Source organism: Stenotrophomonas sp. PD6 (assembly GCF_049199305.1).
Taxonomy (GTDB): domain Bacteria; phylum Pseudomonadota; class Gammaproteobacteria; order Xanthomonadales; family Xanthomonadaceae; genus Stenotrophomonas.
Map to the genome: position 1 here is coordinate 115,343 of NZ_JBLZQD010000002.1, position 57,112 is coordinate 172,454.

The 57,112-nt window shown below is 66.9% G+C and carries 49 protein-coding genes and 1 tRNA gene (2 of these 50 cut by a window edge); 32 read left to right on the forward strand and 18 right to left on the reverse strand.

The features are described from left to right. The 5 genes from ACOZHM_RS03485 to ACOZHM_RS03505 all read right to left on the reverse strand — a co-directional run. A protein-coding gene (locus ACOZHM_RS03485; protein WP_421567569.1) for a M28 family metallopeptidase crosses the window boundary here: on the reverse strand, positions 1-1,118 show its 5' portion. 856 nt of this gene lie to the left of the window's left edge; only the first 1,118 of its 1,974 coding nucleotides appear in the window; its start codon is at positions 1,116-1,118; its stop codon lies beyond the left edge, outside the window. 81 nt (positions 1,119-1,199) lie between these two features. Further along, on the reverse strand, positions 1,200-2,900 hold the full coding sequence (gene ybaL, locus ACOZHM_RS03490; protein WP_421567570.1) for a YbaL family putative K(+) efflux transporter: 1,701 nt from the start codon (positions 2,898-2,900) through the stop codon (positions 1,200-1,202). A 107-nt stretch (positions 2,901-3,007) separates the two neighbouring features. Then, the gene (locus ACOZHM_RS03495) at positions 3,008-3,898 is read right to left on the reverse strand and encodes an XVIPCD domain-containing protein (RefSeq protein ID WP_421567571.1); all 891 of its coding nucleotides are present in this window, start codon (positions 3,896-3,898) and stop codon (positions 3,008-3,010) included. 9 nt (positions 3,899-3,907) lie between these two features. Then, positions 3,908-4,216 (reverse strand): hypothetical protein, encoded by a 309-nt coding sequence (locus ACOZHM_RS03500; RefSeq protein WP_421567572.1) that lies wholly within the window; start codon positions 4,214-4,216, stop codon positions 3,908-3,910. A 264-nt stretch (positions 4,217-4,480) separates the two neighbouring features. Continuing rightward, positions 4,481-6,874: a TonB-dependent receptor plug domain-containing protein gene (locus ACOZHM_RS03505; protein WP_421567573.1), complete on the reverse strand. Its 2,394-nt coding sequence runs from the start codon at positions 6,872-6,874 to the stop codon at positions 4,481-4,483. Between the two features lie 345 nt (positions 6,875-7,219). On the opposite strand from ACOZHM_RS03505, the gene ACOZHM_RS03510 reads away from it, so the two are divergent. Continuing rightward, positions 7,220-9,073 carry an ABC-F family ATP-binding cassette domain-containing protein gene (locus tag ACOZHM_RS03510; protein WP_421567574.1) on the forward strand — a complete coding sequence of 618 codons (1,854 nt, stop codon included), beginning with the start codon at positions 7,220-7,222 and terminating at the stop codon, positions 9,071-9,073. Between the two features lie 100 nt (positions 9,074-9,173). Here the strand turns inward: ACOZHM_RS03510 and ACOZHM_RS03515 are convergent, their stop codons facing one another. After that, positions 9,174-10,040: a LysR family transcriptional regulator gene (locus ACOZHM_RS03515; protein ID WP_421567575.1), complete on the reverse strand. Its 867-nt coding sequence runs from the start codon at positions 10,038-10,040 to the stop codon at positions 9,174-9,176. A gap of 247 nt (positions 10,041-10,287) precedes the next feature. Here ACOZHM_RS03515 and bla point away from each other — a divergent pair, with 247 nt between their 5' ends. Continuing rightward, positions 10,288-11,187, forward strand: a complete 900-nt coding sequence (gene bla, locus ACOZHM_RS03520) for a class A beta-lactamase (RefSeq protein WP_421567576.1) — start codon at positions 10,288-10,290, stop codon at positions 11,185-11,187. A gap of 180 nt (positions 11,188-11,367) precedes the next feature. Here bla and ggpS read toward each other — a convergent pair whose 3' ends face one another. After that, entirely contained in the window at positions 11,368-13,614 is a 2,247-nt protein-coding gene (ggpS, locus tag ACOZHM_RS03525) for a glucosylglycerol-phosphate synthase (protein ID WP_421568097.1), read from the reverse strand. A gap of 62 nt (positions 13,615-13,676) precedes the next feature. Beyond that, positions 13,677-14,948 carry an MFS transporter gene (locus ACOZHM_RS03530; protein ID WP_421567577.1) on the reverse strand — a complete coding sequence of 424 codons (1,272 nt, stop codon included), beginning with the start codon at positions 14,946-14,948 and terminating at the stop codon, positions 13,677-13,679. A 169-nt stretch (positions 14,949-15,117) separates the two neighbouring features. Between ACOZHM_RS03530 and ACOZHM_RS03535 the strand changes: the two genes are divergently transcribed. Continuing rightward, a complete protein-coding gene (locus ACOZHM_RS03535; RefSeq protein WP_421567578.1) occupies positions 15,118-15,756 on the forward strand; it encodes a hypothetical protein in 639 nt (212 codons plus the stop codon). A 199-nt stretch (positions 15,757-15,955) separates the two neighbouring features. Here ACOZHM_RS03535 and ACOZHM_RS03540 read toward each other — a convergent pair whose 3' ends face one another. Continuing rightward, positions 15,956-16,633: a DUF3011 domain-containing protein gene (locus tag ACOZHM_RS03540; protein WP_421568099.1), complete on the reverse strand. Its 678-nt coding sequence runs from the start codon at positions 16,631-16,633 to the stop codon at positions 15,956-15,958. A gap of 411 nt (positions 16,634-17,044) precedes the next feature. Here ACOZHM_RS03540 and aspS point away from each other — a divergent pair, with 411 nt between their 5' ends. The 19 genes from aspS (at position 17,045) to ACOZHM_RS03635 (ending at position 33,032) form a co-directional block, all read left to right on the forward strand. Continuing rightward, positions 17,045-18,796 carry an aspartate--tRNA ligase gene (aspS, locus tag ACOZHM_RS03545; RefSeq protein ID WP_421567579.1) on the forward strand — a complete coding sequence of 584 codons (1,752 nt, stop codon included), beginning with the start codon at positions 17,045-17,047 and terminating at the stop codon, positions 18,794-18,796. Between the two features lie 61 nt (positions 18,797-18,857). After that, entirely contained in the window at positions 18,858-19,202 is a 345-nt protein-coding gene (locus ACOZHM_RS03550) for a DNA primase (protein ID WP_421567580.1), read from the forward strand. 20 nt (positions 19,203-19,222) lie between these two features. Further along, the gene (locus tag ACOZHM_RS03555) at positions 19,223-19,744 is read left to right on the forward strand and encodes a GNAT family N-acetyltransferase (RefSeq protein ID WP_421567581.1); all 522 of its coding nucleotides are present in this window, start codon (positions 19,223-19,225) and stop codon (positions 19,742-19,744) included. An 86-nt stretch (positions 19,745-19,830) separates the two neighbouring features. Next, positions 19,831-20,463 carry an esterase/lipase family protein gene (locus tag ACOZHM_RS03560; protein ID WP_421567582.1) on the forward strand — a complete coding sequence of 211 codons (633 nt, stop codon included), beginning with the start codon at positions 19,831-19,833 and terminating at the stop codon, positions 20,461-20,463. A 96-nt stretch (positions 20,464-20,559) separates the two neighbouring features. After that, positions 20,560-21,291 (forward strand): YebC/PmpR family DNA-binding transcriptional regulator, encoded by a 732-nt coding sequence (locus ACOZHM_RS03565; RefSeq protein WP_421567583.1) that lies wholly within the window; start codon positions 20,560-20,562, stop codon positions 21,289-21,291. Positions 21,292-21,393: 102 nt separating this feature from the next. Then, positions 21,394-21,915 carry a crossover junction endodeoxyribonuclease RuvC gene (ruvC, locus tag ACOZHM_RS03570; RefSeq protein ID WP_421567584.1) on the forward strand — a complete coding sequence of 174 codons (522 nt, stop codon included), beginning with the start codon at positions 21,394-21,396 and terminating at the stop codon, positions 21,913-21,915. Between the two features lie 10 nt (positions 21,916-21,925). Beyond that, entirely contained in the window at positions 21,926-22,516 is a 591-nt protein-coding gene (ruvA, locus tag ACOZHM_RS03575) for a Holliday junction branch migration protein RuvA (RefSeq protein WP_421567585.1), read from the forward strand. 49 nt (positions 22,517-22,565) lie between these two features. After that, positions 22,566-24,485 (forward strand): potassium transporter Kup, encoded by a 1,920-nt coding sequence (locus ACOZHM_RS03580; RefSeq protein ID WP_421567586.1) that lies wholly within the window; start codon positions 22,566-22,568, stop codon positions 24,483-24,485. A gap of 171 nt (positions 24,486-24,656) precedes the next feature. Then, complete coding sequence (gene ruvB / locus ACOZHM_RS03585; RefSeq protein ID WP_421567587.1) at positions 24,657-25,697, forward strand: Holliday junction branch migration DNA helicase RuvB; 1,041 nt, start codon at positions 24,657-24,659, stop codon at positions 25,695-25,697. Next, a complete protein-coding gene (gene ybgC, locus ACOZHM_RS03590) occupies positions 25,687-26,118 on the forward strand; it encodes a tol-pal system-associated acyl-CoA thioesterase (RefSeq protein ID WP_421567588.1) in 432 nt (143 codons plus the stop codon). Before ruvB ends, ybgC begins: the two co-directional genes overlap by 11 nt. Positions 26,119-26,128: 10 nt before the next feature. Further along, entirely contained in the window at positions 26,129-26,908 is a 780-nt protein-coding gene (gene tolQ / locus ACOZHM_RS03595) for a protein TolQ (protein ID WP_421567589.1), read from the forward strand. A gap of 23 nt (positions 26,909-26,931) precedes the next feature. Beyond that, the gene (gene tolR, locus ACOZHM_RS03600) at positions 26,932-27,360 is read left to right on the forward strand and encodes a protein TolR (protein WP_421567590.1); all 429 of its coding nucleotides are present in this window, start codon (positions 26,932-26,934) and stop codon (positions 27,358-27,360) included. Next, on the forward strand, positions 27,350-28,408 hold the full coding sequence (gene tolA / locus ACOZHM_RS03605; RefSeq protein WP_421567591.1) for a cell envelope integrity protein TolA: 1,059 nt from the start codon (positions 27,350-27,352) through the stop codon (positions 28,406-28,408). The genes tolR and tolA overlap by 11 nt, the downstream gene beginning before the upstream one ends. Before the next feature lie 184 nt (positions 28,409-28,592). Next, positions 28,593-29,915 carry a Tol-Pal system beta propeller repeat protein TolB gene (gene tolB / locus ACOZHM_RS03610; RefSeq protein ID WP_421567592.1) on the forward strand — a complete coding sequence of 441 codons (1,323 nt, stop codon included), beginning with the start codon at positions 28,593-28,595 and terminating at the stop codon, positions 29,913-29,915. A 63-nt stretch (positions 29,916-29,978) separates the two neighbouring features. Beyond that, positions 29,979-30,497 carry a peptidoglycan-associated lipoprotein Pal gene (gene pal / locus ACOZHM_RS03615; protein WP_421567593.1) on the forward strand — a complete coding sequence of 173 codons (519 nt, stop codon included), beginning with the start codon at positions 29,979-29,981 and terminating at the stop codon, positions 30,495-30,497. Positions 30,498-30,500: 3 nt separating this feature from the next. Further along, positions 30,501-31,325, forward strand: coding sequence for a tol-pal system protein YbgF (ybgF, locus tag ACOZHM_RS03620; protein WP_421567594.1), 825 nt, complete (start codon positions 30,501-30,503; stop codon positions 31,323-31,325). A 118-nt stretch (positions 31,326-31,443) separates the two neighbouring features. Beyond that, positions 31,444-32,142 carry a 7-carboxy-7-deazaguanine synthase QueE gene (gene queE, locus ACOZHM_RS03625; RefSeq protein ID WP_421567595.1) on the forward strand — a complete coding sequence of 233 codons (699 nt, stop codon included), beginning with the start codon at positions 31,444-31,446 and terminating at the stop codon, positions 32,140-32,142. A 75-nt stretch (positions 32,143-32,217) separates the two neighbouring features. Further along, positions 32,218-32,883 carry a 7-cyano-7-deazaguanine synthase QueC gene (gene queC, locus ACOZHM_RS03630; RefSeq protein WP_421567596.1) on the forward strand — a complete coding sequence of 222 codons (666 nt, stop codon included), beginning with the start codon at positions 32,218-32,220 and terminating at the stop codon, positions 32,881-32,883. Between the two features lie 73 nt (positions 32,884-32,956). After that, positions 32,957-33,032, forward strand: a tRNA-Lys gene (locus tag ACOZHM_RS03635). Positions 33,033-33,442: 410 nt separating this feature from the next. Here ACOZHM_RS03635 and ACOZHM_RS03640 read toward each other — a convergent pair. Beyond that, positions 33,443-34,207, reverse strand: a complete 765-nt coding sequence (locus ACOZHM_RS03640; RefSeq protein WP_421567597.1) for a hypothetical protein — start codon at positions 34,205-34,207, stop codon at positions 33,443-33,445. A gap of 878 nt (positions 34,208-35,085) precedes the next feature. Here ACOZHM_RS03640 and ACOZHM_RS03645 point away from each other — a divergent pair. The 7 genes from ACOZHM_RS03645 (at position 35,086) to ACOZHM_RS03675 (ending at position 43,834) form a co-directional block, all read left to right on the forward strand. After that, entirely contained in the window at positions 35,086-36,012 is a 927-nt protein-coding gene (locus tag ACOZHM_RS03645) for a hypothetical protein (RefSeq protein ID WP_421567598.1), read from the forward strand. 125 nt (positions 36,013-36,137) lie between these two features. Further along, positions 36,138-36,464, forward strand: a complete 327-nt coding sequence (locus tag ACOZHM_RS03650; RefSeq protein ID WP_421567599.1) for a hypothetical protein — start codon at positions 36,138-36,140, stop codon at positions 36,462-36,464. Positions 36,465-36,971: 507 nt separating this feature from the next. Continuing rightward, positions 36,972-38,501 (forward strand): FAD-dependent monooxygenase, encoded by a 1,530-nt coding sequence (locus ACOZHM_RS03655; protein ID WP_421567600.1) that lies wholly within the window; start codon positions 36,972-36,974, stop codon positions 38,499-38,501. Between the two features lie 197 nt (positions 38,502-38,698). Further along, positions 38,699-41,608: a TonB-dependent receptor domain-containing protein gene (locus ACOZHM_RS03660; RefSeq protein ID WP_421567601.1), complete on the forward strand. Its 2,910-nt coding sequence runs from the start codon at positions 38,699-38,701 to the stop codon at positions 41,606-41,608. Between the two features lie 161 nt (positions 41,609-41,769). Continuing rightward, positions 41,770-42,672, forward strand: coding sequence for an NAD-dependent epimerase/dehydratase family protein (locus tag ACOZHM_RS03665; protein WP_421567602.1), 903 nt, complete (start codon positions 41,770-41,772; stop codon positions 42,670-42,672). Positions 42,673-42,744: 72 nt separating this feature from the next. Further along, positions 42,745-43,422 carry an MliC family protein gene (locus tag ACOZHM_RS03670; RefSeq protein ID WP_421567603.1) on the forward strand — a complete coding sequence of 226 codons (678 nt, stop codon included), beginning with the start codon at positions 42,745-42,747 and terminating at the stop codon, positions 43,420-43,422. 79 nt (positions 43,423-43,501) lie between these two features. After that, a complete protein-coding gene (locus ACOZHM_RS03675) occupies positions 43,502-43,834 on the forward strand; it encodes a hypothetical protein (protein WP_421567604.1) in 333 nt (110 codons plus the stop codon). A 10-nt stretch (positions 43,835-43,844) separates the two neighbouring features. Here the strand turns inward: ACOZHM_RS03675 and ACOZHM_RS03680 are convergent, their stop codons facing one another. Continuing rightward, positions 43,845-44,246, reverse strand: a complete 402-nt coding sequence (locus tag ACOZHM_RS03680; RefSeq protein WP_421567605.1) for a response regulator — start codon at positions 44,244-44,246, stop codon at positions 43,845-43,847. A 162-nt stretch (positions 44,247-44,408) separates the two neighbouring features. Between ACOZHM_RS03680 and ACOZHM_RS03685 the strand changes: the two genes are divergently transcribed. Then, complete coding sequence (locus ACOZHM_RS03685; RefSeq protein ID WP_421567606.1) at positions 44,409-44,708, forward strand: zf-TFIIB domain-containing protein; 300 nt, start codon at positions 44,409-44,411, stop codon at positions 44,706-44,708. A 30-nt stretch (positions 44,709-44,738) separates the two neighbouring features. Here the strand turns inward: ACOZHM_RS03685 and ACOZHM_RS03690 are convergent, their stop codons facing one another. From ACOZHM_RS03690 to ACOZHM_RS03715, 6 genes are all read right to left on the reverse strand, one after another. Next, positions 44,739-45,251, reverse strand: a complete 513-nt coding sequence (locus ACOZHM_RS03690) for a GNAT family N-acetyltransferase (protein ID WP_421567607.1) — start codon at positions 45,249-45,251, stop codon at positions 44,739-44,741. A gap of 256 nt (positions 45,252-45,507) precedes the next feature. Next, complete coding sequence (locus tag ACOZHM_RS03695; protein WP_421567608.1) at positions 45,508-46,620, reverse strand: copper resistance protein B; 1,113 nt, start codon at positions 46,618-46,620, stop codon at positions 45,508-45,510. Continuing rightward, positions 46,617-48,401, reverse strand: a complete 1,785-nt coding sequence (locus ACOZHM_RS03700) for a copper resistance system multicopper oxidase (protein WP_421567609.1) — start codon at positions 48,399-48,401, stop codon at positions 46,617-46,619. Before ACOZHM_RS03700 ends, ACOZHM_RS03695 begins: the two co-directional genes overlap by 4 nt. A 104-nt stretch (positions 48,402-48,505) precedes the next feature. Beyond that, a complete protein-coding gene (locus ACOZHM_RS03705) occupies positions 48,506-48,901 on the reverse strand; it encodes a CopL family metal-binding regulatory protein (protein ID WP_421567610.1) in 396 nt (131 codons plus the stop codon). A gap of 92 nt (positions 48,902-48,993) precedes the next feature. After that, positions 48,994-50,796, reverse strand: a complete 1,803-nt coding sequence (gene recQ, locus ACOZHM_RS03710) for a DNA helicase RecQ (protein WP_421567611.1) — start codon at positions 50,794-50,796, stop codon at positions 48,994-48,996. Positions 50,797-50,936: 140 nt separating this feature from the next. Beyond that, positions 50,937-51,485 carry a Dps family protein gene (locus ACOZHM_RS03715; protein ID WP_421567612.1) on the reverse strand — a complete coding sequence of 183 codons (549 nt, stop codon included), beginning with the start codon at positions 51,483-51,485 and terminating at the stop codon, positions 50,937-50,939. A gap of 89 nt (positions 51,486-51,574) precedes the next feature. On the opposite strand from ACOZHM_RS03715, the gene hrpA reads away from it, so the two are divergent. Continuing rightward, entirely contained in the window at positions 51,575-55,684 is a 4,110-nt protein-coding gene (gene hrpA, locus ACOZHM_RS03720) for an ATP-dependent RNA helicase HrpA (RefSeq protein WP_421567613.1), read from the forward strand. A gap of 19 nt (positions 55,685-55,703) precedes the next feature. Here the strand turns inward: hrpA and ACOZHM_RS03725 are convergent, their stop codons facing one another. Further along, positions 55,704-56,216 (reverse strand): hypothetical protein, encoded by a 513-nt coding sequence (locus ACOZHM_RS03725; RefSeq protein WP_421567614.1) that lies wholly within the window; start codon positions 56,214-56,216, stop codon positions 55,704-55,706. 96 nt (positions 56,217-56,312) lie between these two features. Between ACOZHM_RS03725 and ACOZHM_RS03730 the strand changes: the two genes are divergently transcribed. Beyond that, a protein-coding gene (locus tag ACOZHM_RS03730; protein WP_421567615.1) for a RelA/SpoT family protein crosses the window boundary here: on the forward strand, positions 56,313-57,112 show its beginning. The gene runs 1,354 nt beyond the window's last position; only the first 800 of its 2,154 coding nucleotides appear in the window; the start codon lies at positions 56,313-56,315; its stop codon lies beyond the right edge, outside the window.

The following is a 57,112-nucleotide window of genomic DNA, read 5'->3' on the forward strand; positions in this document are numbered from 1 at the left end:
CCGGGGCCGGCGAAGCCCAGCAGCAGGTTGCGGCCCCAGGCCGTACGCGGCACGCCGCGCAGGTCGTGCGCCGTGATGTTGAAATCCAGCCGCTCGACCGGGTGCCCGGTGGCGTTGAACAGCGCCTCGATGGTGGCGCGGCGGCGCTGGTTGGCGAGCAGTTCGCGCATGCCCCGCGGCTGATCGGTCTGGGCGTCCTGCGTCGCGTCGGCGATCTCCTGCAGGTCCAGCAGATAGGCTGCCTGCGGCGCGTCGTACACGCTTTCCAGCAGGCTGACGGCCGCGTCCAGCCAGGACTGCGGTGGAGGCGGAACCAGCGCCTGCGCCGCAGGTGGCCAGCCCGCAGCGGCGGGTCCCGCCGTGGAAACGACGGCAGGTTCCAGCACGTTCTCGATGGCCGCCTGCACTGGCCGGGGCAGGGACAGCAGCCGTGCCCGGATCTGCGCGGTACAGGCGGGTCCGGTACCGCACTCGCGCAGGATCTGCAGTAGGGCCTGCCTGTCGTGCGGCGGCAGGTGGTGCAACACCTGGTCGGCACGTTCTGTCATCGACGGGTCCGGTGCCGCCGCGGCACCGTCAGATTGCAGCAGCAGCTCGACCGCCGTGTCTACCGCTGCGCCCGCCACGGTCGCGGTCGCGGCCACCGAGCTCGCCAGGATGGCCTGCGGGCAGTGACGCGGGCGGGCCACGCAGGCGGTGAGCAGCGCGTTGCCGATCGACGACAGCCGCGCCGCGGTGGGTTCGATGCCCGTCGCAGGGTCGGGCAGGGTCGGCCGCACCGGGATCAGGCGCTCGAGCATGTCGCCGGCGGGATCCACGGCGTACGCCGGGGCCGGGGGCAGGGCGGCTACTGCGCCCGGCAGCAGCGCCACTGCAGCGCCGGGCGGCCCGCCAGCCCGCGCACGGCCTGGCAACGGCAGCGGGCTGCGGCCAGGCCCAACCACGGACAGCATCAGGGCCGCAGTGACCAGCGGGTGGGCATTGCCGATGCGGATGGCCTGGGCGAGGGGACGCAGCTGCGGCCGGTGGGCCTCGGCGGCCGCAGGCAGGCGTTCGCCCAGGCGGTTGGTGAAGCGACCCTGCACCCGGCGGGTATGGCTGATGTTGTCGATGGGCATCGGGCACCGCGCTGCTGGGGACAGCCTGCAGGGTGCAGCGATACGACAACGGCTCCCATAGGAGCCGTTGCAATTTTCGGTTCACACCACCGGAATGGTGTGCTTGCCCAGTGTCCGGTACGGCGGCGTGGCCATCACCATCTCGGCCAGCGAGTACGCCAGTTCGCGCTCGGCCATCACCGTGCCATCGGCGCCATGCGCCAGCAGGTGCTTCACTTCGGCATCGCTGTGCGCGCGGGCGAGCAGGGTCAGCCCGGGATTGATCGCGCGCAGCTTGGCCAGCGTCTCGCCGGCCTCCAGCGGCTGCGGAATGGCCAGCACCGCGATCTTGGCGCGTTCGGGATGGGCCTCGGCCAGCACGCGGTCGGAGGCGGCGCTGCCACGAATGCCGGGCAGGCCGGCTGCATGCGCCTCGGCAACGTGTTCCTTGTTGTCATCGATGATCAGCACCGGCACGCCGCGATCGCGCAGCACCTGCGCCAGCGCACTGCCGACCCGGCCGAAGCCGATCACGATGGCGTGGTCGTGCAGGTCCAGCGACGGCCCGGGCGGCAGTTCGGTCTCCACCGTGGCCGGAGCGGTCTGCTGGTGCTTGAGCAGCCAGCGGTCGAGCAGGCCGAACACCACCGGGTTGAGCATGATCGAAATCAGCGCGCCGGCCAGCACCAGTGCCTGCCCGGTGGGCGGCAGGATCTTCAGCGACACGCCCAGGCCGGCAATGATGAAGGCGAACTCGCCGATCTGCGCCAGGCTGGCGGAGATGGTCAATGCGGTGCCGTTGGGATGGCCGAAGGCGCGCACGATGACGAACGCCGCCGCGGACTTGCCGAACATGATGATCGCGGCGGTGGCCAGTACCTGCCACGGGTGCTCGATCAGGATGGTGGGGTTGAACAGCATGCCGACCGAGACGAAGAACAACACCGCGAACGCGTCGCGCAGCGGCAGCGAGTCGCTGGCCGCCTTGTGGCTGAGCTCGGATTCGTTGAGCAGCATGCCGGCGAAGAACGCGCCCAGCGCGAACGAGACGCCGAACAGCATCGCCGAGCCGAACGCCACGCCCAGCGCGATGGCCAGCACCGCCAGCGTGAACAGCTCGCGCGAACCGGTGCCTGCGATGCGCTCCAGGATCCACGGAATCACCCGCCGGCCGACCACCAGCATTACCGCCACGAACAGGCCCAGCTGCACGAACGTCCAGCCGATGCTGGCCAGTACGCTGCCGATGGTGTGGGTTTCATTGGCCGCGTCCGGACCGAACACGCCGGCCAGCACCGGCATCATCACCAGGGCGAGCACACAGGCCAGGTCTTCGACGATCAACCAGCCCACCGCGATCTTGCCGCGCTGGGTATCGAGCAGGCGGCGTTCTTCCATCGCACGCAGCAGCACCACGGTACTGGCGGTGGCGAGCGCGAAGCCGAACACCACGCCATGGATCACCGGCCAGCCCATCAACGCGGCCAGGCCCCAGCCCAGCAGGGTGGCGACCACGATCTGGCCGACCGCGCCGGGGATGGCGATGGCCTTCACCGCCATCAGGTCTTTCAACGAGAAGTGCAGGCCCACGCCGAACATCAGCAGCATGACGCCCAGTTCGGCCAGCTGGTTGGCCAGCGCGCCATCGGCGACGAAGCCGGGTGTGTAAGGTCCTACGCAGATGCCCGCAACCAGGTAACCGACCAGCGGAGACAAACGCAGCTTGTTGGCCAGCGCGCCGAAGATGAAGGCGAGCCCCAGGCCAACGGCAACGATGTTGATCAGGTCGGTGTCATGGTGCATCGGGGCTCGCAGATTGGGGGATGCCCCGATTTTCACCGATGCGGCCAATTCCGGCAAACTGAGCGTTGTCGAGTGCCCTTGGGTCTACCTGCTGAGGCGGGCGGGGATCAAACGTTCCTCCGGTGCTGAACCTCGTCCAGCGCCTGTGAGGGTTCGACGGCCTGCGCTGCTGCCAGCCTGTGGTCGGCCTGCTGGAGCTTCTGGATCGATTCATCCACCGTTGGGCGCAACGCAGCACTGACGTCCATGTGCGCCCGTCGGTGCGCGGGATCGTCCAGAGCCCCTTGGACGACGAAGACGTTCTGCGCGTTCGCGGACTGGCCGGTTGGAGTGCCCAACACGACATGGTCGATCCGCTCCATTCCCTGGTCCCTTGCCAGGTGCGCCAGACTGGCCGCCATGCGGTGACTCGATTCATCCGGTTCGCGCCCGAGACTCGCGTCCAGCCTGGTGACGCCTTCAATGGCCTGCCGGTGAAGCGTCGTCGAGGCATCGCTTAGCGACTGCCCACTTGAGCCCTGTTGTTTCGGATCCGGTGGCGGCTGGGGGTGTGAAGGAGTCGTCGGCTGAATGCGCTCTGCTTTGCGGATCGCGTCGATCAGCTCCCGAGGCGTGTCAGTGAACATCAACTCGCCGGCATCCAGTTTCTGCCCGGTCACCTTCGTCACTGTGGCCGTCGACCATGATGCGCACGTATTGGTGTAACCCCATTCAACGTTCTCGCCAAGTGCCTTGTCGAGCTTCTGGACCTGTTCTGGAGTCAATTCGTAATAGCGTGATGCCGACGCTTTTGATCCCGCCTCCATTCCTACGCGGATGTCGGTTCCCGGTCCGTTGTTTTCGACCAGCGGATGCTCGTCTGGCCACAGGCCGTAATACTGGGTATCGCCGTTGCGGGTGACTGAAATCCAGGCATGGCCGTCAACGAACTGATTGAACGAGCCCTGCGTGTGGGGATCTACGTGGCTGTGGATGCCGAGGACTACCTTGTCGGTCATGTGGCACCCTTATGGAAAAATCTGTTCTTCGCCGTCGGCGAACACCATTACAACGCGCGGTGCCAGCAGGGGAATGTCCTGCACCGCAGGTTTAGGCGGCCCAGGCACAACGTGACGACGCAGCATAGTGGTGCATTCACCTGTAATCGGGCACCGGTCGATGACGATTCTCATGACGTCCGACTCTACGACGTAGCTGATTCCAGCGGCGTAGTACATGCTCTCAAGCGGATCATGAAACTGCACTTGAAGCGTCGTGTCGGACACTCTGGTGACGATGATGGGTTCAAGGCTTGACTTGGAATAGCTCGGCTTCACGTGATCTCCTGCACACCCGGAAAGCGGGACGGCCGCCAACGTTGCCCACGCGAGTGCAGAAACCACACGTCGGCGCGCGCTATTGGGAATTGTCATTGGACGGCTCCATGATTCATGTCTCGATCATGGCACGGGCCGAAAGCCAATGGGTTGCCCTGCGGCAAAATGGGCGGAGATACGCACGCGATCGGGGCAAACACGACAGGCAGCCATGCCTGCCGTGCAGAATTCACCTGGGGCCGGCCAACGGCCGGCCCCGGCGGATCACCACTTGTAGGTCACGCGGCCGTAGACGTAGGCGCCGTTGAAGCCGTACGGCGAGTAGTTGCTGTACGGCAGCATGCCCCAGGTGGAGTTCTGCAGGTCCACGGTGCGGTCCGGGTATTCGTCCAGCAGGTTGTCCGCACCCAGGGTGAGGGTCCAGTTCTCGCTGGGCTTGTAGGCCACCGAGGCGTCGAGCACCCACGAGGCGTCGTAGGTCTGGTCGCGCAGCGCGGTGGCCGAATTGCGCACCGTGAAGCTGCCATAGCGGGTGGCGGCCAGGCTCAGGTCCCAGCGGTCCGAGCGCCAGGTGCCGCTGAGGATGGTCTTGTTGCGCGGGTAGCTGTCTTCGATGCGACCCACCTCATCGCGGCCGATCAGCGACTGGGTCAGCCCCAGCGAGCCGAACACCGCCGGCGAGGCGATGAACTTCTTCACTTCGGTGTCGTTGTAGCTGTAAGCCGCCGTCAGCTCCAGCGAGCTCGCGCTGAAGGGGATGGTGTAGCTGGAGACCGCGTCCACGCCGCGGGTGCGGGTGTCCACGCCGTTGGTGAAGTACGAGAACGCGGTGACGCCCGGCAGACCCAGCCCGGACAGCAGCGAGTTGGTGGCCGCGTTGGTGGTGATGTTGGTGGACAGGATGATGCGGTCGTCGATGTCGATCTGGTACGCATCCACGGTCAGGTACAGGCGGTCGATCGGCTGCAGCACCAGGCCCACGCTGTAGGAGGTGGAGCTTTCCGCCTTCAGCGGGCTGGCGCCCAGTGCCTGCGCGGCGGCGCTGGTGGTGGGGAAGGTGCCGCGTTCGACGAACACGCCATTGACGATGGTGCTGGTGACGGCCTGGTAGCTCTGCTGGGCCAACGACGGCGCGCGGAAGCCGGACGAGGCGGTGGCGCGCAGGGCGACCTTGTCGGTGAACGCGTAACGCGCCGACAGCTTGCCGGAGAACTTGTCGCCGAAGTCCGAGTAGTCCTCGTAGCGGCCGGTGACGCCGGCGGAGAACTTGTCGGTCAGGTCCGCTTCCAGGCCGGCATAGACGGCGTAGTTGTCGCGGTCGGCGTCGACGGCGTTGAGCGGGGTGAAGCCGCCGAAGCCCTGCGAGCCGCTGCCGAAATAGGAATTCGGTTCGCCTGCACTCTGCTCCCACTTCTCGCGGCGGTACTCACCGCCGAAGGACAGCGTGACCGGGTAGGCCAAGCCCCAGTCCAGCTGCTTGGTGATGTCCACGTTGCCGATGTCCTGGGTGTATTCCAGCGCGCCGGCGTAGAACGAGCGCGGGCTGGTCACGCCCAGCGAGTAGTTGATGCTGTTGCGGGTGTGGAAGTCGATCTTGTTGGAGCCGTGGTTGTAGCTCACGTCCCAGGTCCAGCCGCTTTCGGTATCACCCTTGACCCCGGCCACCAACGAGCGGTCCTTGGAATACTGGTTGATCTGCGGCACGAAGCCGTCGGGGTAGGTCTGGGCCAGCAGCGCGCCCTGGCCGCTGTTGGTGCGCGAGCGGTAGAACGCGAACGAGGTGATGTCACGGTTGCTGGCCAGTGCGGTGGCATAGGCCGAGACGTGGTCGCTGAACTGGAAGCTGGCGTTGGCCGAGGCGGCGGTGGCGTCCACCTGCGGGTCGCCGACCACGAAGGTGGTCTGGCCCACGTTGGGGAAGTTGCCGGTGTTGGGCGTGGTGCCCTGGTAGGGGCCGGCGCGGTTGGTCTCGTCCTGTTGGCTGATCTGGCCGGCCACATGCACGCTGCCGCGACCGTCGGCGAAGCCGATGCCGGTATCGCCGGAGAGCTGGTACTTGTTGCCGTCACCGGCCGAGTACTGGCCCGCGTCCAGCGCCAGGCTGCCGCCGGCCGAGGAGCCCTTGAGCACGATGTTGATCACGCCGGCGATGGCGTCCGAGCCGTACTGCGCCGAGGCGCCGTCGCGCAGCACTTCGACCCGCTCGATGGACGCGATCGGAATGGCGTTGATGTCCACCGCCGAGGAACCGCGGCCGATGCTGCCGTTGACGTTGATCTGGGCCGAGGTGTGGCGGCGCTTGCCGTTCACCAGCACCAGCACCTGGTCCGGGGAGAGACCGCGCAGCTGGGCCGGGCGGATGCCGCTGGTGCCGTCGGTCAGCGCCGGCCGCGGGAAGTTCAGCGAGGGCAGGGCGCGCGACAGCGCGGTGGCCAGCTCGGTGGTGCCGGTGGACTGCAGGGCCTCGGGGGTGATGATGTCGATCGGGGACTGCGACTCGGCCACGGTCCGGTCGGCGACGCGGGTGCCGGTGACGATCACGGTGTCCAGGGTGTTGGCGGTGGCCCGCGCCGGGGCGTCCTGGGCGGCGGCCGCGAACGCGGGGGCCCCGAGGACGACGGCGACGGCGGCGGCGAGCGTAGTGGTCTTGCGGTTCATCAGGATGCGGCTCCGGTTGGGACGAGGTGGCACCGAGGCGACATCACGACTGCGGTAAGGCGGGTCTGCGAGGGCGGGTGTTGCGGTGCGCAATGAACGGATTAACGGAAGTTTTACGTGTTGTCAAATCGGCGATTCCGACAAAAACCGTTGCAAAAGCAACAATTTAGGAGATTTCGGCCGATCCGCCAGTAGGGTCCCGGGGAGGGCGCAGGCAGGGGTCGTGGGAGAGAGAACGAGCCGTGCCGCGCATCCCGGGGCGCGTCAAGTATTCGTTAACGCTAGAATTGCGTCGCAGGAAAGGTGCTTACCAGCACATTCCATTCCGTTATATGGACTCCCCCAATGATCTCCCTTCGTAACTTCGCCTTGCGCCGCGGCGAGCGGCTGCTGTTGTCCAACGTCGACCTGACCCTGCATGCGGGCTACCGCGTGGGCGTGGTCGGCCGCAACGGGGCCGGCAAGTCCAGCCTGTTCGCGGCCGTGCAGGGCGAACTGGAAGCCGACAAGGGCGATGTCGACCTGCCCGGCAAGATCCGCATTGCCAGCGTGGCCCAGGAAACCCCGGCGCTGCAGGACCCGGCATTGCAGTTCGTGCTGGAAGGCGACACCGAAGTGGCCGCCGTGATGCGCGAGGAAGCCGAGGCGACCGCGCGCGAGGACTGGGAAGCGGTGGCCAATGCCCACCAGAAAATGGCCGAGATCGGCGCGTACGATGCCGAGTCCCGCGCGGGCAAGCTGCTGCACGGCCTGGGCTTCCCGTCCGACACCCATTCGCGGCCGGTGGCGACGTTCTCCGGCGGCTGGCGCGCGCGACTGAACCTGGCGCGCGCGCTGATGATGCCCAGCGACCTGCTGCTGCTCGACGAACCGACCAACCATCTCGACCTGGACGCGGTGTTCTGGCTGGAACAGTGGCTGCTCAAGTACCCGGGCACGCTGCTGCTGATCTCGCATGACCGCGAGTTCCTGGACAACGTGGCCACCCACACGCTGCACCTGCATGGCGGCGGCGCCAAGCTGTACCCGGGCGGCTACACCGATTTCGAGCGCCAGCGCGCCGAACAGCTGCGCCAGCAGCAGATCGCGCACGACAAGGAACAGGCCGAGCGCGCCCACCTGCAGAGCTTCATCGACCGCTTCAAGGCACTGGCCAGCAAGGCCACCCAGGCGCAGAGCCGCATGAAGCGCCTGGCCAAGCTGACCGGTACCGAGGCGGTGCGTGCGGAGCGCGAGTTCCGCATCGAGTTCGCGCCGCCGTCCAAGCTGCCGTTCTCGCTGATCCGACTCAACGATGTGGAGGCCGGCTACAGCCCGGATGCGGTGATCCTGCACAACGTGGGCTTCGGCCTGGAAGCCGGCCAGCGCATTGGCCTGCTCGGTCCGAACGGCGCGGGTAAGACGACGCTGGTGCGGACGCTGGTGGGTGAGCTGGACCCGGTGGCCGGCGAGCGCTCGGCGCACCCGGACCTGCGCATCGGCTACTTCGCCCAGCACACGGTGGAGTCCCTGCATGAAGGGCAGTCGCCGATGGATCACTTCCGGGACATTTCCCCGGATGGCAACAACCAGGCGTTCCGCGATTTCCTCGGCAAGTGGAACTTCGCGGGCGACCGTGCGTTCGAGCCGGTGGATGGCTTCTCCGGCGGCGAGCGCGCGCGCCTGGCGCTGGCGATGATCGCCTGGCAGCAGCCGAACGTGCTGCTGCTCGACGAACCGACCAACCACCTTGACCTGGAAATGCGCGAAGCGCTGGCCGAAGCGTTGGCGACCTTCGAAGGCGCGATCGTGATGGTTTCGCACGACCGCCACCTGATCGGTCTGGTCTGCGACACCTTCTGGCGAGTTGCCGACGGTGTGGTCGAGCCGTTCGACGGCGACCTGGACGAGTACGCGGCGTGGCTGCGTTCGCGCCCGGCCGCGCAGGGTACCAAGCAGAAGATGGCCGCCGCCGCCCCGGTGCCGGCGCCGCCGACCCCGCCGCTGCCGCCGAAGAAGACGGTCAATCCGGTCAAGCTGGCCGCCGCCGAGGCCAAGGTCAACACGCTGGAAGGCCAGCTGGCCGAGCTGGATCGCCAGCTGGCCGACCCGGCCAACTACGCCGACGCCACCCGCATGGCGGTGCTCGGCCGCGACCGCGAAGCCACCGCGCAGCTGCTGGAAAAGGCGGAAGCGAGCTGGATGGAGCTGATGGCGTAACGCCACAACACGTGTAGAGCCACCCCATGGGTGGCTGTTCTCCGTTCCGGCACCGCGAAGCCACCCATGGGGTGGCTCTACGCGCCGTGGCGCGGACGCGTTACCCGTCCTGGCGCTGCAGCCATTCGCGGAACCGTTTCGCCGCATCGCTCTCGGCGCGTGACCGCAACCGCGTCAGCCAGTAACTGCCCAACGCCAGCGTCTGCGCAAACGGCTGCACCAACCGACCATGCGCCAGGTCCTGCTCGAACATCTTCAACGGCAGCAGCGCCACGCCGGCCCCTGCCGCCGCCGCACTGGCCAGGGTCAACGACGAATCGAACACCGGGCCGCGCGCCTCCAGTTCGCCGACGCCGGCGGCCTGCAGCCACTGCGGCCACTCGTCGCTGCGGTACGAGCGCAGCAGTGCCACGCTGGCCAGGTCGCGCGGCTGCCGCAACGAACGCGCCAACGCCGGTGCGCATACCGGCGCAAACGGAGCGGCCAGCACCGGCGTGCTCACCTGCCCCTGCCAGTCGCCATCGCCGAAGCGGATGGCCAGGTCCAGCCCTTCGCCGGCCAGGTCGATGCGATTGTTGTGGGTCTGCAGGCGCAGTTCGATATCCGGGTGCCGCGCGTTGAAGTCGGCCAGCCGCGGCAGCAGCCAGCCGGTGGCGAACGTGCCGACCACACCCACCCCGAGCACCTCGCGGAAATGCCCGCCGACGAAGCGGTCCAGGCTCACCGCGATGCGGTCGAAGGCGTCGTTGAGCACCGGATACAGCCGCGCGCCCTCGTCGGTGAGGGCGACCCCGCGCGGCAGCCGGTGGAACAGCACCGCGCCCAGCCGCTCCTCCAGGCCCCGGATCTGGTGGCTCAGCGCGGCCTGGCTCACGCACAGCTCGAGCGCGGCACGGGTGAAGTTCTGGTGGCGGGCGGCGGCCTCGAAGGCACGCAGCGCGTTGAGGGGTAGCTGGGGGCGGAGCATGGCGAGGGGTGAGGATTCCTGATGGGTCCGGCGGCGCCGGCCGTGGGTGGGCCCTGGCAATCCTACCGCCAACCCGGGTGGGTCGGCGCAGCCGGGCCGCAGCGAATGCGCGGGCGGTAGCGCCGGGCGTTGCCCGGCCCTACTGGAGCAGGCATGAGCAGCACTCATGCCTCTCCCCGAAAATACGCGCTGGTGCCGGCGCTGGCGGCGTGCCGATACTTCAGCCCTGCCCAACAAGGAACTGCCCATGCTTGCCCGCCGTCAATTCCTGCAGTGGTCCGGTGCCGCCGCCGCCTCCGCACTGGCCGCCAGCGTGCTGGCCAAGGCGCCGCCCACCACGCTGGCCGACGCCAGGCCCCAGGCGGCCGACTTCGCGGCGCTGGAAAAAGCCAGCGGCGGTCGCCTCGGCGTGACCCTGCTCAACACCGCCACCGGCCAGCGCGTCGGCCACCGGCAGGACGAGCTGTTCCCCATGTGCAGCACCTTCAAAGTGGCGCTGTCGGCGACGGTGCTGCAGCTGGCCGACCGCGGCACGCTCTCGCTGGATCGGCGCCTGCCGGTGAGCGAGCGGGACATGCTGGCGCACGCGCCGGTGACGCGGCGCCACGTGGGCCGGGACATGACCGTGCGCGACCTGTGCCGGGCAACGCTGGTTACCAGCGACAATTCGGCCGCGAATCTGCTGCTGGGCGTGGCCGGGGGGCCGGCGGGCGTGACCGCGTTCCTGCGCCGGAGCGGCGATGCGGTGACGCGCAACGACCGCTTGGAGCCGGAGATGAACCGGTTCGCGCCAGGCGATCCACGCGACACCACCAGCCCCGCCGCGATGGCGGCCAGCCTGCAGCGGTTCGTGCTGGGCGACGTGCTGGCGCCGGCGTCGCGGCTGCAGTTGGCCGACTGGCTGATCGACAACGAAACCGGCGACGAGCGCCTGCGCGCCGGGCTGTCGCCGGCGTGGCGGGTGGGCGACAAGACCGGCAGCAACGGCAAGGACACCACCAACGACATCGCCGTGTTGTGGCCCTTGGCTGGCGGCACGCCGTGGGTGCTGACCAGTTACCTGCAGGGCGCGCCAATGGAGGATGCCGGGCGCAATGACGTGCTACGGCAGGTGGCGGCGATTGCGGAGAGGTTGATCCGAGGGTGATGCACCCGCGTAGAGCCACCCCGTGGGTGGCTGTTCTTCGTCAGGCGCCACGCAGCCACCCATGGGGAGGCTCTACGGCCGGGACCGCGCAGCCACCCATGGGGAGGCTCTACGGCCGGGACCGCGCAGCCACCCATGGGGTGGCTCTACGCTCCATGCGCAATCGCGCGTGGCGCGCGGTTACACAGGGTTTCCGGTGTCCTTCACCGCGGCCAGGAACTCCTGCCCCCAGCGGTTGACGTCGTGGTACTCGACCGTGCCAAACAGCTGCCGCATGCGCCCGCTGGCCTCTTCGTCGGGCATCGACAACGCCTGCAGCAGGCCGGCGGTGAGGTCGGCCGGATCGTGCGGATTGGTCAGCACCGCGCCCTTGAGCTCGGCGGCCGCGCCGGCGAACTCGCTCAGCACCAGCACGCCGCTGCTGCCTTCGATGCCATGGGTAGCGACGAACTCCTTGGCCACCAGATTCAGGCCATCGCGCAACGGCGTGATCCACATCACCTGCGCGGCCGCGTAATGCGCCACGACCTCCTCGAACGGCAGCGCCTGGGCGAAGAAGCGCACCGGCGTCCAGTCCAGGCGTGAGAAGCGCCCGTTGATACGGCCCACCGCCTGTTCGATCTGGTTCTGCAGCGTGCGATACACCGTCATCTCGCGCGCGGCCGGCACGCACACCATCAGCAGGGTGACCTTGCCCTGACGGTCCGGATGCTGCTCCAGCAGGCGCTCGAAGGCCTCCAGCTTGGCCAGCGTGCCCTTAGTGTAGTCCAGCCGCTCCACCGACAGCACCAGCTTGCGCGCGCCGATCTCGCGGCGCAGCTTGAAGATGTCATTGCGCACGCCGGGGCGGGCGAGGACGTCGTGGATGCGGCGCAGGTCGGTGCCCACCGGGTGCGCGCCCAGCGCCACTTCACGATCGCCCACGCGCAACCGCGTGGTCATCGTGTCCAGGCCCACCGCACAGCCGTAAGTGAGGAAGCGCGGCGCGCAGCTCTCCCAGGCCAGCCGTTCGGCCGGCATTGCCCCGCGCACCACGTCGACGAAGTTCTCCACCTGGCGCGGGATGTGGAAGCCGATGTAGTCGCAGCTGAGCAGGCTGCCGATGATCTCGCGGCGCCACGGCACCACGTTGAACACGTCGGCCGAAGGGAAGTAGGTGTGATGGAAGAAGGCGATCTTCAGGTCCGGGCGCAGCTCTCGCAGCGTGCCCGGCACCATCCACAGGTTGTAATCGTGGATCCACACCGTGGCCCCATGCGCGGCTTCCGCAGCGGTGGCCTCGGCGAACCGCCGGTTGACCTTGAGGAACACCTGCCAGTCGTCTTCGCGGAAGCGCGCGCGTTCCCAGAACGCATGCAGCATCGGCCAGAACGCTTCCTTGGAGAAGCGCTTGTAGAAGATGTCCACGTCCTGCCGGGTGAGCGGCACGCGCGCGGCGGTCAGGGTGGGATAGCGTTCGGCGTCCACCGCCAGGTGGGTCTGGAACGGCCCGCGCTTGGGATCGTCGATGCCCCACGCCACCCAGGAGCCCTTCTGGCCGCCGTCGAAGAAGCTCAGCAGCGAGGGAATGATGCCGTTGGGCGAGCGCGGCGGGCGCTGCACCAGCACGCCATCTTCCATGACCTCGTCGAAGGGCAGGCGGTGGTACACCATCACCAGGTCGGCGCCTTCCGCGCGCGCCTGCGCCGGGGGCTGCAGCCAGGCGTCATCGGCGGCCAGCAGGCCGAAGTGTTCGATCGCCTCGAGAATGCCGCCACAGCCGGGCGCCTGCGCATGGAAGGTGTGCTTCAGCGTGGCGGTCGCGGCGGTGAGCGCCGGCTCGGAATCGCCCACGCACACGCCCCGGAAGCCGGCGGTGTACATCGACAGATCGTTGAGGGTGTCGCCCGCCACCAGGATGCGTTCGCGTGGCAGGTCCAGCAGGCGCGCGAGCGCGGCCAGCGTGCGGCCCTTGTCGGTGTCCGGCGGCAGGATGTCCAGGTAGCGGTCGGCCGAATACAGCACGTCGCAGCCGAGCGCCTGCGCGGCGGCCTGGATCTGCGAGCGCAGCGGCGCCAGCGTAGCGGGATCGCAGAAGTACGAGCAGCGACGTTCCTGCGGTACGTCCTGGCGCTGCAGTGCGGTGAATGGCCGCATCGCGGCGGCGACCACCTGCTCGCCGGGCCAGTGCGCGTCGATCATCGACTGCAGGGGCTGCAACGGCTGCAGGGTATGGCCATCGACCACGGTCGCGCCGACGTCGCAGACCACGTAGTCGGGGCGCGGAATGGCGGGATCGGAGAGCAGCGGCATCACCGCTTCCAGGCCGCGGCCGGTGATGAAGATCAGGCGGATACCGGGGTGCTGGTCGACCAGCCGGTACAGGCGGTGGCGCGCGGCGGCGTCGCCGGCGAGAAAGGTGCCATCCAGGTCGGTGGCGAGAATCAGTTGCTGGGCCGGGGGAGCCGCCGGCGTGCGGGGTGAGGTGGGCGTGGTGGGTGTCGAAACAGTCAATGCACTTCCTTATCGGAGTCGTTGGGTGAGGGAGGGGGGGTGTCCGGTGGCGCGGCGACATCGGTTTCCGGCATCAGTTCCAGCGCCGCAGGCGTCGTGCGCAGCATCAGCCGGAACACCACGGGGTGCGTGCGCAGGCGCGCGAAGCTGAGCAGGCGCGCGGTGGTGAACAGCGCAAGCACGCCCAGCACGGCGGCGAAGTACAGGGGCAGGGCGGCCGGGCCGAACTGCTGCATGGCCGCGCCGGCCAGCGCCGGGCCAATCGCCGCGCCCACGCCATGCACCAGCAGCAGGCTGGAACAGCCCGAGAGCAGATCCTGGCGCGGCAGGTAATCGAGCATGTGCGCCACCGCAAACGGATACAGCGCGAAGGCCAGGCCGCCATAGAAGAAGAACAGCCCGAACAGCAGGTGGGTCTGCAGTTGGATCATCGGCAGCGCGGCGACCACTGCGATGCCGGCAGCGGCCAGGCACAGCGCCACCAGCCCAATGCGGCGGTCGTGGCCATCGCTGATATGACCCAGCGGCCACTGCAGCAGCGCGCCGCCGGCAATGGCGGTGAGCATGAAGCGGGCCACGCCGTCGTCGTTCAGTCCCACCTCGCCGGCATACACCGGCAGCAGGCCCCAGAACGCGCCCATGGCCAGGCCGGACAGGCCGGCGGCAACGGTGGCCACCGGCGCCATGGCATACAGGCGCGCGAGTTTCAGGCGCGGCACCGAGGGCACTTCCGGTGGCGTCAGGCGGGTGGCGGTAATGGGCAGCACCGCCGCGCAGACCAGCATGGCGATGAGCATGAACATCGACATGGCCGGCGCATTGCTCACCATCAGCAGGATCTGGCCGAGTGCCAGCGCAGAAAGATTGACCACCATGTACAGCGAGAACGCGCGGCTGCGCTGGCGTGGGTCCGGCTCGGCGTTGAGCCAGCTTTCGATCACCGTGTACAGGCCGACCAGCGCGATGCCGGTGACGATGCGCAGCAGCCCCCACAGCCAGGCGTTGAGCCACAGCGGATGCAGCAGCACCGCAATGGCGGCGAGGGCGGCAAAGAAGGCGAACGCACGGATATGCCCGATGCGGCCGATCAGCGACGGAGCGAAGAAGGTGCCCATGAAGAACCCGGCAAAATAGCCGGACATCACCAGGCCCAACGTGCCGGCACCAAAGCCGGCTTCACCGCCGCTCACCGCCAGCAGGGTGCCCAGAAGCCCGCTGCCGGTTAACAGCAGCGCTACGCCTGTGAGCAGGGCGGTCAGCCGCAACACGCGTGCGACCTTCGTGGGGAAGGCGAACCGGTCACGACAACGACCCTAACACAGTCGCAATAAACCCCGTGTAGTGGAGCAAGGTCTCTGCGTGGCTGCGTGTGCCGTGCGCGTGGACGCACGACCAAGCGAATTTGCGCTGTGCGTGCATGCGGGCTAGGGTGGCCACATGACTGTATTCAAGCTTGTGCCGCTCGCGGCTGCTGTAATCCTCGCCGCATGCGGCGGCCAGCGTGACTCCGTCGCGCACGATGTGTCGACGGCACCGGCCGATGCGTTCCTCGCCGCGGTTGCCGCGCATTGCGGCAAGGCGTTCGAGGGCCACATCGCGGTCAACGAACCGCGCAGCAATGCGCCCGATCCGTTCGATGGCAAGCGGCTGGTCATGCACGTACGGGGATGCGGTGACACGTCGCATACAGTGCGCATTCCGTTCCATGTGGGCGACGACCACTCGCGCACCTGGGTGTTGAGCCGCACCGATACCGGTCTACGCCTCAAGCACGACCATCGCCATGAAGATGGCAGCCCCGATGCGGTGACGATGTATGGCGGCGACAGTGTGCCGCCGGGAACCGCCCAGCGGCAGTCGTTCCCGGCTGATGCCGATTCGGTGGCGATGTTCCGCAAGGCCGGTATGGACGTGTCGGTGCGCAATACCTGGGCGATGGAGGTCGTTCCCGACGAGCGCTTCGTCTACGAACTCACCCGCCCGGACGGCCGCAGGTTCCAGGTGGTGTTCGACCTGAGCAAGCCGGTGGCGTTGCCGCCCGCGCCGTGGGGCGCGGAGGCGCCAGCGGCGCCGTAGAGCCACCCCATGGGTGGCTGTTCTTCGTTCCGGCACCGCGCAGCCACCCATGGGGTGGCTCTACCGGCGAAACCGGCACCGCGCAGCCACCCATGGGGTGGCTCTACCAGCGGAACCGGCACCGCGCAGCCACCCATGGGGTGGCTCTACCGGCGGTCGAATCCCGGTAGGGCCCGACCGTTGATCGGGCCGTGCCGCCTCACCGCGCGCCGAATCGTGCCCGGCAGCCGCCACTGACCCACAGGGTGCCGTTGCGGTAGCCCCAGTTGCGGCCTTCCACGCAGGCGGTGCCGGAGAGCTGCTGGATCATCGCGGGCCGGCCCTGGCGGGAATCCCAGGCGCAGGTCTGCTGGCGGCTGTCGTTGCTGCTGCAGGTCACGCTGTAATTGCTGTTGCCACCCCCGCCGCCGCCCCAGTTGCCCCGGGACTCGGCGAATTCACCGCGGCAGCCGCGGTTGACCCAGATCGCGCCATTGCGCACGCCCCAGGTCTGGCCCTCCACGCAGGCCGTGCCGGAGATCTGCCGGACCAGCGTCGCATTGCGCCAGCCGGTGGTGCAGGTGCGCTCGCGGTTGTCCTGGCTCTCGCAGCGGATCGTTCTGCCGCTGCCCCCCGGGCCGCCGCCGCCCCAGCCGCCGCCCCGTCCTTCGACGAATTCGGCCCGGCAGCCGCCGCTGACCCAGACCTGGCCATCGCGCGAGCCCCAGTTGCTGCCTTCCACGCAGCGGGTGCCGGAGATCTGCCGGGACAGCTGGGCGCTGCGCCAGCCGGTGGTGCAGACCCGCTGGCGGTTGTCCTGGCTCTCGCAGCGCACGGTGCCATTGTTGCCGCCGCCGCCGTTCCAGCCCCCGCCGGAACCGCCCAGGGAGGTCGCAATATCCTGCTTGATGCGCGAGAAACCCCAGCCGGAGTTGACCTGGGCCAGGTAGAAGCGCAGCTGGTCGTCCGGGATGCGGCGCCCGTTGGACTGGTCGGCGTATTCCTCGGAGATCACCCGGGCCCTGTCGTTGGCGGACAGCTGCGACAGGTTCTCCGGGGCGTAGGCGCGGGTGCCCATCTGGGCATGCAGGGCCGGGGCGGTACAGGCCAGTACGGCGGTGAGACAGGCGATGGTCAGGCGGCGGTTCATGGCAACTTCCCCTTGCGCACGTTGGTGCGCGGACTATAGGTCCGGGCCGCATCAAGCCCGTGTGACCATCCGGATTTGCCCGAACGGGTCGCCGGCCGCAGAATAACGGGCTGACCGGTGCTGCCTGGCGCCGGCAATCTTCTGCGGAGCGTTTCCCCCATGCGTACCCACTTCTGTGGCCTGGTCGACGAGACCCTGATTGGCCAGACTGTCACCCTCGCCGGCTGGACCGACGTAGCCCGCAATCTGGGCGGCGTGTGCTTCATCGATCTGCGCGATCATGAAGGCATCGTGCAGGTGACCGTGGAGCCGGAGAACGCGGACGTGTTCAAGGTGGCCGCCAGCCTGGGCTACGAGGACGTGCTGCAGGTCGAGGGCGTGGTGCGCAAGCGTCATGCGGTGAACGACAAGATCCGTACCGGCCAGGTCGAGATCGTGGCCACCCGCATCACCATCCTCAACAAGGCCGAGCCGCTGCCGTTCCACGCCCACGAGAACCCGGGCGAGGAAACCCGCCTCAAGTACCGCTACCTGGACCTGCGCCGCCCGGAAATGCAGCGCATGCAGCGCACCCGCATCAAGCTGGTGCAGGCGCTGCGCCGCCACCTCGATGGCGACGGCTTCCAGGACATCGAAACCCCGATCCTGACCAAGGCCACCCCGGAAGGCGCCCGCGACTTCCTGGTGCCGGCGCGCATGCACCCGGGCGAGTTCTACGCGCTGCCGCAGTCGCCGCAGCTGTTCAAGCAGATCCTGATGGTGGCCGGCTTCGACCGCTACTACCAGATCGCGCGCTGCTTCCGCGACGAGGCCCTGCGTGCCGACCGCCAGCTGGAATTCACCCAGCTGGACATGGAATTCGCCTTCGTGCGCGAGCGCGACGTGCAGGACTACGTGGAAGGCATGATCCGCGCCATTTTCAAGGAAGTGGTCGATGTGGAGCTGGCCGCCAGCTTCCCGCGCATGACCTGGGCCGAGGCGATGCGTCGCTATGGTTCGGACAAGCCGGACCTGCGCATCGCGCTGGAGCTGGTGGACGTGGCCGAGCTGGTCAAGACCAGTGAGTTCCCGGTGTTCACCGCCGCCGCCAGCGATGCCGACGGCCGCGTGGCTGCGCTGCGCATTCCCGGCGGCGCCAGCCTGTCGCGCAAGCAGATCGACGAATACGCCGCGCATGCCGCCAAGTACGGCGCCAAGGGCCTGGCCTACATCAAGATCGCCGACAACGGCGAAATCAGCTCGCCGATCGCCAAGTTCTTCAGCGAAGACGCGTTCGCCGCGCTGGTCGCGCACGTCGGCGCCGGCAACGGCGACATCGTGTTCTTCGGCGCCGGTGGCTACAACAAGGTGTCCGACTTCATGGGCGCCCTGCGCCTGAAGGCCGGCAAGGACTTCAACCTGGTCGCCGCCGGTTGGGCACCGCTGTGGGTCACCGACTTCCCGATGTTCGAGTACGACGACGAGGCCCAGCGCTACGTCGCCCTGCATCACCCCTTCACCGCCCCGGCGGTGGACGACATCGCCGACCTGCGCGCCAATGCGAAGACCGCCGTGTCGCGCGGCTATGACATGGTGCTCAACGGCAACGAGATCGGCGGCGGTTCGATCCGTATCCACCGTTCGGACATGCAGAGCACGGTGTTCGAGCTGCTCGGCATCGGCGCCGAAGAGGCCGAAGCCAAGTTCGGCTTCCTGCTCGACGCGCTGCGTTTCGGCGCGCCGCCGCACGGTGGCATCGCCTTCGGCATCGACCGTATCGCCGCGCTGATGGCCGGTACCGAGTCGATCCGCGACGTCATCCCGTTCCCGAAGACCACCGGCGCGCAGTGCCTGATGACCGGCGCCCCGTCGCCGATCCCGGACGAGCAGCTGGCCGAAGTGCATATCCAGGTCCGCCCGAAAAAACAATAATCGTCCGTAGCGCCGGGCTCTGCCCGGCGCCATTACCCTACATCGTCCAGGAGATCCAGCAGTGACCGAGTTTGCATTCGCAGTGGAATGGGAAAAGCTGGGCAACGTAGGCGCCGACGCCAACCTGGTGACCGAGCGCGCCCGCGTGTTCGGCGGCTGGCTGGTCCGCGTGGGCACCAACCCGGCCGCGATGGCGCTGACCTTCGTCGCCGATGGCGAGGGCCGCTGGGACGGTGAGGACTTCGGCGTCGAGGATTACGAGGACGACGAAGAGGAAGGCGACGAGGAAGACGAAGAGTACGAAGAAGGCGAGGAAGAGGAAGAGGAAGAAGACGAGGAAGAGTACGAGGACGAGGAAGACGAGGACGGCGAAGAGGAAGACGCCGCCAAGGGGACGCAGGCCTGAGGCCTGCCCCGGACCCGTCCATGTACACCATCCGCCGCGCCGGCCCCGAGGACGCACCGACCCTGTCGGTGCTGGCCGCCCGTACCTTCGTGGAAACCTTCGGCCATCTGTACCCGCCGCAGGACCTGCAGGACTTCCTCGACGAGTCCTATGCGGTGGAGCGCCAGCGCGTGATCCTGTCCCACCCGGACTACGCGGTGTGGCTGCTGGAGCTGGACGGGGTGGCCGTGGGCCACGCCGCCGCCGGCCCCTGCGGCCTGCCGCACCCGGACGTGCAGCCCGGTGACGGCGAGCTCAAGCGGCTGTACCTGATCAAGGACCAGCAGAGCTGTGGCTGGGGTAGCCGCCTGCTGGAAACCGCCCTGACCTGGCTGGAACGCGAGGGCCCGCGCACGCTGTGGCTGGGCGTGTGGTCGGAGAACTTCGGCGCGCAGCGCTTCTATGCCCGTTACGGCTTCCAGCGCGCCGGCGAGTACCTGTTCCCGGTGGGCCAGATCAACGACCTCGAATTCATCCTGCGTCGCCCGCCGACCGCTGCCTGAACGCGTTGGGCGGCTTCACCCGTCGTTCCCGCGTCCATTTGTCTAATGCAGCCGTTGGCTCCTGAAAGAAACGTTAGGCTGCGCACATGAATCCCCCCGTTTTACTGCTGCACGGCATCTGGAATGCCCGCGCCTGGGTCGGCCCGTTGGCCTGGCGCCTGCGCGCGCGCGGCTTCAGCGTGGACACCTTCGGTTACTCCAGTGTCTTCGGCGGCCCCGATGTCGCCGTGCCGCAGCTGCTTGAGCGCCTGCAGGGCAGCGGCCCGGTCTCGCTGGTCGGGCACAGCCTGGGCGGGCTGGTGGCGCTGGAGGCCCTGCGCCGCCAGCCGGACCTGCCGGTCTCGCGCGTGGTCTGCCTGGGCTCGCCGCTGCGCGGCAGCAGCACCGCGCGCTCGCTGGCCGACCATGGCTGGGCGCTGGCCCTGGGCCGCAGCAGCGGCATGCTGCTGGACGGCCTGCCGGCCTGGGAGGGCAGGGCGCAGGTCGGCCTGGTGGCCGGCTCGGTGCCGCATGGGCTGGGCAGTCTGCTGGGCGCCCTGGGCGAGTCCTCCGACGGCACCGTGGGGCTGGACGAGACCCGCCTGCCGGGCCTGGCCGACCATTGCGTGGTCCCGGCCAGCCACAGCGGGCTGGTGTTTTCCCCGGACGCGGCGCGCCAGACCGCCGCGTTCCTGCGCGACGGCTGCTTCCGCCACGACCGCGCCGCCCACGCCGCCTGAGGGTGCGACACCCTGCGGCGGCAGGATCTAACACGTACCCACCGGCCGATCAGGTAGAATCCGCGCCCTGTTCCTGACGCAAGCACGGAAACACCCATGGGTAGAGGCCCTTCCATCGAAAACCGCAAAAACGCGTCTGACGCGAAGCGCGGCAAGATTTTCACCAAGATCATCCGTGAGATCGGCGTCGCCGCGCGCGGCGGTGGAGGCGACCCCAACAACAACCCGCGCCTGCGGGTTGCCATGGACAAGGGCCTGGCCTCGAACATGTCCAAGGACGTGATCGAACGCGCCATCAAGAAGGCCACCGGCGAGCTGGAAGGCGTTGAATACGAAGAGATCCGCTACGAGGGCTATGCCCCCGGTGGCGTGGCCGTGATCGTGGACTGCCTGACCGACAACCGCGTGCGCACCGTGGCCGATGTCCGCCATGCGTTCAGCAAGTGCGGCGGCAACATGGGCACCGAAGGCTCGGTGTCCTTCATGTTCAAGCGCGTGGGCGTGCTGCACTTCGGTGCCGGCGCCAATGAGGAGAGCATCACCGAGGCGGCCATCGAGGCCGGCGCGGACGATATCGTGGTCTACCCCGAAGACGGCGCCATCGACGTGCTCACCGCCGCCGACAGCTACCACGCGGTCAAGGACGGGCTGGAAGCGGCCGGGCTGAAGCCCGACCACGCCGAGCTCACCTTCCGCGCGGACAACGACATCAAGGTCGAGGGCGACACCGCCCTGCAGGTCAAGAAGCTGCTGGACATGCTGGAAGACCTGGACGACGTGCAGGACGTGTTCTCCAACGCCGACCTCGGCGCGGACGCCTACGCCTGACCGTTTCGCCCCCGTCTCGCCAAGTGCGACGCGGGGGCGGACAATGCGGACCATGATGACTCCCGACGTTCCCTGCCATCGTTTCCGCCGCCGGCCTGCCGCATGATCCGCATTCTCGGCATCGACCCCGGTTCCCAGCGTACCGGGGTGGGCATCATTGACGTGGACCCGACCGGCAAGGTGCTGCACGTGCACCACCTGCCGCTGGTGCTGCTGGGCGCGGAGGACTTCCCGCAGCGCATGAAGGTGCTGGTGCTGGGCCTCAACGCGCTGGTGGAGGAATACCGCCCGCACGAAGTGGCCATCGAGAAGGTGTTCATGGCGCGCAACCCCGATTCGGCGTTGAAGCTGGGCCAGGCGCGCGGCGCGGCCATCTCGGCGGTGGTCATGCGCGACCTGCCGGTACACGAGTACGCGGCCAGTGAAATCAAGCTGGCCGTGGTCGGCCGCGGCGGCGCGGAAAAGCAACAGGTCCAACACATGGTCGGGCTTATGCTCAACCTGAAAACCAAGCTGCAGGCCGACGCCGCCGATGCGTTGGCCGTGGCCATCACCCACGCCCATGTACGGGCGACGGCGCAGCGCCTGGGTGTCAACACCCGCCAGGCGTGGGGCCGGAAATGAGGACATCTGCATGATTGGTCGTCTGCGCGGGATCCTGGCGTACAAGGCGCCGCCGTGGCTGCTGATCGACGTCAACGGCGTCGGTTACGAACTGGAGGCGCCGATGAGCACCTTCTACGACCTGCCCGAGCTGGGCCGCGAGGTCACCCTGTTCACCCACTACGCGCAGAAGGAAGACAGCGTTTCGCTGTACGGCTTCCTGCGCGAGGGCGAGCGCCGGCTGTTCCGCGACGTGCAGAAGGTGAGCGGTATCGGCGCCAAGATCGCGCTGGCGGTGCTGTCGGGCGTGAGCGTGGACGAGTTCGCGCGGATGCTGCAGGCCGGTGACATCACCGCGCTGACCCGTATTCCGGGCATCGGCAAGAAGACCGCCGAGCGAATGGTGCTGGAGCTGCGCGACCGCGCGGCCAACTTCGGTGGCGGCGGTGCGCCGATCGCTGGCGCGGCACCGGCCACCGACCCGGTGTCCGAGGCGACCGTGGCCCTGCAGCAACTGGGCTACAAGCCGGTCGAGGCGGCGCGCATGGCGCGCGATGCCAACGCCGAGGGCGACGATGTTGCCACCGTGATCCGCAAGGCCCTGCAGGCCGCGCTGCGCTGACCCGCGCGCCGGCCCTTTCCCTTTCCGACCGACGCCTTTCCGGAGTTCCATGTCCACCTCCTCCACCCAGCACGACAGCGGCCACCACGGGCACGGCCATGCGCCGGCCGCCAGCGGCCTGGCGCTGATCGTCGGCGCCATCGGCGTGGTATTCGGCGACATCGGCACCAGCCCGCTGTACACGCTGAAGGAAGCGTTTTCGCCGCATTACGGCCTCAACAGCGACCACGACACGGTGCTGGGCGTGCTGTCGCTGGCGTTCTGGGCGCTGAACATCGTGGTGACGCTGAAGTACGTCACCATCATCATGCGCGCCGACAACGACGGCGAGGGCGGCATCATGGCGCTGATGGCGTTGACCCAGCGCACCCTGCGCAACGGCTCGCGCTCGGCCTACGTGGTGGGCATCCTCGGCATCTTCGGCGCCTCGCTGTTCTTTGGCGACGGCGTCATCACCCCGGCCATCTCCGTGCTGGGCGCGGTCGAAGGCCTGGAGGTGGCCGCGCCGGGGCTGCATGCCTTCATCGTGCCGATCACCGTGGTGGTGCTGCTGGCCGTGTTCGCGGTGCAGCGCTTCGGCACCGAGAAGATCGGCAAGCTGTTCGGGCCGATCACCTCGATCTGGTTCATTTCGCTGGCCGCGATCGGCATCTGGAACATCATCGATTCGCCTGAAGTGCTCAAGGCCTTCAACCCGATGTGGGCGCTGCGCTTCTTCATGGAGCACGGCTGGCACGGCATCTTCATCCTCGGCGCGGTGGTGCTGGCGGTGACCGGTGGCGAGGCGCTCTACGCCGACATGGGCCACTTCGGGGCCAAGCCGATCCGCCATGCCTGGTACTTCTTCGTGCTGCCGTGCCTGGTGCTGAACTACCTGGGGCAGGGCGCGCTGGTGCTCAACAACCCCGAAGCGGTGAAGAACCCGTTCTTCGAGGCGGTGCCGGAGTGGGCGCTGTACCCGATGATCATCCTGGCCACCATGGCCGCGGTGATCGCCTCGCAGTCGGTCATCACCGGCGCGTTCTCGGTCTCGCGCCAGGCCATGCAGCTGGGCTACATCCCGCGCATGCGCATCACCCATACGTCGCACGACACCATCGGCCAGATCTACATTCCCGGCATCAACTGGGGCATCGCGGTGATGGTGATCGGGCTGGTGCTGGCGTTCCGCAGCTCCTCCAACCTGGCCGTGGCGTACGGCATCTCGGTGTCGGCCACCATGCTGATCGACACCCTGCTGCTGGCGCTGGTGGCCCGCGCGCTGTGGCCGACCTCGCGCTACTGGATCATTCCGCTGTGCGTGGTGTTCTTCATCATCGACCTGGGCTTTGTCATCGCCAACGGCGCCAAGCTGCTGCAGGGCGCGTGGTTCCCGGTGGTGCTGGGCATCGTGCTGTTCACCATGATGCGCACTTGGCGGCGTGGCCGCGAGCTGCTGCGCGATGAGATCCGCAAGGACGGCATCCGCCTGGATACCTTCCTGCCCGGGCTGATGCTGGCGCCGCCGGTGCGCGTGCCGGGCACCGCGGTGTTCCTCACCGCCGACCCGTCGGTGGCCCCGCATGCGCTGATGCACAACCTCAAGCACAACAAGGTGCTGCACGAGCGCAACGTGTTCCTGCACGTGGAAACCCTGCCCATTCCGTATGCGATGGAGGGCCAGCGCCTGAAGATCGAATCGGTGGGCGACGAGTTCTACCGCGTGTTCGTCCGCTTCGGCTTCATGGAGACCCCGGACGTGCCGCTGGCGCTGATGCGCTCGTGCGACCACGGCGGCATCTACTTCGACCCGATGGACACCACCTTCTTCGCCAGCCGCGAGACCATCGTGGCCACCGCCAACCGCGGCATGCCGATCTGGCGCGACAAGCTGTTCGCGCTGATGCATCGGAACGCGGCGCCGGCGACCGGGTTCTTCCGGATTCCGGGAAACAGGCTGGTCGAACTTGGTGCCCAGGTAGAGATCTGACTGCGTCAGCTCTCTACCTGCGGCCCATGGCATTCCACCTTATCCCCCCGCCTTCGGCGCGCCCCCTTGAACAACAAGGGGGCTCTCCACCAGATGCATTCTCGGTAGCGGCGGCCGTTGGCCGGCCCTCGCAGAACCCCGAAACGAGCGCTGTTGCCGCATAATCCGGATATGACTGACGACCGCATCATCGGCGCTGGTGCCACCCGCGAGGATGACACCACCGACGCCAGCATCCGCCCCAAGCGCATGGCCGATTACCTCGGCCAGGCCCCGGTGCGCGAGCAGCTGTCGATCTACATCGAAGCGGCCAAGGCCCGTGGCGATGCGCTGGACCATGTGCTGATCTTCGGGCCACCGGGCCTGGGCAAGACCACGCTGAGCCACGTGATCGCCAACGAGCTGGGCGTGGCGCTGCGGGTGACCTCCGGGCCGGTGATCGAGAAGGCTGGCGACCTGGCCGCGCTGCTCACCAACCTGCAGCCGCATGACGTGCTGTTCATCGACGAAATCCACCGCCTCTCGCCCGTGGTCGAGGAAGTGCTGTACCCGGCGATGGAAGACTTCCAGATCGACATCATGATCGGCGAGGGCCCCGCGGCCCGCTCGATCAAGATCGACCTGCCGCCGTTCACCCTGATTGGCGCCACCACCCGGGCCGGCCTGCTGACCGCGCCGCTGCGCGACCGCTTCGGCATCGTGCACCGGCTGGAGTTCTACACCCCCGAGGAGCTGACGAAGATCGTGCGGCGCTCGGCGGCGATACTCGGCATCGACTGCACCGCCGAAGGCGCGGCGGAAATCGCGCGGCGCTCGCGCGGCACCCCGCGTATCGCCAACCGGCTGCTGCGCCGGGTCCGCGACTTCGCCCAGGTCAAGGCCGCCGGCCACATCGACCAGGACGTGGCGCAGGCCGCCATGCAGATGCTGAAGGTCGATCCGGAAGGCTTCGACGACCTCGACCGGCGCATGCTCCGGACCCTGATCGATTTCTTCGACGGCGGCCCGGTGGGCGTGGAATCGATGGCGGCGGCCCTGTCCGAGGAGCGGGGCACGCTCGAGGACGTGGTCGAGCCCTACCTGATCCAGCAGGGCTTCCTGGTGCGTACCGCGCGCGGCCGCATGGCCACGCAGAAGGCCTACCGCCACCTGGGATTGAAGCCGAAGAACCCGCCGGCCGACCTGTTCGCGGAGTCGATCAATGGTGATTGATCCCCGGTTCAGTTGGCCGACACGCATATATTGGGAAGATACCGACGCTGGCGGGGTGGTCTACCACGCCCGCTACGTGGCCTTCATGGAACGGGCGCGCACCGAATGGATGCGGGCCTTGGGCTTCGGCCAGGAACGCACGCGCATCGAGTATGGGCTGGTGTTTGCGGTGCGCTCGATGACCATGGAGTTCCTCAAGCCGGCGCGGCTGGACGATGCGCTGGAAGTGAGCGCCCGGCTGGTGCAGTGCAAGCGCGCCAGCATGGTGTTCGAACAGGCGGTGTGTCGCGGCGATGAAACGCTGCTGACCGCGCAGGTGAAGATCGCGGCATTGGACGCTTCCACATTCAAACCGCGCGGCATGGACGATGATCTCCATGCCGTGTTGAAAACCCACGAATTTCTAGTATCCGCACACTGAGGAACAACGGATGATCGCAATGCTCCTGGCCCTGCAGGCCACGGTGACCGAGGCGCTGCCGCAGGAAGTCACCAGCGCCGCGGCGCAGACGGTCGCCCAAGCCGCGCATGGCGGTGGCATCAACTACCTGGACCTGATGATCAAGGCCAGCCTGCCGGTGAAGCTCATCGTGCTGCTGCTGCTGGCCGGTTCGTTCATCAGCTGGGTGATCATCTTCCGCAAGGCGCGCGTGTTCAACGTGGCCAACCGCGAAGCCGACGAGTTCGAAAGCCGCTTCTGGTCCGGCGCGGACCTGGGCAAGCTGTACAGCGCCGCCACCGACCGCAACCGCAAGGTGGGCGGGCTGGAGGCGATCTTCGAGGCCGGTTTCCGCGAGTTCACCCGCCTGCGCGACAAGCGCCGCCTGGACAGCCGCGCGCAGCTCGAAGGCGCCCAGCGCGCCATGCGCACCACCTACACCCGCGAAGTGGACCAGATGGAGCGCAGCCTGGAGCTGCTGGCCAACATCGGCTCGACCGCGCCCTACGTGGGCCTGGTCGGCACCGTGTTCGGCATCATGGTGACCATGCACGACATGATCAACAGCGGTGAGCAGGCCGGTATCGCCTCGGTCGCGCCGGGTATCTCCGAAGCGCTGTTCGCTACCGCCATCGGCCTGTTCGTGGCCATCCCGGCGGTGTGGGCCTACAACCGCTTCACCACCCGCGTCGAGCGCCTGTCGGTCCGCTTCGAGACCTTCGCCGAAGAGTTCAGCTCGATCCTGCAGCGCCAGTCCGCAGGCGACGAGTAAGCGCCGAGCACAAGGATCCTGCCATGACCGCTGCCATCGGCCGCCGCAAGCGCCGCAAGCTCAAATCCGAAATCAACGTCGTCCCGTACATCGACGTCATGCTGGTGCTGCTGATCATCTTCATGGTCACCGCGCCACTGCTGACGCTGAGCTTCGAGGTGGACCTGCCCAGTTCGCAGGCCAAGGCCCTGGAGAGCAAGCAGGACCCGGTGATCGTCTCGGTGCGCCTGGACGGCCAGCTCAGCCTCAAGCTGCCCGAAGCCAAGGAGCCGGCGCCCATGGACGCCGCCCAACTGCAGGCGCAGCTCGGCGCGCTCGCCGCGCAGGACAAGAACCTGCGCGTGATCGTGGCCGCCGACAAGGCCGTGGCGTACGAAAAAGTGGTCGCGGCGATGGACGTGATCAAGCGCGCCAATGTTGAAAAGGTGGGTCTGGCGACCGATGCACGCTGAAGCCCTGCCACCGCAGCGCCAGCCGGAAGGCGAGTGGGGCCTGCCGATCGCGCTCGCGGTCTTGGTCCACGTCCTGCTCGCGCTGGTGTTCATCGCCGCGTGGCTGTGGTCGCCCCAGCGCAGCACCGAGGCCGCCGCCGGTGATCCGGCCATCGAAGCCAGCCTGCAGCTGTCGGCCTCCGAGGCCGCCGCCGCACGCCAGGCCCTGCGCGCCTCGGAAAAACTGCCCGACCTGCCCGAGCCGGTGGCCGAGCCGACCCCGGTCGAAGAAGACACCGTGCCGCCGCCGCAGCCGCTGCCCGAGCCGCGCCCGCAGGACGCGCCGACCCCGCAGCAGCAGAACGCCCAGGAACGCATCGCCCAGCCCGACACGGTCGACCAGGCCGCGGTCAACGCGATGTCGATCTCGGCCGAGAAGGCCAAGCAGGAACAGGAAGCCAAGCGCCGCCAGGAGCAGATCGACCTGACCGAGCGCAAGCGCGTGGAAGAGGCCGAGCAGAAGCTGCGCCTGGCCAAGCAGCAGGAAGAGGCCGACCAGAAGAAAAAGTTGGCCGAGCAGGAACAGAAGGCCAACGACGCCAAGGCGGCGGAAACCGCGAAGAAGCTGGCTGAGATCCGCGCCAAGCGGGCCCAGCAGGAAAGTGAAATCAAGCGCGCCGAGGCGAAGCTCCGCGAGGTGACCGCCGCGCGGGCCGCCGCAGGTGCATCGACGGCGGGCTCCAGCGGGGCCGCGCAACCGGCTGCCGGTGGAGGTGGCACCAGCGACGACCTGGCCGCCAAGTACGCCGCTGCCATCCAGCAGAAGGTGTTGGCGCAGTGGCAGCGCCCGGACTCGGTGCCGCAGGGGCAGAAGTGCCAGATCGTGATCACCCAGATTCCGGGTGGCCAGGTGCTGCAGGCCAAGGTAAGCCCGAGTTGCCCGTTCGATGAGGCCGGCAAGCGCTCGATCGAAGCGGCTGTCTTGAACGCCCAACCCTTGCCTTACCGTGGGTTCGAGACGGTCTTCGCGCGCACGATCAACTTCAACTTCACCGCTCAGGATCGCTGATTCCGGCTGCGCGGGCGTCGATTGTGCTGGCCGCCAGGGCCAGCGCAGCGACGTTGTTCGTTAACGAACGGTGATTTTGCGGGCCGTGACCACTCGGATTTCACACCCGGTTGGTTCATGATTGCGAAACTGTTCACCGCACTGCTGTTATCCCTCGTTCTGGTTTTCCCCCTATAGAGCGCCCATGAAGAAGATGCCTCGCTGGTTTGCCGTGTTCGCGGCATTGTTGTTCCTGCCTCTTGCCGCCGCCGCGCAGCAGCGTGGCCTGGATATCGACATCATTGGCGGCAACGCCTCCGCCACGCCGATCACCGTGGTTCCCATGCCCTACCAGGGCTCGGCCGCCGCACCCACGACCGACGTCGCCGCCGTGATCCGGGCCGATCTGGACCGTTCCGGCCAGTTCCGCAACCTGCCTGAAGCGCAGATTGTTGAGAAGCCGACCCGTGGCAGCGAGATCCAGTTCGCCACCTGGCGCGCGCTGAAGCAGAACTACATCGTGGTGGGCCGGGTGATGGACGCCGGTGCCGGCGCCTACCGCGTCGAATACGAGCTGTACGACGTGCCCAAGGGCGAGCGCCTGCTCGGCCTGGCCATGACCGCCCGTGGCACCGCCATGCGCGACGTGGCCCACCAGATGGCCGACGCCATCTACGAAAAGATCACCGGTGTCCGCGGCGCCTTCTGGACCCGCATCGCCTACGTGACCGCCAGCGGCAAGGGCGACGCCATGCGCTATGCGCTGATGGTGGCCGACTCGGACGGCTTCAACCCGCAGGTGATCGTGCGTTCGGCCGAGCCGCTGCTGTCGCCGTCGTGGAGCCCGGATGGCACCCGCCTGGCCTATGTCAGCTTCGAGCGTGGCAATTCGGCGATTTACATCCAGAACATCTCCACCGGCGCCCGTGAGCTGGTCACCAGCTTCCGCGGCATCAACAGCGCCCCGTCGTTCTCCCCGGACGGCCGCCGCCTGGCCCTGTCGCTGTCGCGCAGCGGCAACCCGGAAATCTACGTGATGGACCTGGGCAGCAAGCAGCTGACCCAGCTGACCAACCACTTCGCCATCGACACCGAGCCGACCTGGAGCGCAGACGGTTCCAGCGTCTACTTCACCTCCGACCGTGGCGGCCGTCCGCAGATCTATCAGGTCCCGGCCAGCGGCGGCAGCGCCTCGCGCGTGACCTTCCAGGGCAATTACAACGCCACCCCGAGCCTGTCCTACGACGGCAAGAAGCTGGCCGTCGCCCAGGGCAGCGGCAACACCTACAAGATCGCGTTGATGGACAGCAGCCTGGGTTCCCCGCGCTGGAGCACGCTGTCGCCGGGTTCGCTTGACGAGTCGCCCAGTTTTGCGCCCAACGCCAGCATGTTGTTGTACGCCGCCCGCGAGGGTGGGCGTGGCGTGTTGTATGCCGTATCGGCTGATGGGCGCGTGCGCCAGCGGCTGGTGCTGGCCGACGGTGATGTTCGCGAACCTTCTTGGTCGCCATACCGTACAAAGCGCTAACAGAGTGTTAAGATTTCCGCCGTATTCATCCCACATCCGGCTTTAGGAGCCTCAAGGTACCCCATGAACAAGACCTCCCGCGTTTTGCTTGTCTCCCTGTTGTCCGTGGCCGTCCTGGCCGGTTGCACCAAGAAGGTGAAGGAACAGCCGGCTTCGCAGGTTGACACCGGCACCGGCACCACCCAGCCGACCGGCCCGTCGACCTCCGGCCTGTTCGGCCCGGGCGACCTGGACACCAACGCCTGCCTGCGTCAGCGCGTGGTTCTGTTCGACCTGGACCAGGACACCCTGCGTCCGGAATTCCAGGAAGTCATGGCGTGCCACGCCAAGTACCTGCGTGACCGTCCGTCGGCCCGCATCACCCTGCAGGGCCACGCCGATGAGCGCGGTTCGCGCGCTTACAACCAGGCCCTGGGCGAGCGTCGTGGCAATGGCGTGTCCTCGGCGCTGCAGGCCAACGGTGGCTCGGCTTCGCAGCTGACCGTCGTGTCCTACGGTGAAGAGCGTCCGGTCTGCACCGAGTCGAACGAAGGTTGCTGGTCGCAGAACCGTCGCGTCGAAATCGTCTACACCGCGCAGTAATCCATGCGCATTGGCATCAAATCCCTGATGCTGGTCGTTGCGGCAGCCCTCGTGGCTGCCGCACCGGCGCAGGCCCAGCGGCAGAGCCTGGCCGACCGCGTTGGCGCGCTCGAGCAGCAGGCCAACAACAACAGCTCCGCCCAGGACCTGTTGAACCAGGTCAACCAGCTCCGCCAGCAGATGCAGCAGCTGCAGAGCACCGTTGAGCAGCTCCAGCACGAAAACGCCCAGCTGAAGCAGACCTCGCAGGACCAGTACCTGGACCTGGACGGGCGTCTGAACCGTATTGAAGGTGGCTCCGCCCCGTTGCTTCCGGCCGCTCCGGCCGCGAACGCCCCGGCTGCCGCCCCCAAGCCCGCTGCACCGAAACCGGCAACGGCCGCTACCGAGCGGCCGCCCTCCGTGCACGGAGACCCGGGCAGTCTCGCCGCCACCGGCGACGAGCGAACCGCGTACAACGTCGCCTTCGACTCGCTCAAGGCCGGCAAGTACGAGGATTCGGCCCAGTTGTTCCTGAGCTTCCTCGAGCTGTACCCCAACGGCGTCTACACCCCCAACGCGTTGTACTGGCTGGGTGAAAGCTACTACGCCACCCGCAATTTCCCGCTGGCTGAGGCGCAGTTCCGCGACCTCATCTCGCGCTACCCGACCCACGACAAGGCGTCCGGTGGCCTGCTCAAGATCGGCCTGTCGCAGTATGGCGAAGGCAAGGTCGACCAGGCCCAGGCAACCCTGGAGCAGGTTGTGAGCACCTATCCCGGCTCGGACGCCGCGCGCACCGCGCAGGACCGTCTGCAGGCCATCCGCCTCGGCCAGCAGGTCCGCTGAGGCCCCAACCGGCCAAGGCCGGTATAATCACAGGTTGGCCCGCCGTGTACGGGCCTTGTAGAGCCAGGCCATGCCTGGCTGCTCTCGTTTCCGACGTAGCATCTCAAGAACCGCCCAAATGACCACCACCCTGTCCGCCGCCGCCGCGCTCCCCAGCGAGATCGTGCAGTCGCCCCTGCCACGGCTGAAGATCACCGAGATCTTCACCTCCCTGCAGGGCGAAGCCGATACCGCCGGCTGGCCGACCGTGTTCGTGCGCCTGACCGGCTGCCCGCTGCGCTGCACCTACTGCGACACCGCCTACGCCTTCCATGGCGGCACCTGGTGGGACATCGACGAGATCGTGCGCGAGGTGCTGGCCCAGGGCGTGCACCACGTCTGCGTGACCGGCGGCGAGCCGCTGGCGCAGAAGCGCTGCCTGGTGCTGCTGGAGAAGCTGTGCGACGCCGGCCTGGACGTCTCGCTGGAGACCTCCGGTGCGCTGGACGTCAGCGCCGTGGACCCGCGCGTATCGCGCGTGGTGGACCTGAAGACGCCGGGTTCCGGCGAAATGGCCCGCAACCGCCTGGAGAACCTGCCGCTGCTCACCCGCCGCGACCAGATCAAGTTCGTGCTGTGCAGCCGCGAGGACTACGACTGGGCGCGCGGCATGGTGCGCGAGCACCGCTTGAACGAGCGCTCCATGGTGCTGTTCTCGCCCAGCAAGGGCCAGATCAGCCCGCGCCAGCTGGCCGACTGGATCGTCGAAGACCGCCTGCCGGTGCGCTTCCAGATGCAGCTGCATAAAATTCTATGGGATGACGAGCCCGGGCGCTGAGCCCGCTCGCCATGCCTTGATGTACCGGCGCGGGACAGCGTGCTGGCTTTCCCGCAACCCACCGGAAACACCCCCATGAAAAATGCAGTTGTCCTCCTGTCCGGCGGCATGGATTCGGCCGCCGTCGTCGCCATCGCCCGTGAGCAGGGCTTCGCCGTCCACGCCCTGAGCGTCAGCTACGGCCAGCGCCACACCTCCGAACTCGATGCCGCCGCCGCGGTGGCGCAGGCGCTGGGCGCCGCGGCGCACAAGACCGTCAACGTCGACCTGCGCAGCATCGGCGGCTCGGCCCTGACCGATGACATCGACGTGCCCGAAGCAGGCGGCGAGGGCATCCCGGTCACCTACGTGCCGGCGCGCAACACCATCATGCTCTCGGTCGCGCTGGGCTGGGCCGAAGTGCTCGGGGCCAACGACATCTTCTGCGGCGTCAACGCCGTGGACTACTCCGGCTACCCGGACTGCCGCCCCGAGTTCATCAGCGCCTTCCAGACCCTGGCCAACCTGGCCACCAAGGCCGGCGTGGAAGGGGCGGGCATCCAGGTACACGCGCCGCTGCAGTTCCTGAGCAAGGCCGACATCGTGCGTGAAGGCGTGCGCCTGGGCGTGGACTTCGGCCTGACCGTGTCCTGCTACAACGCCGATGCCAGCGGCGCGGCCTGCGGCCATTGCGATGCCTGCCGCCTGCGTGCCCAGGGCTTCGCCGACGCCGGCGTGGCCGACCCCACCCGCTACGCCTGATCCACACGGGCTACGCCTGCGCGGCAAGATGGGTTAGAATGCGCACCCCCGGCGCGAAGTCGGGGCATGCAATGGGCCGTTAGCTCAGTCGGTAGAGCAGAAGACTTTTAATCTTTTGGTCGATGGTTCGAATCCATCACGGCCCACCACTGCATCAACGACTTGAAGGGCGCCTCGGGCGCCCTTTTTATTGCCTCCTGAGAGCCCTTCTGAAAACGACGGGAGTTCAGCCGGTTCCGCGAGCCGCAGACAAGGCGGCCGTCAGCGAACGGACAATTGCCTAGGAGAGGCACTGCAGCGATGCGGATTGAAATGTGGGATGAATTTGCGGGCTTGGTCAGTTCCAGCCCACGCTGACTGGCGACTGTGACCGCGCACAACCCGGACGGCACCCTGCCCGCGCTGCACCAGGCCGCAAACATGAATTGCGGGCAGAACTACTTCCCGGCGCTGGCCGCCAGCGTAACTGCTGCGGTCGCCAGTACCATTGCACCAGCAATTGACCAATGACGCTTCCCTCTCGAATTCCCAGTAGCCCGCATGGCCGCACCATTCTGAATCACTTCGACGAACTCCTTTCGTTGAGGATCTGATTGGCGATCTCCTTACCGCGGCGCAGCTGGGCGCCATCCAAACCAGCAGAGGCGGTGCTTAGGTACGACGCGGCACGCGGACTTGAGCCCGTGCGGAAGTATGCTTCTGCGTATGCATAGGACATCACCGGATCTTTCGGGGTGATTGCGCCGTTATTATATATGTCACTCAGTTGGAGGTAGGCGTCGGGTTGCCCGGAGCTTCCAGCGGCCTCAAGAAATCTGACCGTATTCTCTTTGAACTCCCGAATCAGATGAGTATCGAGAGCGTACTTCTCGTCTTCAAAAATTCTGGATGCGTAGCCAGAATAGTCGAGCTGAGCTTTGACACTTCCATGTTCAGCAGCATAAGTAATCGCCCTGAATATCTCTTCTCGGCTTAATGGATCGAGTGAAAGATCCTTGCAGAGGCCCTCTGATGTGCTCCGAATGTGTCCACTACCTGCTTCGCGGTCGATCTGGCAACGCAGGTTGATCTCAACGAGCTCATACGTCGTTTCGGCATCTGTCTGCGCTGCTATAGGGGCGGGATGCTTCTGAAGTGAGCTTGCCGTAGACGCGGGCTGTAGATCGGTCTCTTCGTTGGGAGGTCGAGCCCTCCGATCGCTAAGGGGAGGCTGGATGATGTCGGAAGGTGCCGACTTCGTGTCATTCCTGATCAAAAGAAAGCCTGCAGCGCTGAGCGCCGCAGCTGCGACGACAGAGGTCAGCGCAATCTTTCCGCGTTTCATACAGCGTCCAATCCTTATGGAAAAGAAACTTGAGCCGAGCAATTCCCCCGAATGTCATTCGTCTCGCTGAATCTGTCAATGGCACGGCTGCCGGCGTACTCCGCAAGACGCTGGTGCGTTGGGTCGGCGCCAGGCTGCAGTTGGCCGGCAAAGGCAGCAGGTCATCAATCTGCTGGTCAAGCCCAGGCTTGTTGCATCTCGGATCGGGACCTGGACGAATCGTCCACACATGATTGAACCAGACTACTGCGAGGCATAAGGGGCTTTCGCGCCCCTTTTTCCTTCGCGGGTCGCAGGGTATGAGAGGCGGCCCCGTAGGATTGCGGCATGCTCCCTCCCAACCTCCACCGGAGTTCTGTAGCCTCCCGGCCCGATGGAAAGAACGACAGCGTGTTCTGCTACGACAAGAAAGTTCTGCGGCTGTGCCAGCGCATCAATGGCGGTAACTGGTCCATAGGCCTCAACACCCAGCGGCCGGAGCGCGAACTGGACACCTCGGATGAACAGCCGGTACCAGCTCGCCCTGCCGTTTTGGGAGTAAGAGGCATGTCATTGAGGTCTCATTTTCGAGACTCCCGTTCCATCCCTGAACATCAGAATTGGACAGCCGATAGGCCAGCTGATATTCAACGGTCCATCGGGGATGCCTTGGCCGAAGGCCAATTTCAGGAGCAGTTGCGATGCAAGGAAACGTACGTGCGCGCGGGTGGCGCGTATGGTCGCTGTGTGCTGTGGCCCTCCTAGCATGTGCTTTGGTTCCAAGCAGTGCCAGCGCTAACGATCTGACGCGAAATCTCCAGTATTTTGCAGACTGTGTTGGAGGACCGTGCGACATCTACGCCGGCGGTGGCCCGGGCGCTTATGAATACCGCACTGCAATGTTCTCTGACGCGAGCGGTGCAGAGGCAAAGGCGGAAGCGGACTACCTAAAAAAAGGCGGGTGGGACGAGCCGCAAGTGAACTCTCCTTGGAACACCCGTTGCGGGCAGGCTGAAGTCAGTAAGACCTCGGTGGTTTACTACCCCTTTCCGGCGAAGTGGTGGGGTACTTTGACGTTCAAACACATTTGCCAGGCGTATCGTCCAGACGGGTTATCACCGCCCGGAGTGCCCTATGAGTTTGCTCGAAGCATCCAGATCAGGGCGGTCTGTAAAGAAGGATTTTCCGTCAAGGATTACAATACTGGCGAGTGCCACCGGTTGCCGAGTGCGTGTCCGGGATACCCAGAGAACAGTCAATTTGGCTGTGGAAAAAGCGTCGCAGAGCTTGAGGCCGATACTAAGGGGCCAATAGATCCAAGGCGGCTGTTCCATGCACAGCAGACCTGCATCGCGAAAAAGTCTTGCCAGCTGCGTTGCCAAATGGACAACTGCAAGTGGATGGAGCTTGTTATACCAGCGTTCGTCGATCCATACCTTGGGGGCGAAAATCTATGGCCGTTTGTTGAAGGTTTGTGCAGCAACTTCGTTGGCACTATGGCCGACATGGGCGTCATAGGAAAATGGATAGCTGACAGAGAGTGCTTTTCGACCATGGGGTGGTATCACGTTCAGGTCGATCTGAAAAACGCGCTGACTCAATACGGTTGTGGATCGCAGAATGATTGGGATCTGGTTGGCCAGCAGATCGTGCCCTGCCTACGGGAAACGCAGCCTCACTATCCCCAGCTCTACTACGAAATGGGCGGGATATTTGTGCAGTACGCGCGCGAGCGGGTGAGGCAGCAATGTCGAGCCAATCGGCCCAATGGTTCGCTGGACATCAATACAGAAATTGCGGGGAAAGTATGCGCAGTAGGTCAATAGCACTAGGCTTTCTCACACTCGCAGCTACGGCGTTCTCTGCGGGTGCGCAAGACGATGGTAGGCCGACTTGGAGTTTAAAGGCATCAACTCCCAGCGCTGACTTGGTTGGCGAATGGGAGCTATCCATGCTCTCGGGCGGTGCAAGCGCCAGTGAGGTGTTCAACGCCGCTGGTGTGGCGCAGGTAGGCGTGACCAAGGGCTCTTCCTTCCAGCTGTCGGTCAAGCTTGTTGATCCAGCCGGCGCGATAACAGACGTCACCGGTTCTCCAAAGCTGATCTACCGCCCAAAGGGCTGCATGTCCATCGGGGCAAACGGGGTAGTCACTGTTTTGCAGTCGGCCTCAGCGCCGTGGAACTGTAATCCCGGTGATCCTGTCCCCGTCACAATCATCTATGCCGACCAGGCGACCGGGGTGGCAGCGGTGAACATGTACCTTTTCAAGATCAATTGAGACTTTGCGCCTCGCCGCCTTGGCCAGCGAGGCGCGGCGTCAGTCAGCTGGCGAGGTGGGTAAGGCCTTGATGGAAGTGAGTCGAAAAGCGAGTTGAACGGCTCCGGGGTGGACTGAATTTCTTGGTAAATCAATGCCATATGATGGGGGTCTGACTGCAGCACGACCACCACTGCATCAACGACTAGGCGCCCGCTGGGCGCCTTTTTTTTGCCTGTGGAAGACCGGGGTACTCCACGTTCCCAGGTGCTCTGGCAGCCACACTCTGGCTCCGCTACGGAAGCGCAGCTATTGCTGGAAAAACCCGGGCAGCGATATATTGCTTCTGTCGAAAAAGGCAGACTTGGTTTGGTAAGCCCAGGTCCGTTCGGGAACGAACGCTCTGATCGTTCGCGCTGCGAGCATCCCCACGACGAACAAAGGACGGCTATCGGCGTCCAGGGTTCGTCCGTGTGGTGGTCATGTCGATCAACCGCTCCGGTCGAGCTTCTACAACAGGAGCTTCCCATGCGTCAGTCACACCCAATTTCCTACGACGTCATCATCGCCGGCGCAGGTCCGGTTGGCATGTTTCTCGCCTGCGAACTGCGCTTGGCCGAATTGTCCGTGCTTGTTCTTGAGCAGGCGGCAGAACCTTCCTCACCGTTGAAATGCCTGCCGTTTGGCATGCGCGGCCTTTCGGCGCCGACCCTTGACGCGTTCTACCGTCGTGGATTGCTCAACGACATCGCGGAGGGCGCAGCGAGCGACCGCGTTGCAAGTGCCGCGCATTGGAGCCGGCAGGCCCGACGACCGGGTGGCCATTTCGCGGGTATCCAGTTCTTTCTCGACAACGTCGACAGTTCCAAGTGGCCATACCATCTGCCGGGTCCCGGCGGCACCACCCTGGCGATTGAGATGCAGCGCCTTGAGTCCACACTGGCAGCCCGCGCAATCGCAATGGGTGCGGAAGTAAGGCGCGGCCAAGGTGTTCACGGCTTCGATCAATCCAACGATGAGGTAACGGTCCACGCGGGTGATGAAACCTTCCGCGCAAGTTGGCTCGTCGGTTGCGATGGGGGACGCAGTACCGTGCGCAAGGCTGGCGGCGTTGAGTTCGTCGGAACCGAGCCCGAGTTCACCGGCTACTCGGTTCAAGTGGACCTTGCCGACCCGGAGCTGCTGAGCGCGGGCCGTCACTACACGGCAGCTGGCATGTATACCTACCAGCCGCCCGGAACCATTGCGATGGTCGATTTTGACGGCGGCGTTTTCCACCGAACGCACCCCGTCAGCGTTGAACACGTGCAGGAGGTCCTGCGGCGCATTTCATGCACCGAGGTAACCGTGACGGGACTGCAGCAGGCCACCACCTGGACCGATCGCGCCTTCCTCGCCAGGACCTATCGCAACGGGCGCGTGCTGCTTGCTGGCGATGCCGCACACATCCATTCGCCCTTGGGCGGCCAAGGGCTCAATCTGGGATTGGGCGACGCCATGAACCTGGGATGGAAGCTTGCTGCCACCCACCGTGGCGTTGCGCCTGCCGGACTGCTTGATACCTACACAACGGAGCGGCAGCCCGTTGCTGCGCAGATTCTCGACTGGTCGCGCGCCCAGGTTGCGCTGATGCGCCCCACCCAAAGCTCTCGAGCGCTTGAGGCTGTCATCCGCGACCTCATCAACACGCGCGACGGCACCACCTATTTTGCCGAGCGCATCTGGGGCGTATCCCTTCGTTACGATCTGGAAGGCGATCATCCGCTGGTCGGCTGCAGCTGTCCTGACCTCGAGTTGGCTGACGGCACCCGCCTCGGCGCACTTATGGAAGTGGGCAACGGTGTACTGCTCGACCTCGACGGTCGACCGCAGCTCGAAGCGCTTGCGCGTCGCTGGGGTGGTCGCCTGCAGTACGTCGCGCAGGACGCCAAGGACCGGTTGGGCCTGAGCGCGGTGCTGGTGCGACCCGACGGGTTCGTCGCGTGGGCTACTGACAGTACGCCAGACGTTGCGCAACTCACCCAGTCACTGTCGCGATGGTTCGGCAATCCCGAATAGCGTTCGCGTGCTTTTCCGCGATTCAATCAGAACAAACTGATAGCAAAACCCTCTGCCTGAGTGCGTCATAGGTGTCCTGCTGAAACGTTTCAGCGGGCATTTGGATCCACTTTGGATGGCGGGTCACGTGTCGCTACCTCCGCGCGAGGTCCGCAGCGTCGACTGCCATCCAGACTTGACGCAAGAGGGAATCAAGGATGTACAAGAAGACACTGGCTACGGCCGTCGGCACCGTTCTGATGGTTGCTGCAGCGGCCACGGCGCAGGCACAGGACTTTGGGATGCCTACGGACGAAAGTGACGACATCAAACGACTTGATGCAGTAATGGTGACCGGATCGCGCATTCCGCGCGTGGATTACCTGTCTGCTTCACCGGTTGGCACGTTGACCGCCGAAGACATCCGCGCCACGGGTGCAGTGACGCTCGGCGACGTGATCAACGCTCTGCCGCAGATGTCCACGACCTACTCGATGGGGAACTCGTCGCGGTACATCGGCACCGCTGGCCTCAACCTTCTGGATCTGCGCGGCCTGGGAGTGGATCGCACCCTGGTGCTGGTCAATGGCCGTCGCCACATTGCCAGTGCCGCGGGCTCTTCGGCGGTGGACATCAACACCATCCCGGCTGCGCTGGTGGAGCGTGTTGAAATCCTCACTGGCGGTTCCTCGGCCATCTATGGCGCCGATGCCGTCAGTGGCGTGGTGAACTTCATCCTCAAGAAGTCCTTCGACGGGACAGTGGTGAACGCCCAGATCGGCCACTCGGAGGAGGGCAACTTCAACGAGCGCTCGGTCAACGTCGTCAGTGGCGGCACGTTCGCGGAGGATCGCGGTCGGTTCGTCTTCTCGGCCGCCTTCAACAGCCAGGATCCGCTGTACCTTCGCGACCGGGCCTTCAGCCGCGACTCGCAGCGCTATCTGACCGATCCGGACGATCCGAGCCAGACCCGCACCCTCCTGGCCCGCAATGCCAGCATCTACAGCTATACCGCCGGCGGTGTGTTCGATCTCGACGGTCGCAACGCCACGCCCCATGATCGCTATGTGTTCGATCCCGATGGCAGCCTGCGCCCGCAGCGCTTCGACGGCATCATCGACACGGCGCGTTCGGGCTGTTCCGACTGCGATAGTCTGGACCCGAACCAGTACGGCCAGCTGCAGCCGAGCAACAGCACCGCTGCGGTCAATGCGAACGTTGGATTCGACCTCAACGACAACCACCGTATCTTCGTTGAAAGCAAGTGGGTGCAGGGCAAGACCAAGGCCTTCTCCACGTCTGGGCCCTCGTTCGGTAGCTACCTGATCCCGCGTGACAACGCCTACATCAGCGATGCGCTGGGGCAGTTCATGGACGACAACGGGCTCACGCGCCTGCGCATCAGCCGCAACAACACCGATGCGGGGTTCCGTGGCGAAGACACGACCCGCAAGACCGGGCGCATCGTGGCGGGCATCCAGGGCGTAATCGGCTCGGACTGGTCGTATGAAGCCAGCGCCAACTACGGTCGAACGGTGGAGACCCGGACGAATCTGAACAACCAGCTGCCGGACCGCTTCAACGCCTCGATCGATGCCGTGTTCGACGCCAATGGCAACATCGTGTGCCGGGCCACCCGCGATGGCATTGCCGGTCCGGCGAATCCGCTCACGGGCGGCGACCTGCTGGCGGGCTGTGTCCCGACCAGCATCTTTGGCGCCGGTGCGGTCTCTCCGGCTGCGGCGGCATGGTTCAACACCCGTACCCCGAGCCGCACCGAACTGACCCAGCAGGTCTTCTCGGCCAACCTCTCCACGAGCGAACTGTTCGCGCTGCCCGCCGGCTCCGTGGGCTTTGCCTCGGGTGTCGAGTTCCGCAAGGAAACCAGCCAGCAGACCACCGACCCGCTGCAGCAGGCCGATCTGACCTTCCTCAACGCGATCCAGAACCAGCGGGGCCAGTACTCCGTCCGCGAGGCGTTTGCCGAGGTCAACGTGCCCCTGCTGGCTGACCTGCCGTTCGCGAAGAACGTCAACCTGGACCTGGCCGGCCGCGTTTCGGACTACACGACCGTCGGCACTACAGTGAGCTGGAAGGCGGGGCTGGACTGGGCGCTCAATGACGCCCTACGCCTGCGCAGCACCTTCTCCAACGCGGTGCGCGCGCCCAACATCTCCGAACTCTACGATCCGCAGTCAGTGAACTTCTTCTCCATCAGCGATCCCTGTTCTGCGGCCAATATCGGACGCGGCGCGGATCCGGCCGTCCGCCAGGCCAACTGCAGTGCGCTTGGCGTGCCGGTGGGCTGGACGCCCAACGACACCTCTACGCGCCGCGGCCTGTCCGGTGGCAACCCGAACCTGTCGGAGGAGACCAGCAAGACGTTCACAGTGGGCGCGGTGTTCACGCCGACCGCGCTGCCAGGGTTCGGCATCACGGTGGACTACTGGGACATCCAGATCGAGGACGCCATCAGTTCCGTCAGTGGCCAGCAGCTGGCGGACCGTTGCGTGGATGCGGCGGGCGGCATCGACAACGAGTTCTGCGCCAGCATCACCCGTGACATCTCAGGCGCCACGGATGATCAGTACGCGATTTCCGGACTGGAAGTTCTGCCGCTCAACATCTCCAAGCTGCGGGCGCGAGGCATCGACTTCGGCATCGACTACGCAGTTGAGAACGTGTTCGGTGGGCGCCTGACGACCAAGCTGGAGGGGACCTATCTCAAGGAGTACCTCAGCTACCCGTTCCAGAGTTTCCCGCACGAAGTCGAGGATGAGCGCAATGTGCTGGGCACGCCAACGTGGAAGGGAACGCTGACCATCGGCTACGCCCGTGGCGCCTGGGACCTCAGCCTGCGTACCCGCTATGTCGACAGCCAGATCCTGGTGTCGAACGAACAGTACGCGACCAACCCGGACCTGCAGTATCCGATCAAAGTGTCCTGGATGACCTTCACCGACGCACGCGTCGGCTACAAGGCCACCGAGCGCCTGAATCTGTATCTGGGCGTACGCAACCTGTTCGACCGCGAGCCACCGTACAACCTCTACGGCACGGGCTTCGGCAGCGCGCAGTACGACAACATCGGGCGATTCTTCTACACCGGTGTGAACTACCGGTTCTGACGTTGCGTGAGTCAGCCGGCCCCGTTTCGCGGGGTCGGTTTGCCGTGTGCGGGAGTAAAGAGAAAGCTGTTCGAACGTCACCGGTGTCATCGGAATGAGTGATATTCCTATGCACCCAAGTCGCTACAATCGCCAGATCCCGGTAGCTCCCGGGCGCTGACATGTGTATCCCAGTGAAGATTCTCCTGACAGGAAGTTCAGGCCGAGTGGGTCGCGCCATTTTTGGCGCCTTGGCCGCCCGCCACGAGGTGGTGGGCATTGACCGCAGTCCGTTTGCGACCACGCGCCACGTGGCCGATATCACCGACACCCGCACGCTGGCCAAGGTGCTGGAAGGCGTGGATGCGGTCATTCATGCGGCCGCCCTGCACGCGCCCCACGTGGGGCTGTTCAGCGACAGCGAGTTCCAGCGCATCAACGTTGAAGGCACGCGCACGCTGGCGATGCTCGCGCGTGAGGCCGGCGTGCGTCGCTTGGTGTTTACCAGCACCACCGCGCTGTACGGGCATGCCATCGTGCCAGGGCGCTGCACGTGGGTGGATGAGCGCACAACGCCGCTGCCGCGCACGGTCTATCACCGCTCGAAACTGGCGGCCGAGCACTGGCTTGAAGAAGCGGCCGGACCGGAGTTGGACGTGCGCGTGATCCGCATGTCCCGCTGCTTCCCCGAGCCGCCCGAACGCATGCTGCTGTACCGGCTGCATCGCGGGATCGATGTGCGCGATGTTGCCGACGCACACATGGCGGCGCTGACCAATGACGGCCCCGCGTTCCAGCGCTACCTCGCCAGCGGCTGGACGCCGTTCCAGCGCGAGGACTGCGAGGCGCTGGTGACGCGTCCGCGCGAGGTGCTGGCGCAGCGCTGCCCGCAGTGGCTGGCCGAGTACGACCGTCGCGGCTGGACGCTGCCGGTGGTGGACCGGATTCACGATCCGCGCGCGGCCAGCGTCGGGCTGCAGTGGCGCAGCTGGCGCGGGCCGGAAGCGATACTCACGCAGCTGGCGGCAGGCAGCATTGAAGTGCTGCCGGATACCGCCCGGGTCGAGGATTGCACCATTGAGTAATCCGCCTACACGCCGCCTGAGCGCGGCGTGGCGCAGACTGGCGCGGTTTCCGTGTGGCGTTTTGGAGGTGCCATGAACCGTTTTGTCCTCATCGGCCTGGGCGCGCTGGCGCTGGCCGCCTGTAAACCCACGCCCACCGATCCGGCAAAGGCGCCCGCAACGACCGCGTCTCCGGCGGCGGCGTCCGAATCACCCCGGCCGGCTCCGGCGCCCACCACGCCGCCCGTCGCCGGCAGCGAGGGCCCGTCGTTCGACTGCGCCAAGGCGGCGAACGATGCGGAAAAGACGGTGTGCGGCGACCCACGGCTGTCCGCGCTGGACCGTGAGCTGGCCGCCCTCTACAAGGCGGCGCAGACCGGTCCGGCGGAGCTGGATGTGGCCGCCGAGCAACGCGGCTGGGTCAAGGGCCGGGATGCCTGCTGGCAAGCGGTGGACGCCAACCGCTGCCTGGTGGAGTCGTATCAGACGCGTATCGTCGAGCTTCGGCTGGCGGCCGTGAACGGCCCCGGACCCACCCCGGTGAAGTACACCTGCGACGATGCCAGCAAGCCGCTTTCGGTGGTGTTCCACAACGAGTTCGACCCGCAGGCCGCAGTCATCCGGCTGGGGCGCGACCAGGCCATTGCGTTCGTCGCACCGTCGGCCAGTGGCAGCCGCTACACCCGCGAAGGTGTGGAGTTCTGGGAACACCAGGGCGAGGCCACGCTGGACTTCTATGGCACGCGACTGAGCTGCAAGGTCGTTCGCTGAGCCAGGTCGTGACCATAAAAGCCGCATGAAAGGGTAGGATTTCCCTGCGCCGGAGGGGCGCGCATGCGGTAGGGGCTTCATGCTGATACAGGGATTTTTCTGGCTGATGCTGTTGGCTGGACTGGCGGCCGGACAGGTGCAGGCGGGCAATACGCCCTGCTCGGGAGCCAAGGGCGGCATCTCCCACTGCGCGGGCGGCTCGTTCGTCTGCAATGATGGGTCGATCAGTGCATCGAAAAAGATATGTTCAGCTGCCGGAGCCGGAGTCGGCGCGCGACTGACGCCGGCGGCGGCCGCGCCCGCGAGCGCGGGCAGCTGCCCGTGCAGCAGCGGCCGGCTGTGCACGGGACCGCGCGGCGGTCGCTACTGCCTGACGCCTGCCGGCAACAAGAGCTACAAGCCACGCGACTGAGCAGGCCGGTTCAGGCGGCCCGGTCGACGTCGTGGTCGCCGAAGCAGGCGCGGATGGCGTCCAGCAGCTCGCTCATCGAATAAGGCTTGGGCAGGAAGTGGATGCCCGGCGCCAACTGCGGCATGACCCGGTCCGGCTGCAGGCCGGAGGTGACCAGGACCGGCAGACCGGGCTGGTGCTGGCGGATGCGGTGGGCGGCCTCGATGCCGCTCAGCCCGCCCAGGCAGACATCGGTGAATACCAGGTCGAAGCGTTCGCCGGCCAGCAGCAGGCCCAGCGCCGCCTCGGCCGAGCTCACCGCGGCCACTTCGCAGGCCTGGCTTTCCAGCGCCATGCGGCTCAGTTCACGGGTGTCTTCGGTGTCTTCGATCAACAGCACGCGCGGTGCAACATGGCGTTTTGACAACAGCATGACGCGGGTTTCCCTTACAGGATGGGGTGGAAAGGCGCGGCAGTATGGGCAGCGGCAGGTGAGGGGATCGTGCAAATGACGTCATCCGGGCGTTGTCCCGTTGTGCGCCGGTCAGGTGGCCCACGGTAGAGTCGCTTTCTGACCCCGAATGGAGCCATATCGATGCAATGCCCCGTGTGTACTACCCAGGCGCTGGTGATGTCCGAGCGCCAGGGCATCGAGATCGATTACTGCCCGCAGTGCCGGGGCGTGTGGCTGGATCGTGGTGAGCTGGACAAGATCATCGAGCGCTCGGCCGGTGCCGCTGCGCCGGCGCGTGCCGCCGCGCCGCCACCGCCGCCTGCACAGCAGCCGTACGTGCAGCATCGCGATACCCGCCACCTGGGTCAGCAGCACGGCGACCAGCACGGCTACCGCAAGAAGAAGAAAGAGAGCTTCCTGTCGGATCTGTTCGATTTCTGATCCGCAGTTCGCTGGTTGCGCCGGCCCTGCTCAGGGTCGGCACAGGATGAACTCCAGGTCGCGGCTGTCGCCGACCTGGAAATAATAGGTTCCTGCCTGCTCGCATCCATAACGCGCATAGAAGCGCTGCGCACCGAGATTCTCCGACCACACGCCGACCCACAACGTGCGGCGCGAAGGCTGGTCCAGCCACGCCAGGAACGCCTCCATCAACTGCGCTCCAAGACCGCTGCCTTGATGGCTGGCGTGCACGTAGAGCCGCTTCAGTTCGATGTCACCGTGCCGTGCCTGCGCGTGCGGCAGGCTGTTGGGTCCGGCAGCGAGGTAGCCGATCGCCTGTTCGCCGTCGAACACGAGCCACGCGGCGCTGAGCGGGTCGTCGAGCTCGCGCCGTTGCGGCGCCACCGCGTAGTGCGCAGCAAGAAAGTCTTGCAGGTCCTGCGGCGGATAGGAATCGCCGAATGTTTCGGTATAGGTGGCGATGGCCAGCGCGGACAGCCGCTCGGCGTCGGCCGGCGTCGCGCGGCGGATCAGCAGGGCCATGGGCAGGCATCCAGCAAAACGGGGGAGCAGCTTACGCCATCCCCCCGGGGGGGGGGGGGGGCCCCGGGGGGACCAAGGGCGGGGGGGGAAACCCCCCCCCCCCCCCCCCCCCCCCCCGGGTTGGGGGGGGGGTTGGCGGCGGCGGGGGGGGCGGGGGGGCCCCGCCGGGCCTGGGCCAGCCACCCCCCAAACGGGGGCCCCAGCACCCCCCACCCCCCGGGGCGCGTGCGGCGCCGGCGGGAAACCATGCTCGCGGTCAGAACCAGACGCGCACGCCGGCGACCCAGCGGGTATCGCGGGTGTGTTCGCCGGCGGCCTGGTGGTAATCGGCGGTGTCGCCGAACAGGCGTTCGTGGCTGATGCCTACATAAGGCGCGAAGCGGCGGCTGAACTCGTAGCGCAGGCGCAGCCCGGCCTCGACCTTGTTCAACCCGGCGCCCATGCCACGCGCCGGTTCGTCCTTCGCCGCCAGCGTCGCCTCCACCAGCGGCTGCAGGATCAACCGGTTGGTGAGCAGCAGTTCGTACTCGACCTCCAGCGTGGCCGCGAGTTGCCCGCCTTCGCCGACATACGCGGTGGCCGAGGTTTCGAACTTGTACGGTGCCAGGCCTTGGATCCCGAACGCGGCCCAGGTGCGCGAGTCCGCCGGCCGGAAGTCCTGCTTCACCCCCACCAGTACGTCCCACCACGGTGACACGCTGCGGCCGTACAGCAGTTCCAAGTCGGACGATTCGGTACGCCCACCGCTGCGTTCACCTTCGCTGCGCAGCCACAGGCGGTTGATGTTGCCGCCGACCCAGCCGGACGCTTCCCAGGCCTGGCCGGTGCCGTGCCGGCCATCCCAGTGTTCCAGGCGGTTGAGCAGCACCATGCTGTGCACGTCCGGCGCATGTTCCATCGCGCCGTGATCGATGGGCGGGAACGCGGCGGCACGGTCGGCGTCGGTGACCACGGGAATGGGTTCGCGCGGCGTGCTGGGCGCTGCGGAATGCCCCATGGCGGAATGGTCCATCGTCGAGTGATCCATCGTCGAATGGTCCATGGCGGGAGGAGCTGCCGGGGCGTGCCCCATTGCCGCGTGATCCATTTTCGAATGATCCATCTTCGAGTGATCCATCGTCGAGTGGTTCATCGCAGGCGGCTCAGCGAGGGTATGCCCCATTGCTGCGTGATCCATGCCGCTGTGATCCATCTTCGAATGATCCATCGCCGAGTGGTCCATCTTCGCGTGATCGACCGGCTCCACGGTGTCCGTTGTCGCGGCATCAGCGTCTGTGTGTGCGTGCGACTGCGCCCACGCAGGAGCGGACAGCGCAGCCAGCAGCGCAGCGCCGAGCAGGCGCGGGGTGAGGGAATGGATGGCGCTCATTCTTCGATCCTCACTTCGCGCATCATGCCGGCTTCCATGTGGTACAGCAGATGGCAGTGGTACGCCCAGCGGCCCAACGCGTCGGCGCGCACGCGGTAGCTGCGGCGCGTGCCCGGCGGCATGTCGATGGTGTGCTTGCGCAGCTGGAAGTCGCCGTCGGCGTTTTCCAGGTCGCTCCACACGCCATGCAGGTGGATGGGGTGCTGCATCATGGTGTCGTTGACCAGTACGATGCGCATGCGCTCGCCATAGTTCAGGCGCAACGGTTCGGCGCCCGCGAAGGGGATGCCGTCGAACGACCAGCTGAATTTCTCCATGTGGCCGGTGAGGTGCAGCTCGACCTCGCGCCCCGGCTCGCGCCCATCCGGATCTTCGAACAGGCTGCGCATCGCGCCATAGGTGAGTACCTGGCGACCGTTGTCGCGCAGGCCGATGCCCGGATCATCGAGCTTGGGATCGGTGGCCATGCTCTGCATGTCGACCAGCGGATTTCCCTTCTCGCTGGCCGGATGACGGGGCGGGGCGGCGCCATGCGCGGCGTGGTCCATGCCGTGGCCGCCGTGCATGCCGGCCATGTCATGCCCCATTCCGGCCATGCTGCTCATATCGCCCATGTCGTGGCCCATGTCGGCCATGGTCAGCAGCGGGCGCGGATCGCGCGCGGGGATTGGCGCCTGCAGGCCATGGCGTACCGCCAGCGTGCCGGCGGCGTAGCCGGTGCGTCCCATGTCCTGGCAGAAGATCGTGTAGGCATCCTGCCCGCTGGGCTCGACGATCACGTCGAAGGTCTCGGCCGGGGCGATGCGGAATTCGTCGATGCTCACCGGATGGATGTACTGGCCATCGGCGGCGACCACGGTCATCTTCAGGCCGGGAATGCGCACGTCGAAGTAGCTCATCGAGGCGCCGTTGATGAAGCGCAGCAGCACCTTCTCGCCGCTGCGGAACAGGCCGGTCCAGTTGCCGGCCGGCGCGGTGCCATTGAGCAGGTAGGTATAGGTGTGGGCGTTGATGTCGCTGATGTCGGTCGGCGTCATCCGCATGCGGCCCCACATGCCACGGTCGGCGGTGGCGGCAGCCCAGCCGTCGCGGCGCACGTCGCGCAGGAAGTCCGGCAGCGTGCGCTTGTAGTAGTTGTCATGCTCGGCGAGCTTCTTCATACGCCGGAACAGGGCGCCCGGGTCGAGGTCGGTCCAGTCCGAGAGCAGGATCACGTGCTCGCGATCGAACCGGTAGGGCGCGGGCTGCAACGGGTCGATGATCAGCGCGCCGTACAGGCCGGCCTGTTCCTGGAACATGGAATGGCTGTGGTACCAGTACGTGCCCGATTGCTTGAGGGTGAAGCGGTACTGGTAGGCCTCACCCGGGGCGATGCCGTTGAAGCTCAGGCCGGGCACGCCGTCCATGTTGGCCGGCAGCAGGATGCCGTGCCAGTGGATGGAGGTGGGGTGCGCCTGCAGGGTGTTGGCCACGCGCACGCTGACGGTGTCGCCTTCGCGCCAGCGCAGGATCGGGGCCGGCAGGCTGCCATTGACGGTGATGGCCGGGCGGGTACGGCCGGTGAAATTGGCCAGCGACTCGCCGATGCTCAGGTCCAGCTGGGGGCCGCTGAGCACCTGTGGCGCGGTGGCCAGGCCGGGGCCGGCCGCGGCGAAGGCGCGCGCGGGCAGGCCGCTGGCGGCCAGGCCGGCGACCACGCCACCGGCGGCCACGCCCTGCACGAACAGACGCCGCGACGGCAGGGGCGGGGCGCCCGTGCCGGGGGTGTTAGGGAAAGACATTGCAACTCCGAATCCGATTCGAATGGCACACGCGGTGCCGTCAACGCCACGCGCCGGGGGCGCGTAGACAGAGCCTCAGGCCTGCGCTCACAGAGCGCGGCGGATCAGGCGATCGGAGGGCGGGTGATGCGGTCCAGCGGCGGCATCGGCTGCGACGGATGCGCGGCCAGGATCGGCGCCACGGAGAGCGGTGGCGGGGTGGCGATCCAGGCGATCTGCACGGTCAGGCTGGGCTGCTGTGCGCAGCTGCGCAGGCAGTCCTTGATCTTGCAGTGATCGCCGTCGTGCGGCGCCTGGACGCCGGTCTCGTCAGCGGCCATGGCGTGGTGCGCATGGGCGGCGGCGACCGGTGCACGGCTGTGGCATGGCGGTGCCGCGGCCTCGACGGGGGCGGACGGAAGCATCGCCAGCGTCATCGGGCCGGCCATGGCCGCGTTCAGCCCGTTGAGCAACAGGCTGAGCATCAAGACCACTCGCAGGAGCAGGCCACCGGCGGACATGGGCGCCACCTTAGCGCCAATGCGCGCGCGGCGCACCCGTGGCTGAATGCCGGGTTCAACTCTGGAGTCCGGTCCGACATGGCGCACGGGCGTCAGCCTTCTTCGCGCACGATCTCGACCAGGCGCTCGCCGTACCGCGAGAGCTTGGTGCCGCCGATGCCACCGACCCGGCCGAGCGCGTCGACGCTGGTGGGGCGCTGTTCGGCGATGTTGCGCAGGGTGCTGTCGTGGAAGATCACGAACGCCGGCACGTTCTGTTCGCGGGCCAGCTCGGCGCGCAGGCCACGCAGTGCGTTGAACAGCGCCAGGTCCTGCGGCAGCACGGACAGGCCGGTGCGCTGGCCGCCGCGCTCGCGTTCGCGGGTCTTGGGGCTTTCGCGGCGCATCATCACCTTGCGCTGGCCCTTCAGGACCTCGCGGCTGCCATCGGTCAGGCGCAGGCCGCCATAGGCGTCGCTGTCCACTTCGAGCAGGCTGGCGGCGACCAGCTGGCGGAACACGCTGCGCCAGGTGCGCGCGTCGAGGTCCTTGCCGATGCCGTAGGTGCTCAGCTCGGTGTGGCCGAACTGGCGGATCTTGTCGTTCTCGCCGCCGCGCAGGATGTCGATCAGGTGGCCCACGCCGAAGCGCTGCCCGCTGCGGTAGACGCAGCTCAGCGCCTTCTGGGCGGCGACGCTGGCATCCCAGGCATCCGGCGGCAGCAGGCAGTTGTCGCAGTTGCCGCAGGGCTGCGGGTAGGTCTCGCCGAAGCCGGCCAGCAGCACCTGGCGGCGGCACTGCATGGATTCGCAGTAGCCCAGCAGGTGGTCGAGCTTGGAGCGCTCCAGGGCCTTGCGTTCCTCGCCGGCCTCGGACTGTTCGATCATCTGCTTGAGCAGCACCACGTCGCCCAGGCCGTAGCAGAGCCAGGCTTCGGCAGGTTCACCGTCGCGGCCGGCGCGCCCGGTTTCCTGGTAGTAGCCTTCCATCGACTTGGGCAGGTCGGTATGCGCGACGAAGCGCACGTCGGGCTTGTCGATGCCCATGCCGAAGGCGATGGTGGCGCACATGACGATGCCGTCCTCGCGCAGGAAGCGGCGCTGGTTGGCGGCACGCACCTCGGCCGGCAGGCCGGCGTGGTAGGGCAGGGCGTTCATGCCCTCCTTGCACAGGAATTCGGCGGTCTCTTCCACCTTGCGCCGTGACATGCAGTAGACGATGCCGGCTTCGTCGCGGTGACCGCGCAGGAAATCCAGCAACTGGCGCTTGGCGTTGTCCTTCTGGACCACGGTGTAGCGGATGTTGGGCCGGTCGAACGAGCTGACGAAGTGCTGGGCGTTGGTCAGGTCCAGGCGCTCGGCGATCTCGCGCTGGGTCGGCGGATCCGCGGTGGCGGTCAGCGCGATGCGCGGCACGTCGGGCCAGCGCTCATGCAGCACGGTGAGCTGGCGGTATTCGGGCCGGAAGTCGTGACCCCATTGCGAGACGCAGTGGGCCTCGTCGATGGCGAACAGGGCGATGCGGCTGCGGGACAGCAGCGACAGGAAGCGGCCGGTCAGCAGCCGTTCGGGCGCGACGTACAGCAGTTCCAGTTCACCGGCGAGCAGTTCGCGTTCCACCCGCGCGGCGGTTTCCGCATCCAGGGTGGAATTGAGGTATTCGGCGCGCACCCCCAGCTGGCGCAGGGCTTCCACCTGGTCCTGCATGAGCGCGATCAGCGGCGAGATGACGATGCCGGTGCCGTCGCGCAGCAGGGACGGCACCTGGTAGCACAGCGACTTGCCGCCGCCGGTGGGCATCAATACCAGCGCGTCATTGCCGGCCGCGACATGCTCGACGATCGCCTGCTGCGGACCGCGGAATTCGTCGTAACCAAAAATGCGGTGGAGCAGTTCGTGCGCGGGGCGGGATGACATCGCGGTAGTTTACCGGTTCCGGGGGGTGTTCCCCCGTCCGGAATTCCCGCACTGGTTCATCAGGCGACGGTAGAGCCGGCCGTTGGCCGGCACCACCAGCCGGGCAGAGCCCGGCTCTACCAGCCGGGCAGAGCCCGGCTCTACTGGAGCAGGGAGCGCAGCATCCAGGCGTATTTTTCGTGGGTCTGCAGGCGCTGGGTCATCAGGTCTTCGGTCGGGGCGTCGTCGGCGTCGTCGGCCACGTCCAGCACCTTGCGGGCGGTGCGGCACACGGCCTCGTTGGCGGCGACCAACTGGCGTACCATTTCACGCCAGTCCGCGCTGTCGGTCAGGCCCGGTTCCTCGGCGATCGAGGTCAGGGCGGCGAATTCGCGGTAGGAGCCCGGGGCGTTGAAGCCCAGTGCGCGGATGCGTTCAGCAACGTCGTCCAGGGCTGCCCACTGCTCGGTGTACTGGGTTTCGAACATCAGGTGCAGCGAGTTGAACATCGAGCCCGTCACGTTCCAATGGAAGTTGTGGGTCTTCAGGTAGAGCGTGAACGCGTCCGCCTGGAAGGCCGACAGTCCGTCGGCGATCTTCTTGCGATCGGCTTCCTTGATCCCGATATCAATGTTCGGGGCCGACGGAGCCGCCGTCGCCAGTTTCTGCTTGCCGGTCTTGGGTTTGGCCGGCGCCTTGGTCTTCGCCATGGGGGAAATCCTCCTTGTGGATGGGATGGCCTTCACAATAGATCAGACTACTCTTCAAGTAGTACTCAAAGTTCTAAACGATTCGATTGATGACCTCTATCAGTAAACCTTCCGCCCCGCCGCTGCAGGCGCAGCACACCGCCATCGACGGCGCCATGAGCCGTGATCGCGGGCGCCTGCTGGGGATGCTGTCGCGCGTGCGGGCCAAGCCGGCCGATGCGGGCGTGGCCGCGGCATTCGAGCAGGCCCTGCAGGCGTCGGTGCAGCGGCGCCAGGCGCGGGCGCTGAAGCAGCCGTCGATCACTCTGGACGACAGCCTGCCGATTGCGCGTGAAGCCGAGGCCATCACCGCCCTGATCCGCGAGCACCAGGTGGTGGTGATCGCCGGCGAGACCGGCTCGGGCAAGACCACCCAGCTGCCCAAGCTGTGCCTGGCGGCCGGCCGCGGCGTGGCCGGCATGATCGGCTGCACCCAGCCGCGCCGGATCGCCGCACGCGCCGTGGCCACCCGCGTGGCGCAGGAGCTGAACTCCGAACTGGGCACGACGGTGGGCTACCAGGTGCGGTTCACCGACCGGGTCGGCGACGATACCCGCATCAAGTTCATGACCGATGGCATCCTGCTGGCGGAAATCAGCAGCGACCGCTGGCTGTCGCAGTACGACACCCTCATTGTCGACGAGGCGCACGAACGCAGCCTCAACATCGATTTTCTGCTGGGCTACCTGAAGCAGCTGCTGAGGAAGCGCCCGGACCTGAAGCTGATCGTCACCTCGGCGACCATCGACACCTCGCGGTTCGCCCAGCATTTCGACGATGCGCCGGTGATCAGCGTCGAAGGCCGCACCTTCCCCGTGGAAGTGCGCTATCGGCCGCTGGAAGGCGAGGGCGGTGGCGATGAGGAGGGCGGCCGCGACGGCGAACGCACCGTCAATGACGCCGTGGTGGGCGCGGTCGATGAGATCACGCGGCTGGACCCGCGCGGCGACATCCTGCTGTTCTTCCCCGGCGAGCGTGAAATCCGCGACGCCCACCAGGCGCTGGAACGGCGAAAGTACCGCGAAACCGAGGTGCTGCCGCTGTATGCGCGCTTGTCGGTGAAGGACCAGGACCAGGTCTTCAACCCCGGCAGCAAGCGGCGCATCGTGCTGGCCACCAACGTGGCCGAGACCTCGCTGACGGTGCCGCGCATCCGCTACGTGATCGACCCGGGCCTGGCCCGCGTCAAGCGCTACAGCCCGCGCCAGAAGCTGGACCGGCTGCATATCGAAGCGATCTCCCAGGCCAGCGCCAACCAGCGCAAGGGCCGCTGCGGGCGTGTGTCCGAGGGCATCTGCTACCGGCTGTACTCCGAGGCCGACTTCCAGTCGCGCGACGAGTTCACCGATCCGGAAATCCGTCGTTCCAGCCTGTCCGGGGTGATCCTGCGGATGCTGCAGCTGGGCCTGGGGAAAATCGAAGATTTCCCGTTCCTGGAAGCGCCCGACGAGCGCGCCATCGCCGACGGCTGGCAGCAGCTGGGCGAGCTGGGTGCGATCGACGCCGAGCGCCGCCTCACCGCGATCGGCCGCCAGATGGCCCGCCTGCCGGTGGACGTCAAGCTGGCGCGCATGCTGGTCGCCGCGCAGGCGCAGGGCTGCCTGCGGCCAATGCTGGTGATCGCCTCGTTCCTTGGCATCCAGGACCCGCGCGAGCGGCCGCCGGAGGCGCGCGCCGCCGCCGACAACGCACACGCGCTGTTCGCCGATGGCCGCTCGGAATTCGTGGGCGTGCTGAAATTGTGGGAAGGCTACCGCCAGGCCCACGAAGACCTCACCCAGTCCAAGCTGCGCGGCTGGTGCGAACGGCATTTCCTCGGCTTCCTGCGCATGCGCGAGTGGCGCGAACTGCACCGCCAGCTGCGGGTGCTGTGCGAGGAGCTGGGTTGGAGCGAGGAGCCGGTGGACAGCGCGATGGCACCGCTGCTGGCCGGTTCCTCCGCGCCTGCACCGGTGCGCGACGACGAGGCCAAGGCCAAGGCCACGCGTGGGCAGCAGCACCGTGCCGCACGGCTGGCCCGTGAGGGCAAGACCGAAACGCCGCCGGCAAGCAGCCCCCGCGCCCCGGCCGTCGCGGCAGACGTGGCGCCGGACCCGCGCGCCGGCTTCAGCGAACGCGTGCGCGCGAATGCCTACCAGACCCTGCACCGCGCCCTGATCGCCGGCCTGCCCACCCAGATCGGCCATCGCAGCGACAAGGGCGACTTCCTGGCCCCGCGCCAGCGCCGTTTCCTGCCGTTCCCGGGCTCGGTGATGGCCAAGCGGCCGCCGCCGTGGCTGCTGGCCGCCACCCTGCTGGACACGCAGAAGGTGTGGGGCCTGACCAATGCGGCGATCGAGCCGGACTGGGTGATCGCCGAACTGCCGCACCTGCTGCTGCGCAAGCACTTCGACCCGCACTGGTCGCGCGCACAGGGGCAGGTGCTGGCGTCCGAGCAGATCAGCCTGTTCGGCCTGGTATTGGCCCCGAAAAAGCCGGTCCACTACGGTCGCATCGCGCCGGGCGAGGCGCATGACATCTTCGTGCGCCAGGGCCTGGTAACCGGTGAGATCAACACCCGCGCCAGCGTCATCGCCGACAACCTGAAGGTGCTCGAGCAGGCGCGCGAGGAAGAGGCCAAGCTGCGCCGCGCCGGCATCGTCGCCGACGAGGGCTGGCAGGCACGCTGGTACCTGGACCGCATTCCGTCGGAGATCCATTCGGCGACCGGCCTGGACGCGTGGTGGAAGGGCCTGGCCCCGGAGAAGCGGCGCGCGCTGGCCTGGTCGCTGGCCGACCTGCTGCCCGGCGAAGGCAGCGACGCCGAGCGCTACCCCGCCTACCTGCCACTCGGCGACGCGCGGCTGGCGCTGCACTACCGCTTCGAACCGGGCAGCGAGGACGACGGGGTCAGCCTGGACGTGCCGCTGCACCTGCTCAATGCACTGGATCCGTCGCGGCTGTCGTGGCTGGCGCCGGGCTTCGTGGCCGACAAGGCCTCGGCGCTCATCCGCAGCCTGCCCAAGGCGATGCGCCGCAACTACGTGCCGGCGCCGGACTTCGGCCGTGCCTTCGCCGAGGCCTTCCCCGCGCCGTCGGCCGACGACCTGCGCGGCGAACTGGCGCGCTTCCTGTCGCGCGCGACCGGCGTGCCGGTGGCGGCCACCGATTTCGATGAGGCGGCGCTGGATCTCCACCTGCGCATGAACCTGCGGCTGCACGACGCGCAGGGCACCTTGCTGGCTGCATCGCGCGACCTGGATGCATTGCGGGCGCGCTTCGGCGAGAAGGCCGGCGACGCCTTCGCCGCACGCGCGGGCCGCGCGCTCGCTGCCGAAGGCCTGCGCGATTTCCCGGCCACCCCGATTCCGCTGCAGGTCCCTGGCGAGGCGGGTGTGCCGGCCTATCCGGCGCTGGTCGATGCGGGCGAAACGGCGTCGCTGCGCATCTTCGCCGACCGCAACGAGGCGCTGGAACAGCATCCGCGCGGCGTGCGGCGGTTGCTGGAGATCGGACTGGCGGAGAAGGCCAAGCAGGCGCGCAAGCAGCTGCCGGTGCCGGCCAAGACCGGCCTGCTGTATGCGGCAATCGAATCACAGGAACGCCTGCGCGGCGACCTCGTGGACGCGGCAATGAACGCGGTGCTGGCCGATGGGCTGGGTGAGATCCGTGATCCGGCGACGTTCGCCAAGCGCCGCGATGCGGCCGGCCGCGAGTTGTTCGGCGAGGCGATGGCGCGGCTGAAGCTGGCCGAGAACATCCTGTCGCACGTCGCCGAGCTCAAGCCGCTGCTGGAATCGCCGCTGATGGGCTGGGCGCGCGGCAACCTGGACGACCTGGAGCAGCAGCTTGCCGGGTTGGTGCACCCCGGCTTCCTGCGCGAGACGCCGGCCCATGCACTGGCCCAATACCCGCGTTACCTGCGCGCGATGATCCTGCGCAGCGAGCGTGCCAAGCGTGATCCACCGCGGGACCAGGCACGCATGCTGGAGCTGCGCCCGTTCATCGATGCATTGGCCGAGGGACAGGCGCGCGGCCTGCGCGGGCGCACGCCGTGGCAGGAGCTGCGCTGGGACCTGGAAGAGCTGCGGGTTTCGCTGTTCGCGCAGGAACTGGGGGCGAAAACCGGGATTTCCGCCAAGAAGCTGGCCCAGCGCGTTGCCGCGCTGCGCCAGTCGTGAGCGGGGTTTGCCCCGCCCGTTACTTCACGCGACGGACTTTGGACCGCAGGTTGACGCCCTCGACCTGCAGGTACCACGCCCCTGCCAACCCCGGGGTGATGGTGACCGCCGGCGCGGACTTGCGGCTGCCGGCGCGCTGGGTCTCATCGGTCTGTTCCCATTCCTGGCCGTTGGCCAGCACATACCGGTAGCCTTTGCCGAAACCGCGGAAGTCGCCCTGCAGCGTGCTGCTGATCGGCTCCTTGCTGCCGAAGTCGAAGAAGCCCCGGTTCTTGACGATCACTTCCTGGCGGCCTTCTTCGCGTGCCTGCTCGCGCGCGTCGGCGGCGACGGCGGCTACCTTGCCCTGCAGCCAGCCATTGAGGGCGGCCAGTTCGGTCGGGCTGAGCTTGTCCAGGCCTGCGGCCTTGAACTCGGCCGGCGACATCTGCTGCTGAAGGTCGCCTTCCACGACCCGCTGGGCGAGGGCAGGGCTGGCCATGCACAGCAGGACGGCCGCACTGGCCAACAACCTCAGACGGGAAAAGCGCATGGCAGGTCTCCAGGATTTTGGAATGGAACGGGTTCTGATTGTCGGGCAACGATAGCAGCGCTAGTGTAGGGCTCTCTATCTTGTCTGCATGATGCTGTGAACCGCGCTTCTGTCCCCGGCCTGGATGGCTTGTTGAACCGACCCTCGGCGGCGTCGCTGCCCCCCGCGCTGCGCGAGGCGCTGCTGCAGCGCTGGCAGGCCGACGAGGCCGACCACGCGATGCACGCCGGCTGGCCGGTGCTTGCCGATACGCTGGATGCGCTGGCGCTGCTGTCGGCCGACGACAGCGCGCTGCTGGCGGCGCTGCTGTTCGACCTGCCGTGGCTGCGCGCCGGGCTGGACGGGCTGCCGCTGGGCACCCACAAAACCGCCGTGGTCGGGCTGCTCGACGGGCTGGACGCCGCCGACCAGGTCTGGGCGCTGCATGCCGGTCGCGATGCGGGGCGCAACAGCGAGGGCCTGCGCCGGCTGTTGCTGTCGATCATCCAGGACCTGCGGGTGGTGCCAATCCTGCTGGCGCGGCAACTGGCGCGCATGCGCGCGGCCGACCGCCTGCCCGAAGAGGAGCGCCGCGCGCTGGCCCAGCTCACCCGCGACATCCACGCACCGTTGGCCAACCGGCTCGGCATCTGGCAGTTGAAGTGGGAACTGGAGGACCTGGCGTTCCGTCACCTGGAGCCCGAGACGTACCGGCGCATAGCGCGCGAGGTCGATGAAACCCGCATGGCGCGCGAGCGCTACGTGGAAACGGTCAAGAAGGTGCTGTCGCGCGAGTTGCTGGCGCAGGGCATCCAGGCCGAGGTCAGCGGCCGCCCGAAGCACATCTACAGCATCTGGCGGAAAATGCAGAAGAAGCGGCTCGCCTACGAGCAGCTGTATGACATCCGCGCGGTGCG

Excerpts from the sequence above, each read along its gene's own strand:
- ybaL (WP_421567570.1), bottom strand. The coding sequence starts at position 2,900 with ATGCACCATGACACCGACCTGATCAACATCGTTGCCGTTGGCCTGGGG.
- ACOZHM_RS03495 (WP_421567571.1), bottom strand. The coding sequence starts at position 3,898 with ATGACCGACAAGGTAGTCCTCGGCATCCACAGCCACGTAGATCCCCAC.
- ACOZHM_RS03505 (WP_421567573.1), bottom strand. The coding sequence starts at position 6,874 with ATGAACCGCAAGACCACTACGCTCGCCGCCGCCGTCGCCGTCGTCCTC.
- ACOZHM_RS03510 (WP_421567574.1), top strand. The coding sequence starts at position 7,220 with ATGATCTCCCTTCGTAACTTCGCCTTGCGCCGCGGCGAGCGGCTGCTG.
- ACOZHM_RS03515 (WP_421567575.1), bottom strand. The coding sequence starts at position 10,040 with ATGCTCCGCCCCCAGCTACCCCTCAACGCGCTGCGTGCCTTCGAGGCC.
- bla (WP_421567576.1), top strand. The coding sequence starts at position 10,288 with ATGCTTGCCCGCCGTCAATTCCTGCAGTGGTCCGGTGCCGCCGCCGCC.
- ACOZHM_RS03535 (WP_421567578.1), top strand. The coding sequence starts at position 15,118 with ATGACTGTATTCAAGCTTGTGCCGCTCGCGGCTGCTGTAATCCTCGCC.
- aspS (WP_421567579.1), top strand. The coding sequence starts at position 17,045 with ATGCGTACCCACTTCTGTGGCCTGGTCGACGAGACCCTGATTGGCCAG.
- ACOZHM_RS03555 (WP_421567581.1), top strand. The coding sequence starts at position 19,223 with ATGTACACCATCCGCCGCGCCGGCCCCGAGGACGCACCGACCCTGTCG.
- ACOZHM_RS03560 (WP_421567582.1), top strand. The coding sequence starts at position 19,831 with ATGAATCCCCCCGTTTTACTGCTGCACGGCATCTGGAATGCCCGCGCC.
- ACOZHM_RS03565 (WP_421567583.1), top strand. The coding sequence starts at position 20,560 with ATGGGTAGAGGCCCTTCCATCGAAAACCGCAAAAACGCGTCTGACGCG.
- ruvC (WP_421567584.1), top strand. The coding sequence starts at position 21,394 with ATGATCCGCATTCTCGGCATCGACCCCGGTTCCCAGCGTACCGGGGTG.
- ruvA (WP_421567585.1), top strand. The coding sequence starts at position 21,926 with ATGATTGGTCGTCTGCGCGGGATCCTGGCGTACAAGGCGCCGCCGTGG.
- ACOZHM_RS03580 (WP_421567586.1), top strand. The coding sequence starts at position 22,566 with ATGTCCACCTCCTCCACCCAGCACGACAGCGGCCACCACGGGCACGGC.
- ruvB (WP_421567587.1), top strand. The coding sequence starts at position 24,657 with ATGACTGACGACCGCATCATCGGCGCTGGTGCCACCCGCGAGGATGAC.
- ybgC (WP_421567588.1), top strand. The coding sequence starts at position 25,687 with ATGGTGATTGATCCCCGGTTCAGTTGGCCGACACGCATATATTGGGAA.
- tolQ (WP_421567589.1), top strand. The coding sequence starts at position 26,129 with ATGATCGCAATGCTCCTGGCCCTGCAGGCCACGGTGACCGAGGCGCTG.
- tolR (WP_421567590.1), top strand. The coding sequence starts at position 26,932 with ATGACCGCTGCCATCGGCCGCCGCAAGCGCCGCAAGCTCAAATCCGAA.
- tolA (WP_421567591.1), top strand. The coding sequence starts at position 27,350 with ATGCACGCTGAAGCCCTGCCACCGCAGCGCCAGCCGGAAGGCGAGTGG.
- tolB (WP_421567592.1), top strand. The coding sequence starts at position 28,593 with ATGAAGAAGATGCCTCGCTGGTTTGCCGTGTTCGCGGCATTGTTGTTC.
- pal (WP_421567593.1), top strand. The coding sequence starts at position 29,979 with ATGAACAAGACCTCCCGCGTTTTGCTTGTCTCCCTGTTGTCCGTGGCC.
- ybgF (WP_421567594.1), top strand. The coding sequence starts at position 30,501 with ATGCGCATTGGCATCAAATCCCTGATGCTGGTCGTTGCGGCAGCCCTC.
- queE (WP_421567595.1), top strand. The coding sequence starts at position 31,444 with ATGACCACCACCCTGTCCGCCGCCGCCGCGCTCCCCAGCGAGATCGTG.
- queC (WP_421567596.1), top strand. The coding sequence starts at position 32,218 with ATGAAAAATGCAGTTGTCCTCCTGTCCGGCGGCATGGATTCGGCCGCC.
- ACOZHM_RS03640 (WP_421567597.1), bottom strand. The coding sequence starts at position 34,207 with ATGAAACGCGGAAAGATTGCGCTGACCTCTGTCGTCGCAGCTGCGGCG.
- ACOZHM_RS03645 (WP_421567598.1), top strand. The coding sequence starts at position 35,086 with ATGTTCTCTGACGCGAGCGGTGCAGAGGCAAAGGCGGAAGCGGACTAC.
- ACOZHM_RS03650 (WP_421567599.1), top strand. The coding sequence starts at position 36,138 with ATGCTCTCGGGCGGTGCAAGCGCCAGTGAGGTGTTCAACGCCGCTGGT.
- ACOZHM_RS03655 (WP_421567600.1), top strand. The coding sequence starts at position 36,972 with ATGCGTCAGTCACACCCAATTTCCTACGACGTCATCATCGCCGGCGCA.
- ACOZHM_RS03660 (WP_421567601.1), top strand. The coding sequence starts at position 38,699 with ATGTACAAGAAGACACTGGCTACGGCCGTCGGCACCGTTCTGATGGTT.
- ACOZHM_RS03665 (WP_421567602.1), top strand. The coding sequence starts at position 41,770 with ATGTGTATCCCAGTGAAGATTCTCCTGACAGGAAGTTCAGGCCGAGTG.
- ACOZHM_RS03670 (WP_421567603.1), top strand. The coding sequence starts at position 42,745 with ATGAACCGTTTTGTCCTCATCGGCCTGGGCGCGCTGGCGCTGGCCGCC.
- ACOZHM_RS03675 (WP_421567604.1), top strand. The coding sequence starts at position 43,502 with ATGCTGATACAGGGATTTTTCTGGCTGATGCTGTTGGCTGGACTGGCG.
- ACOZHM_RS03680 (WP_421567605.1), bottom strand. The coding sequence starts at position 44,246 with ATGCTGTTGTCAAAACGCCATGTTGCACCGCGCGTGCTGTTGATCGAA.
- ACOZHM_RS03685 (WP_421567606.1), top strand. The coding sequence starts at position 44,409 with ATGCAATGCCCCGTGTGTACTACCCAGGCGCTGGTGATGTCCGAGCGC.
- ACOZHM_RS03690 (WP_421567607.1), bottom strand. The coding sequence starts at position 45,251 with ATGGCCCTGCTGATCCGCCGCGCGACGCCGGCCGACGCCGAGCGGCTG.
- ACOZHM_RS03695 (WP_421567608.1), bottom strand. The coding sequence starts at position 46,620 with ATGAGCGCCATCCATTCCCTCACCCCGCGCCTGCTCGGCGCTGCGCTG.
- ACOZHM_RS03700 (WP_421567609.1), bottom strand. The coding sequence starts at position 48,401 with ATGTCTTTCCCTAACACCCCCGGCACGGGCGCCCCGCCCCTGCCGTCG.
- ACOZHM_RS03705 (WP_421567610.1), bottom strand. The coding sequence starts at position 48,901 with ATGTCCGCCGGTGGCCTGCTCCTGCGAGTGGTCTTGATGCTCAGCCTG.
- recQ (WP_421567611.1), bottom strand. The coding sequence starts at position 50,796 with ATGTCATCCCGCCCCGCGCACGAACTGCTCCACCGCATTTTTGGTTAC.
- ACOZHM_RS03715 (WP_421567612.1), bottom strand. The coding sequence starts at position 51,485 with ATGGCGAAGACCAAGGCGCCGGCCAAACCCAAGACCGGCAAGCAGAAA.
- hrpA (WP_421567613.1), top strand. The coding sequence starts at position 51,575 with ATGACCTCTATCAGTAAACCTTCCGCCCCGCCGCTGCAGGCGCAGCAC.
- ACOZHM_RS03725 (WP_421567614.1), bottom strand. The coding sequence starts at position 56,216 with ATGCGCTTTTCCCGTCTGAGGTTGTTGGCCAGTGCGGCCGTCCTGCTG.